Annotated in this window: 57 protein-coding genes, 2 tRNA genes and 1 pseudogene (1 of these 60 only partly in view); 19 read left to right on the top strand and 41 right to left on the bottom strand. The window is 69.4% G+C overall.

What is annotated here, in order from left to right; genetic code table 11:
* The 3 genes in view from AUV07_RS04070 to AUV07_RS04060 are tightly spaced (at most 19 nt apart) and all read left to right on the top strand, a layout consistent with a single transcriptional unit that may run on beyond the window.
* Nucleotides 1-647 carry the 3' portion of a LysR family transcriptional regulator gene (locus AUV07_RS04070; protein ID WP_062634085.1) on the top strand. The gene continues 286 nt to the left of window position 1, outside the view, so only the last 647 of its 933 coding nucleotides appear in the window; the start codon falls outside the window, past its left edge; it ends in the stop codon at nt 645-647.
* Between the two features lie 9 nt (nt 648-656).
* Complete coding sequence (locus AUV07_RS04065) at nt 657-2,708, top strand: M3 family metallopeptidase (RefSeq protein WP_062634084.1); 2,052 nt, start codon at nt 657-659, stop codon at nt 2,706-2,708.
* 19 nt (nt 2,709-2,727) lie between these two features.
* Nucleotides 2,728-3,225, top strand: a complete 498-nt coding sequence (locus AUV07_RS04060; RefSeq protein ID WP_062634082.1) for a GyrI-like domain-containing protein — start codon at nt 2,728-2,730, stop codon at nt 3,223-3,225.
* A gap of 8 nt (nt 3,226-3,233) precedes the next feature.
* On the opposite strand, the gene clpX is transcribed toward AUV07_RS04060, so the two are convergent.
* The 10 genes from clpX to AUV07_RS04010 all read right to left on the bottom strand — a co-directional run bounded on the left by clpX (nt 3,234) and on the right by AUV07_RS04010 (nt 12,648).
* Entirely contained in the window at nt 3,234-4,502 is a 1,269-nt protein-coding gene (clpX, locus tag AUV07_RS04055; protein WP_025105011.1) for an ATP-dependent Clp protease ATP-binding subunit ClpX, read from the bottom strand.
* 222 nt (nt 4,503-4,724) lie between these two features.
* On the bottom strand, nt 4,725-5,576 hold the full coding sequence (locus tag AUV07_RS04050; protein ID WP_062634080.1) for an aldehyde dehydrogenase family protein: 852 nt from the start codon (nt 5,574-5,576) through the stop codon (nt 4,725-4,727).
* The gene (locus AUV07_RS04045) at nt 5,573-7,042 is read right to left on the bottom strand and encodes an aldehyde dehydrogenase family protein (protein ID WP_062634078.1); all 1,470 of its coding nucleotides are present in this window, start codon (nt 7,040-7,042) and stop codon (nt 5,573-5,575) included. The genes AUV07_RS04050 and AUV07_RS04045 overlap by 4 nt, the downstream gene beginning before the upstream one ends.
* 10 nt (nt 7,043-7,052) lie before the next feature.
* Nucleotides 7,053-8,054 carry a deoxyribose-phosphate aldolase gene (gene deoC, locus AUV07_RS04040; protein WP_025105015.1) on the bottom strand — a complete coding sequence of 334 codons (1,002 nt, stop codon included), beginning with the start codon at nt 8,052-8,054 and terminating at the stop codon, nt 7,053-7,055.
* A complete protein-coding gene (locus AUV07_RS04035) occupies nt 8,051-8,986 on the bottom strand; it encodes a sugar-binding transcriptional regulator (RefSeq protein ID WP_060921184.1) in 936 nt (311 codons plus the stop codon). The genes deoC and AUV07_RS04035 overlap by 4 nt, the downstream gene beginning before the upstream one ends.
* Before the next feature lie 154 nt (nt 8,987-9,140).
* Complete coding sequence (locus AUV07_RS04030) at nt 9,141-9,782, bottom strand: ATP-dependent Clp protease proteolytic subunit (RefSeq protein WP_025105017.1); 642 nt, start codon at nt 9,780-9,782, stop codon at nt 9,141-9,143.
* 17 nt (nt 9,783-9,799) lie between these two features.
* A complete protein-coding gene (locus tag AUV07_RS04025; protein WP_025105018.1) occupies nt 9,800-10,387 on the bottom strand; it encodes an ATP-dependent Clp protease proteolytic subunit in 588 nt (195 codons plus the stop codon).
* Between the two features lie 81 nt (nt 10,388-10,468).
* Entirely contained in the window at nt 10,469-10,963 is a 495-nt protein-coding gene (locus tag AUV07_RS04020; RefSeq protein ID WP_062634076.1) for a tetratricopeptide repeat protein, read from the bottom strand.
* Between the two features lie 72 nt (nt 10,964-11,035).
* Complete coding sequence (gene tig / locus AUV07_RS04015; RefSeq protein ID WP_062634074.1) at nt 11,036-12,514, bottom strand: trigger factor; 1,479 nt, start codon at nt 12,512-12,514, stop codon at nt 11,036-11,038.
* Between the two features lie 60 nt (nt 12,515-12,574).
* Nucleotides 12,575-12,648 (bottom strand) — tRNA-Pro (locus AUV07_RS04010).
* Nucleotides 12,649-12,742: 94 nt separating this feature from the next.
* On the opposite strand from AUV07_RS04010, the gene AUV07_RS04005 reads away from it, so the two are divergent.
* Nucleotides 12,743-12,813 (top strand) — tRNA-Gly (locus AUV07_RS04005).
* Between the two features lie 25 nt (nt 12,814-12,838).
* Here AUV07_RS04005 and AUV07_RS04000 read toward each other — a convergent pair.
* Nucleotides 12,839-13,315 (bottom strand): GNAT family N-acetyltransferase, encoded by a 477-nt coding sequence (locus AUV07_RS04000; RefSeq protein ID WP_102209574.1) that lies wholly within the window; start codon nt 13,313-13,315, stop codon nt 12,839-12,841.
* Between the two features lie 279 nt (nt 13,316-13,594).
* Between AUV07_RS04000 and AUV07_RS03995 the strand changes: the two genes are divergently transcribed.
* A complete protein-coding gene (locus tag AUV07_RS03995; RefSeq protein ID WP_062634072.1) occupies nt 13,595-14,668 on the top strand; it encodes a hypothetical protein in 1,074 nt (357 codons plus the stop codon).
* 56 nt (nt 14,669-14,724) lie between these two features.
* Here AUV07_RS03995 and AUV07_RS03990 read toward each other — a convergent pair whose 3' ends face one another.
* From AUV07_RS03990 to AUV07_RS03915, 16 genes are all read right to left on the bottom strand, one after another.
* The gene (locus tag AUV07_RS03990) at nt 14,725-15,078 is read right to left on the bottom strand and encodes an RNA polymerase-binding protein RbpA (protein ID WP_025105022.1); all 354 of its coding nucleotides are present in this window, start codon (nt 15,076-15,078) and stop codon (nt 14,725-14,727) included.
* Nucleotides 15,078-15,326 carry a preprotein translocase subunit SecG gene (gene secG, locus AUV07_RS03985; RefSeq protein ID WP_025105023.1) on the bottom strand — a complete coding sequence of 83 codons (249 nt, stop codon included), beginning with the start codon at nt 15,324-15,326 and terminating at the stop codon, nt 15,078-15,080. The genes AUV07_RS03990 and secG overlap by 1 nt, the downstream gene beginning before the upstream one ends.
* An 80-nt stretch (nt 15,327-15,406) precedes the next feature.
* The gene (tpiA, locus tag AUV07_RS03980) at nt 15,407-16,198 is read right to left on the bottom strand and encodes a triose-phosphate isomerase (RefSeq protein ID WP_062634070.1); all 792 of its coding nucleotides are present in this window, start codon (nt 16,196-16,198) and stop codon (nt 15,407-15,409) included.
* Entirely contained in the window at nt 16,189-17,403 is a 1,215-nt protein-coding gene (locus tag AUV07_RS03975) for a phosphoglycerate kinase (protein ID WP_062634068.1), read from the bottom strand. The genes tpiA and AUV07_RS03975 overlap by 10 nt, the downstream gene beginning before the upstream one ends.
* A gap of 10 nt (nt 17,404-17,413) precedes the next feature.
* On the bottom strand, nt 17,414-18,424 hold the full coding sequence (gap, locus tag AUV07_RS03970; RefSeq protein WP_025105026.1) for a type I glyceraldehyde-3-phosphate dehydrogenase: 1,011 nt from the start codon (nt 18,422-18,424) through the stop codon (nt 17,414-17,416).
* A gap of 115 nt (nt 18,425-18,539) precedes the next feature.
* A complete protein-coding gene (locus tag AUV07_RS03965) occupies nt 18,540-19,166 on the bottom strand; it encodes a superoxide dismutase (protein ID WP_062634066.1) in 627 nt (208 codons plus the stop codon).
* A 161-nt stretch (nt 19,167-19,327) separates the two neighbouring features.
* The gene (gene whiA / locus AUV07_RS03960; RefSeq protein ID WP_025105028.1) at nt 19,328-20,305 is read right to left on the bottom strand and encodes a DNA-binding protein WhiA; all 978 of its coding nucleotides are present in this window, start codon (nt 20,303-20,305) and stop codon (nt 19,328-19,330) included.
* Nucleotides 20,306-20,368: 63 nt separating this feature from the next.
* Nucleotides 20,369-21,241 (bottom strand): RNase adapter RapZ, encoded by an 873-nt coding sequence (gene rapZ / locus AUV07_RS03955; protein ID WP_025105029.1) that lies wholly within the window; start codon nt 21,239-21,241, stop codon nt 20,369-20,371.
* A gap of 35 nt (nt 21,242-21,276) precedes the next feature.
* Nucleotides 21,277-23,181 carry an excinuclease ABC subunit UvrC gene (gene uvrC / locus AUV07_RS03950; RefSeq protein WP_062634064.1) on the bottom strand — a complete coding sequence of 635 codons (1,905 nt, stop codon included), beginning with the start codon at nt 23,179-23,181 and terminating at the stop codon, nt 21,277-21,279.
* Nucleotides 23,181-26,069, bottom strand: a complete 2,889-nt coding sequence (gene uvrA / locus AUV07_RS03945) for an excinuclease ABC subunit UvrA (protein WP_060921194.1) — start codon at nt 26,067-26,069, stop codon at nt 23,181-23,183. Before uvrA ends, uvrC begins: the two co-directional genes overlap by 1 nt.
* Nucleotides 26,070-26,078: 9 nt before the next feature.
* Nucleotides 26,079-26,654: a hypothetical protein gene (locus AUV07_RS03940; RefSeq protein ID WP_062634062.1), complete on the bottom strand. Its 576-nt coding sequence runs from the start codon at nt 26,652-26,654 to the stop codon at nt 26,079-26,081.
* Nucleotides 26,651-27,958 carry a DUF58 domain-containing protein gene (locus tag AUV07_RS03935; RefSeq protein ID WP_062634060.1) on the bottom strand — a complete coding sequence of 436 codons (1,308 nt, stop codon included), beginning with the start codon at nt 27,956-27,958 and terminating at the stop codon, nt 26,651-26,653. Before AUV07_RS03935 ends, AUV07_RS03940 begins: the two co-directional genes overlap by 4 nt.
* Nucleotides 27,955-28,926 (bottom strand): AAA family ATPase, encoded by a 972-nt coding sequence (locus AUV07_RS03930; protein ID WP_062634058.1) that lies wholly within the window; start codon nt 28,924-28,926, stop codon nt 27,955-27,957. The genes AUV07_RS03935 and AUV07_RS03930 overlap by 4 nt, the downstream gene beginning before the upstream one ends.
* Nucleotides 28,923-29,393 carry a hypothetical protein gene (locus tag AUV07_RS03925; protein ID WP_157523907.1) on the bottom strand — a complete coding sequence of 157 codons (471 nt, stop codon included), beginning with the start codon at nt 29,391-29,393 and terminating at the stop codon, nt 28,923-28,925. The genes AUV07_RS03930 and AUV07_RS03925 overlap by 4 nt, the downstream gene beginning before the upstream one ends.
* Complete coding sequence (locus AUV07_RS03920; protein WP_062634053.1) at nt 29,390-30,145, bottom strand: DUF4129 domain-containing protein; 756 nt, start codon at nt 30,143-30,145, stop codon at nt 29,390-29,392. Before AUV07_RS03920 ends, AUV07_RS03925 begins: the two co-directional genes overlap by 4 nt.
* A 63-nt stretch (nt 30,146-30,208) precedes the next feature.
* Entirely contained in the window at nt 30,209-30,652 is a 444-nt protein-coding gene (locus tag AUV07_RS03915) for a MarR family winged helix-turn-helix transcriptional regulator (RefSeq protein ID WP_062634051.1), read from the bottom strand.
* 39 nt (nt 30,653-30,691) lie between these two features.
* Between AUV07_RS03915 and AUV07_RS03910 the strand changes: the two genes are divergently transcribed.
* The gene (locus AUV07_RS03910; RefSeq protein WP_062634049.1) at nt 30,692-30,940 is read left to right on the top strand and encodes a hypothetical protein; all 249 of its coding nucleotides are present in this window, start codon (nt 30,692-30,694) and stop codon (nt 30,938-30,940) included.
* Nucleotides 30,941-30,951: 11 nt separating this feature from the next.
* On the opposite strand, the gene AUV07_RS03905 is transcribed toward AUV07_RS03910, so the two are convergent.
* From AUV07_RS03905 to coaE, 3 genes are read right to left on the bottom strand one after another with little or no spacing between them, the layout of a single operon-like run.
* Nucleotides 30,952-31,299, bottom strand: coding sequence for a TfoX/Sxy family protein (locus AUV07_RS03905; protein WP_062634047.1), 348 nt, complete (start codon nt 31,297-31,299; stop codon nt 30,952-30,954).
* A gap of 11 nt (nt 31,300-31,310) precedes the next feature.
* Nucleotides 31,311-33,383 carry an excinuclease ABC subunit UvrB gene (gene uvrB / locus AUV07_RS03900; RefSeq protein WP_025105040.1) on the bottom strand — a complete coding sequence of 691 codons (2,073 nt, stop codon included), beginning with the start codon at nt 33,381-33,383 and terminating at the stop codon, nt 31,311-31,313.
* 57 nt (nt 33,384-33,440) lie between these two features.
* Nucleotides 33,441-34,040 (bottom strand): dephospho-CoA kinase, encoded by a 600-nt coding sequence (gene coaE, locus AUV07_RS03895; RefSeq protein WP_062634044.1) that lies wholly within the window; start codon nt 34,038-34,040, stop codon nt 33,441-33,443.
* A gap of 126 nt (nt 34,041-34,166) precedes the next feature.
* On the opposite strand from coaE, the gene AUV07_RS03890 reads away from it, so the two are divergent.
* Genes AUV07_RS03890 through AUV07_RS03880 form a run of 3 tightly spaced genes read left to right on the top strand, consistent with a single transcriptional unit; the run spans nt 34,167 to nt 35,803 of the window.
* Entirely contained in the window at nt 34,167-34,724 is a 558-nt protein-coding gene (locus AUV07_RS03890; RefSeq protein ID WP_062634042.1) for a hypothetical protein, read from the top strand.
* Nucleotides 34,725-34,760: 36 nt separating this feature from the next.
* Nucleotides 34,761-35,276, top strand: a complete 516-nt coding sequence (locus AUV07_RS03885; RefSeq protein WP_231729464.1) for a signal peptidase I — start codon at nt 34,761-34,763, stop codon at nt 35,274-35,276.
* On the top strand, nt 35,276-35,803 hold the full coding sequence (locus AUV07_RS03880; protein ID WP_157523905.1) for a hypothetical protein: 528 nt from the start codon (nt 35,276-35,278) through the stop codon (nt 35,801-35,803). The genes AUV07_RS03885 and AUV07_RS03880 overlap by 1 nt, the downstream gene beginning before the upstream one ends.
* A 26-nt stretch (nt 35,804-35,829) precedes the next feature.
* On the opposite strand, the gene AUV07_RS03875 is transcribed toward AUV07_RS03880, so the two are convergent.
* The 7 genes from AUV07_RS03875 to rpsA form a co-directional block, all read right to left on the bottom strand.
* On the bottom strand, nt 35,830-36,402 hold the full coding sequence (locus AUV07_RS03875; protein ID WP_082802839.1) for a CoA-binding protein: 573 nt from the start codon (nt 36,400-36,402) through the stop codon (nt 35,830-35,832).
* Complete coding sequence (locus tag AUV07_RS03870) at nt 36,399-37,703, bottom strand: O-acetylhomoserine aminocarboxypropyltransferase/cysteine synthase family protein (protein WP_062634038.1); 1,305 nt, start codon at nt 37,701-37,703, stop codon at nt 36,399-36,401. Before AUV07_RS03870 ends, AUV07_RS03875 begins: the two co-directional genes overlap by 4 nt.
* Nucleotides 37,700-39,706, bottom strand: a complete 2,007-nt coding sequence (gene acs / locus AUV07_RS03865) for an acetate--CoA ligase (RefSeq protein WP_062634036.1) — start codon at nt 39,704-39,706, stop codon at nt 37,700-37,702. The genes AUV07_RS03870 and acs overlap by 4 nt, the downstream gene beginning before the upstream one ends.
* Nucleotides 39,697-40,554 carry an ABC transporter permease gene (locus AUV07_RS03860; RefSeq protein WP_062634034.1) on the bottom strand — a complete coding sequence of 286 codons (858 nt, stop codon included), beginning with the start codon at nt 40,552-40,554 and terminating at the stop codon, nt 39,697-39,699. Before AUV07_RS03860 ends, acs begins: the two co-directional genes overlap by 10 nt.
* Complete coding sequence (locus tag AUV07_RS03855; protein ID WP_062634032.1) at nt 40,551-41,591, bottom strand: aliphatic sulfonate ABC transporter substrate-binding protein; 1,041 nt, start codon at nt 41,589-41,591, stop codon at nt 40,551-40,553. Before AUV07_RS03855 ends, AUV07_RS03860 begins: the two co-directional genes overlap by 4 nt.
* Nucleotides 41,588-42,439, bottom strand: coding sequence for an ABC transporter ATP-binding protein (locus AUV07_RS03850; RefSeq protein ID WP_062634029.1), 852 nt, complete (start codon nt 42,437-42,439; stop codon nt 41,588-41,590). Before AUV07_RS03850 ends, AUV07_RS03855 begins: the two co-directional genes overlap by 4 nt.
* A gap of 144 nt (nt 42,440-42,583) precedes the next feature.
* Nucleotides 42,584-44,038, bottom strand: a complete 1,455-nt coding sequence (gene rpsA, locus AUV07_RS03845; protein WP_025105051.1) for a 30S ribosomal protein S1 — start codon at nt 44,036-44,038, stop codon at nt 42,584-42,586.
* Between the two features lie 237 nt (nt 44,039-44,275).
* On the opposite strand from rpsA, the gene AUV07_RS17500 reads away from it, so the two are divergent.
* From AUV07_RS17500 to AUV07_RS03835, 3 genes are all read left to right on the top strand, one after another.
* Complete coding sequence (locus AUV07_RS17500) at nt 44,276-44,800, top strand: hypothetical protein (protein WP_442922881.1); 525 nt, start codon at nt 44,276-44,278, stop codon at nt 44,798-44,800.
* A 266-nt stretch (nt 44,801-45,066) separates the two neighbouring features.
* Complete coding sequence (locus tag AUV07_RS03840) at nt 45,067-45,564, top strand: hypothetical protein (RefSeq protein WP_062634026.1); 498 nt, start codon at nt 45,067-45,069, stop codon at nt 45,562-45,564.
* Between the two features lie 32 nt (nt 45,565-45,596).
* Nucleotides 45,597-46,547, top strand: a complete 951-nt coding sequence (locus AUV07_RS03835) for a 5'-3' exonuclease (RefSeq protein WP_062634024.1) — start codon at nt 45,597-45,599, stop codon at nt 46,545-46,547.
* A 12-nt stretch (nt 46,548-46,559) separates the two neighbouring features.
* Here the strand turns inward: AUV07_RS03835 and AUV07_RS03830 are convergent, their stop codons facing one another.
* Both AUV07_RS03830 and trpD read right to left on the bottom strand, forming a co-directional pair.
* Entirely contained in the window at nt 46,560-47,546 is a 987-nt protein-coding gene (locus AUV07_RS03830; RefSeq protein ID WP_197462110.1) for a PHP domain-containing protein, read from the bottom strand.
* Between the two features lie 2 nt (nt 47,547-47,548).
* Nucleotides 47,549-48,619, bottom strand: coding sequence for an anthranilate phosphoribosyltransferase (gene trpD / locus AUV07_RS03825; RefSeq protein ID WP_025105056.1), 1,071 nt, complete (start codon nt 48,617-48,619; stop codon nt 47,549-47,551).
* A gap of 192 nt (nt 48,620-48,811) precedes the next feature.
* Between trpD and ctaE the strand changes: the two genes are divergently transcribed.
* From ctaE to AUV07_RS03790, 7 genes are all read left to right on the top strand, one after another.
* Nucleotides 48,812-49,465 carry an aa3-type cytochrome oxidase subunit III gene (gene ctaE, locus AUV07_RS03820; RefSeq protein WP_025105057.1) on the top strand — a complete coding sequence of 218 codons (654 nt, stop codon included), beginning with the start codon at nt 48,812-48,814 and terminating at the stop codon, nt 49,463-49,465.
* Between the two features lie 20 nt (nt 49,466-49,485).
* On the top strand, nt 49,486-50,286 hold the full coding sequence (qcrC, locus tag AUV07_RS03815) for a cytochrome bc1 complex diheme cytochrome c subunit (protein WP_062634020.1): 801 nt from the start codon (nt 49,486-49,488) through the stop codon (nt 50,284-50,286).
* A gap of 36 nt (nt 50,287-50,322) precedes the next feature.
* Nucleotides 50,323-51,399 carry a cytochrome bc1 complex Rieske iron-sulfur subunit gene (gene qcrA, locus AUV07_RS03810; protein WP_025105059.1) on the top strand — a complete coding sequence of 359 codons (1,077 nt, stop codon included), beginning with the start codon at nt 50,323-50,325 and terminating at the stop codon, nt 51,397-51,399.
* Nucleotides 51,396-53,210 carry a cytochrome bc1 complex cytochrome b subunit gene (gene qcrB, locus AUV07_RS03805; protein WP_025105060.1) on the top strand — a complete coding sequence of 605 codons (1,815 nt, stop codon included), beginning with the start codon at nt 51,396-51,398 and terminating at the stop codon, nt 53,208-53,210. Before qcrA ends, qcrB begins: the two co-directional genes overlap by 4 nt.
* 78 nt (nt 53,211-53,288) lie before the next feature.
* On the top strand, nt 53,289-53,702 hold the full coding sequence (locus AUV07_RS03800) for a RidA family protein (protein ID WP_062634018.1): 414 nt from the start codon (nt 53,289-53,291) through the stop codon (nt 53,700-53,702).
* A complete protein-coding gene (locus AUV07_RS03795) occupies nt 53,699-54,223 on the top strand; it encodes a GNAT family N-acetyltransferase (RefSeq protein ID WP_062634016.1) in 525 nt (174 codons plus the stop codon). The genes AUV07_RS03800 and AUV07_RS03795 overlap by 4 nt, the downstream gene beginning before the upstream one ends.
* Nucleotides 54,224-54,303: 80 nt before the next feature.
* Nucleotides 54,304-54,723, top strand: a complete 420-nt coding sequence (locus tag AUV07_RS03790; RefSeq protein ID WP_062634013.1) for a rhodanese-like domain-containing protein — start codon at nt 54,304-54,306, stop codon at nt 54,721-54,723.
* 63 nt (nt 54,724-54,786) lie between these two features.
* Here the strand turns inward: AUV07_RS03790 and AUV07_RS03785 are convergent, their stop codons facing one another.
* Both AUV07_RS03785 and AUV07_RS17920 read right to left on the bottom strand, forming a co-directional pair.
* The gene (locus tag AUV07_RS03785; protein ID WP_025105064.1) at nt 54,787-55,221 is read right to left on the bottom strand and encodes a cytochrome c oxidase subunit 4; all 435 of its coding nucleotides are present in this window, start codon (nt 55,219-55,221) and stop codon (nt 54,787-54,789) included.
* A gap of 3 nt (nt 55,222-55,224) precedes the next feature.
* Nucleotides 55,225-55,602, bottom strand: a pseudogene (locus AUV07_RS17920) (cytochrome ubiquinol oxidase subunit I); the annotation flags it as partial.

Raw genomic sequence — 55,602 nt, 5'->3', positions numbered from 1 at the left:
GCGGCTTCCACAGCGTCGGTCAGGCGCTCTTCGGCCCACTCGTGCGCGAGCTGTCCGGCAAGGAGCACGCCCCGACCGTGCGTCTCACGGACGAGGACGTCGCGCAGAGCGAGTTCCCCGGTCTCACCGCGCGGTACGACCTCGTCCTCGCCCATCGGATGGAGCACTCCGCGCCGTGGCCGACCGAGGGCGTCCGCGCCGTAGGTCTCGTCCGCGAGCCTCTGGACGTCGCCGTCTCCGCCGAGCACCCTCTCGCCGGTCGCCGCACCCTCTCGCCGGACGAGATCGCCGACGAGCAGTGGGTGACGAGCCGTGTGGGGTACTCCCCCGACGACGTGCTCCGCGCCGTCGCCGCCGTCGCCCGCCGCCCGGTCGAGGTCCGGCACCGCATCAACGACTACGGTGCGGTGTCGGCGGTGGTCGCGGCCGGCGGCGTCCTGGGGATGCTCCCCCGGTTCACCTCGCGCAGCGTGGACGATCGCGCCATCGTGCGCATCCCGCTCCGAGGCGTGAGCACGCACCGCATGATCGACGTCCTCGCACGGCCGGAGAACCTGCGCCGCCGCTCGGTCCGTGTCGTCGTCGACGCCCTGCGAGAGGTGATGACCCGTCTGAGCACGGAACGTTCCGGGGACGGCGATGGCTAGGCTCGGAGGATGAGCGACGCCACGAACCCGCTGCTGCAGCCGTCGACCCTCCCCTTCGGGCTCCCGGACTATCGGGCCATCCGTCCGGAGCACTACCTCCCCGCCTTCCGCGCCGGGTTCGCGGAGCAGCTCGCCGAGGTCGCGAACATCACCCGCGTGCGGTCGATGCCGACGTTCGAGAACACCCTCGAGGCGCTGGAGAGGTCCGGCGCGCTCCTCGACCGGGTGGCGCACGCGTTCTACACGGTGAGCTCCGCCGATGCCACGCCGGAGATCCAGGAGATCGACGAGGAGCTCGCGCCACTCATGGCCGCCCACCAGGATGCGATCACGCTCGATGCGGCGCTCTACGCGCGCGTGGCCCACGTCTACGAGCAGCGCGAGGCGCTCGACCTCGATCCCGAGCAGCGCTACCTCGTGGAGCGCTACCACCGCGAGATGACGCATGCCGGCGCCGCGCTCGACGACGAGGCGAAGGCGCAGCTCACGGCTCTGAACCAGAAGCTGTCGGTGCTCACGAACACGTTCGAGCGGAACCTGCTGAGCGATACGAACGACCTCGCCGTGGTCTTCGACGCCGCGGCCGACCTGGAGGGCCTGAGCCCGGGTGAGCTGTCCGCCGCCGCACGCGCCGCGGCCGACCGCGGGCTCGACGGCCGCTACCTCCTCACGCTGCCGCTGTTCACCGGCCATCCGGCGCTCGCCCGGCTCGCGGTCCGGGAATCCCGTCGCCGGATCATGGCGGCGTCGCGCGCGCGGGGCTCGCGGGACAACGGCAACGACAACCGTCCGGTGCTGCGCGAGATCGTGCGCCTCCGTGCCGAGCGCGCGCGCCTCCTCGGGTACCCGTCGCATGCCGCATACATCACCGCCGACGAGACGGCGGGCTCCCCCGAGGCCGTCGAGCGGATGCTGCGACGACTGGCCGCGCCCTCCGCGCGCAACGCCCGCGCCGAACGGGACGCGCTCCAGGCCATCGTCGACGAGACCGAACCGGAGCCTTTCCCCGTGGAGGCCCACGACTGGGCGTTCTACACCGAGCGCGTGCGCACCGCCCGCTACGACATCGACACCGCCGCCCTGCGCCCCTGGTTCGAGGCGGAGCGCGTGCTACAGGACGGCGTGTTCTTCGCGGCGACCCGCCTGTACGGGGTGACCTTCCATGAACGGCACGACCTCGCGGCCTACCACCCGCAGGCCCGCGTCTTCGAGGTGCGCAACGCCGACGACTCCCCGCTCGGGCTCTACGTGCTCGACCTCTACACCCGCGACTCCAAGCGCGGCGGCGCGTGGATGAACGCGATCGTCAGCCAGTCCCGGCTGCGCGGCAGCGCCCCGGTCGTGGTCAACAACCTCAATGTCCCGCAGCCCGGGGACGGCGAGCCCACGCTGCTGACGCTCGACGAGGTGACAACACTGTTCCACGAGTTCGGGCACGCTCTGCACGGCCTGTTCGCCACGGTGACCTACCCGCATTTCGCCGGGACCAACGTGTTCCGCGACTTCGTCGAGTTCCCCAGCCAGGTGAACGAGATGTGGATCCTCTGGCCCGAGGTCCTCGACCACTACGCCCGGCACCACGAGACCGGCGAGCCGCTGGATCCCGCCATCGTGGAGCGGCTGCGGGCGACCGCGACCTTCGACCAGGGGCACGCGACCAGCGAGTACCTCGCCGCGGCATGGCTGGATCAGGCGTGGCACCGGCTCTCCGCCGAGGACACAGTGGACGATGTCGCCGGCTTCGAGGCGGCCGCGCTGGCGGACATCGGTCTCGACGACCCCGCCGTCCCGACCCGGTACTCCTCCACCTACTTCGCCCACGTCTTCTCCGGCGGCTACAGCGCCGGGTACTACTCGTACATCTGGAGCGAGGTGCTCGACGCCGACACCGTGGAGTGGTTCCGGGAGAACGGCGGCCTCACCCGCGCCAATGGGGACCGCTTCCGCGACCGGCTGCTCGGCGTCGGCGGCTCGAAGGACCCGCTGGCCGCCTACCGCGACTTCCGGGGACGGGACGCCGAGATCGAGCCGCTCCTGAAACGCCGTGGACTGGACTCCTGAGTCGTGAGACCCTGAGCGCATGGACGCATTCCCCGACGCTCCGTTCGGCCCCGCAGACAGCCTGGAGCTGGACGCCGTTCCCCTGGCCGTCATCCGCCACGAGGGCATCCGGATCGCCGACCTCCGCGATGTCTTCGACTCCGGATACGCGGCGATCGGTGCCGCCTTCGCTGCGGGCACCCTGATTCCGGCCGGCCCGGCGCTCGCGATATACCACGGCGATCCGATGGGTGTGTTCGACCTGGAGCTCGGCTTCCCGGTCCAGGCCCCACCCTCGGAGCCGATCGCCACCGGTGATGGAACTGCCATCATCGCCTCGGCCCTGCCGACCGGGCAGGCCGTCGCGAGCAGCGTCTTCGGTTCCTACGACGGTCTCGGCGCCGGCTGGGCCGGGCTGGTCGCGCGCGCCGCAGAGGCCGGGCTGCACCCGCGCGGCGTCTGGATCGAGGTCTACGTCTCGGATCCGGATGTCGCTCCCGACAAGCTCCGCACGGACCTGCTCATGCCCGTGGCCTGAGCAGGCGTTCAGGCGCTCTTGCGCTTGCGCTCCATCACGATGGTGGGCGGGGCGCCCTCGTCGACGGCGGCACGGGTGATGATCACCTTCGCGACGTCTTCGGCGGACGGGATCTCGAACATCACCGGACCGAGCACGTCCTCGAGGATGGCACGGAGTCCACGGGCACCGGTCTTGCGCTCGACGGCGAGGTCGGCGATCGATCGCAGCGCGTCTTCCTCGAACTCGAGCTGGACGCCGTCGAGCTCGAACATGCGCTGGTACTGCTTCACGAGGGCGTTGCGCGGACCGGTGAGGATGTCGATGAGGGCGGCCTGGTCGAGCGGTGACACGTTCGTCACGACGGGCAGACGACCGATGAACTCCGGGATGAGACCGAACTTGTGGAGGTCTTCCGGGAGCACCTCGCTGAACAGGTCGAGGTCCTTGCCCTTGTCGTGCAGCGGAGCACCGAAGCCGACACCGTGCTTGCCCACGCGCGCCGAGACGATATCCTCCAGCCCGGCGAAGGCCCCGGCCACGATGAAGAGCACGTTCGAGGTGTCGATCTGCAGGAACTCCTGGTGCGGGTGCTTGCGACCACCCTGCGGCGGCACCGAGGCGACCGTGCCCTCGATGATCTTCAGCAGCGCCTGCTGCACGCCCTCGCCCGACACGTCGCGGGTGATCGACGGGTTCTCGGCCTTGCGGGCGATCTTGTCGACCTCGTCGATGTAGATGATGCCCTGCTCGGCGCGCTTCACGTCGTAGTCGGCGGCCTGGATGAGCTTGAGCAGGATGTTCTCGACGTCTTCGCCGACGTAGCCCGCCTCGGTCAGTGCCGTCGCGTCGGCGACGGCGAACGGCACGTTGAGGCGCTTGGCGAGCGTCTGCGCCAGGTAGGTCTTGCCGCAGCCCGTGGGCCCGATGAGCAGGATGTTGCTCTTGGCGATCTCGACCTCTTCGGCCTTCTGCTCAGCAGGCTGCAGGGTGCCGTGAGCGCGCACGCGCTTGTAGTGGTTGTAGACGGCGACGGACAGCGCACGCTTCGCGGGCTCCTGTCCGACGACGTACTCCTCGAGGAACGTGAAGATCTCGCGGGGCTTCGGCAGCTCGAACTCGGCGACACCCTCGGCAGACGACTCCGCCATGCGCTCTTCGATGATCTCGTTGCAGAGCTCGACGCACTCGTCGCAGATGTACACGCCGGGTCCGGCGATGAGCTGCTGCACCTGCTTCTGGCTCTTTCCGCAGAAAGAGCACTTGAACAGGTCAGCGCTTTCACCGATGCGGGCCATGCGCGTCCTCCTCGGGGGGATCAGGATCGTTCTTCGAGCCTAACCGCTGCATACGACACCGGGCCGCATTGGCGACGAGTCGTTCGGCGGGTCCGACGGACGGCGGCGCTTCCACCGTCATTCCGCGGGGAGACAGCCGCGACCACGATCTCTCCCCCGGCGACGTGAGGAGGGCCCCGTCGCGCGGTGCGCGACGGGGCCCTCGGTCATCCTGACGTGTCGTCAGACCATGCTCTTGGTGTGCCAGACCGTCTTGACCTCGGTGAACGCGGCGATCCGCTCCGGCGAGGCCACCACGTCGCCGGGGGCGAGCACGCGCTTCAGCGTCTCCGCCGCGGCGATCTGCATGTCGACCCACTCCAGCGCGCCCGCGCCGGCGAGGTCGAGGGCGTTCACATCCTGGTGCGAGGCGAGCCACGGCGCGATCTCCGCCGGCGAGCCGGTGAGCACGTTCACCACGCCCCCGGGGAGATCACTGGTCGCGAGCACCTCGGCGAGGCTGATCGCGGAGAGCGGGTACTGCTCGCTCGCGACCACGACGACGGTGTTCCCGGCGACGAGGGCCGGGGCGACCACCGAGACCAGGCCGAGCAGCGCCGAGTCCTGCGGGGCCACGATGGCGACCACACCCGTGGGCTCGGGCACCGAGATGTTGAAGTACGGACCGGAGACGGGGTTCGCGTTTCCCGCCACCTGGGCGTACTTGTCGCACCAGCCGGCGTACCAGACCCAGAGATCGATCGCCTCGTCGACCTGCGCCGTGGCCGCCGAGGACGAGATGCCCTCCTGCGCCACGATCTCGTCGACGAACTGCGCACGACGCCCTTCCAGGACCTCGGCGACCCGGTAGAGCACCTGGCCGCGGTTGTAGGCCGTCGCCCCCGACCAGCCCTTAACGGCGGCACGCGCGGCGACGACCGCATCGCGGGCGTCCTTGCGGGAGGCCTGGGCGGCGTTGGCGAGGAAGGCGCCCTTGCGGGAGACGACCTCGTACGTGCGTCCGGACTCGCTCCGGGGGAAGGCCCCGCCGATCGCGAGCTTGTAGGTCTTCGGAACGGTCAGCCGCTTGCTCATCGTCCTTCTCCTCCGTGGGGTCCCTGAGCTTGTCGAGGGGTGAGATAGGCGGTGAGGCCCTGGCGACCGCCCTCCCGGCCGTACCCGGACTCCTTGTAGCCGCCGAACGGGCTCGACGGGTCGAAACGGTTGAACGTGTTCGCCCACACGACGCCCGCGCGCAGCCGGTCGGCGACCGCGAGGATGCGCGAGCCCTTGTCGGACCAGATGCCGGCGGAGAGACCGTACGGGGTGTTGTTGGCCTTGGCAATCGCCTCGGCGGGCGTCCGGAAGGTGAGGACCGACAGCACCGGCCCGAAGACCTCGTCGCGGGCGATGCGGTGCGAGGCCTCGACGCCGGTGAAGATCGTCGGGGCGAACCAGAACCCCTGCTCCGGGATCGCGCAGTCGGCGGTCCAGCGCTCCGCACCCTCGGCCTCGCCGATGTCGCTGAGCTCACGGATACGGGCGAGCTGCGCGGCGGAGTTGATCGCGCCGATGTCGGTGTTCTTGTCGAGCGGGTCGCCGAGACGCAGCGTCGACAGCCGGCTCTTCAGCCGGTCGACGACCTCGTCGTGGATCGACTCCTGCACCAGCAGGCGGCTGCCCGCACAGCACACGTGGCCCTGGTTGAAGAAGATGCCGTTGACGATGCCCTCGACGGCCTGGTCGATCGGCGCGTCGTCGAACACGATGTTCGCGGCCTTGCCGCCCAGCTCCAGCGTCAGCTTCTTGTTCGTCCCCGCCACGGCGCGGGCGATGTCGCGACCCACACCCGTCGAGCCGGTGAAGGCGACCTTGTCGACGTCCGGGTGACGCACCAGGGCGGCACCGGTCGCCCCGGCTCCGGTGACGATGTTCACGACACCGGCGGGGAGATCGGCCTGCTGCAGGATCTCGGCGAAGATCAGTGCCGTCAGCGGCGTGGTCTCGGCCGGCTTGAGCACGACCGTGTTCCCGGCCGCCAGCGCGGGCGCGAGCTTCCACGCGAGCATCAACAGCGGGAAGTTCCACGGGATGACCTGACCGGCGACACCCAGAGCACGCGGGTTCGCACCCAGCCCGGCGTAGTCGAGCTTGTCGGCCCAGCCCGCGTAGTAGAAGAACCAGGACGCGACGAGGGGCACGTCCACGTCGCGGCTCTCCTTGATGGGCTTGCCGTTGTCGAGGCTCTCGGCGACCGCGAGCTCGCGGGCGCGCTCCTGCACGAGGCGGGCGATGCGGAACAGGTACTTGCCCCGGTCGCGGCCGCTCATGCGCGACCAGACCTTGTCGTAGGCGCGACGGGCCGCGGCGACGGCGCGGTCGATGTCCGCGTCGTCGGCGGAGGCGATCTCGGCGATCTCCTTCTCCGTCGCCGGGGAGATGGTGCGGAAGGGGGTGCCGGAGCCGTCGACGAACTCGCCGTCGATGAACAGCCCGTAGCTGTCCTTGAGGTTCAGCACCGCCGTGGACTCCGGAGCCGGAGCGTATTCCAGGAATGACATGTCGGGTGTCCTAGTCGATCGTGACGTAGTCGGGGCCGGAGTAGTGGCCGGTGGTGAGCTTCTGGCGCTGCAGGAGCACGTCGTTGAGCAGGCTCGAGGCGCCGAATCGGAACAGGTGCGGCTGGAGCCACTCCTCCCCCACGGTCTCGGCGACGGTCACCAGGTACTTGACCGCGTCCTTCGACGAGCGGATGCCGCCGGCGGGCTTCACGCCGATGCGCTCGCCCGTCCCGCGATACCAGTCGCGCACCGTCTCCAGCATGAGCAGCGTGGTCGGCAGCGTCGCCGCCGGCTGCACCTTGCCGGTCGACGTCTTGATGAAGTCACCGCCGGCGAGGATGCCGAGCCAGGAGGCGCGCTTGATGTTGTCGTACGTGTTCAGCTCGCCGGTCTCGAGGATCACCTTGAGCGAGGCGTACGAGCCGTCCTCACGGCGGCACGCCTCCTTGACCTGAGCGATCTGATCGAACACCAGCCCGTAGCGGCCGGACAGGAACGCACCGCGGTCGATGACCATGTCGATCTCGTCCGCACCCGCGGCGACCGCTTCCGCGGTGTCGGCGAGCTTGATCGCGAGGGAGGACCGGCCGCTCGGGAAGGCGGTGGCCACCGCGGCGACCGAGATGAGGCCGTCGTCGGGGTCGCCGTGCAGGCTGCCGAGGGCCTCGACCGCTCCGGCGACCATGTCGCCGTAGACGCACACGGCCGCCACCCGAGGCGTGGACGGATCCGCCGCATCCGGGTTCTTCGCCTTGGCGACGAGCGAACGGACCTTGCCGGGGGTGTCCGCCCCCTCCAGGGTGGTCAGGTCGATCAGCTTGATGATCGTGTCGAGGGCCCAGGCCTTCGACGTCGTCTTGATGGAGCGGGTGCCGAGGCCGGCAGCGCGCTGCTCCAGCCCGACGGCGTCCACGCCGGGGAGGCCGTGCAGGAAACGACGGAGGGTCGCGTCGTCCGGCTCACCGCCGAGGACGTCCACCGCCGTCCTGCGGCTGAGTTCTGTCGTCGTCACTGTTCCTCCAACAATGCTCGTGCTGTGGTCTCATCGGTCACCAGGACCCCGCACAGGCCGCTGGTCACGACCGTGCGCGCGATGTCGTGCTTGGCGGGGCCCGCCGTCACGAAGATGGCCCGCGCGGCGCCGCGCAGGCGGTCGAGCGAGACGCCGACCGTGCGGGCGTCCAGCTGCGGGTCGACGATGTTGCCCTCGGCGTCGACGTAGCGCCCGAGGACGTCGCCGACGGCACCGCGGCGCGCCAGCTCCTCCACATCGGCGGCCGTGAGATAGCCGTTCTCGACGTGGGCGGAGGTCGCATCGCACGGTCCGGCGGTGAACAGGAACGCCTGGGCGTCCGCCGCCTCCTCCAGTACGGCCGCGACGGTGCGGTCGCCCTCGATGGCCTGCTTCGTCTCGACGTGCTCCAGGATCGCGGGGCTCGGCAGCAGCGAGACCTGACCGGACGCGCGCTGGGCGATGGTCACTGCGAGTCCCGCGGCCCCGCCCGAGCGCCGGTTGAGGCTGACACCACCGTTGAGCTGCACGACGGTGACGCCGTTCGCCCAGCCGTCGGGCAGGGCCTCGGCCACGGCGCGGAGTGTCTTGCCCCAGCTCACGCCGAGCGTGCGCGGAACCGGACGGAGGGCGGTCAGGAAGTCGGCGGCCGCCTGAGCGACGCGCTCCAGGGTGCCCTCGTCGCCCTCCGGCGAGGGGACGACCACGGCGTCGGTGAGACCGAAGCGCTCCACGAGCTCGCGCTCGAGGCCGAGCCGACGGGCGCGCGGGTGGACGATCTCGATGCGGACGATGCCGCGCTGCCGCGCCTGCGTGAGGAGGCGCCCGACCTTCCAGCGGGAGATCTTCAGGAGACCACCGATCTCGTCCTGCGTCTTGTCCTCGTCGTAGTACAGCTCGGCGACCCGGACCATGAGCAGATCTTCTTCCACGGTGTCCTCCTTCCTCCTCCAGGGTAGGCCGGATTCAGCGTTCGCGCACCCATCTGCTCATATGCGCAGTCGCGCCATCCTCCCGCGCGCATCCGCCGGAGACGCGAGAAGGACGCCCGTCGATTCGACGGGCGTCCTTCTCTGCGGATGCGGACTACGCGCGCTTGCGCGAGGTGAGCACCTGGTCGACGATGCCGTACTCCAGCGCCTCGTTGGCCGAGAGGATCTTGTCGCGATCGATGTCGCGGTTGACCTGCTCGACCGGTTTGCCGGTGTGACGGGCCATGGTCTCCTCGAGCCAGGTGCGCATGCGGAGGATCTCCGCCGCCTGGATCTCGATGTCGGAGGCCTGACCGTGTCCGGCCTCCCCCATCGCGGGCTGGTGCATCAGCACGCGCGCATTCGGCAGCGCGAGACGCTTGCCGGGGGCACCGGCCGCGAGCAGCACGGACGCGGCCGAGGCCGCCTGGCCGAGCACGACGGTCTGGATCTGCGGCGCGACGTACTGCATCGTGTCGTAGATCGCCGTCATCGCGGTGAACGAGCCACCGGGCGAGTTGATGTACATGGTGATGTCGCGCTCGGAGTCCTGGCTCTCCAGGACGAGGAGCTGCGCCATGACGTCGTCGGCCGACGCGTCATCGACCTGCACGCCGAGGAAGATCACGCGGTCTTCGAACAGCTTGTTGTACGGGTCCTGGCGCTTGAAGCCGTAGGCGGTGCGCTCCTCGAACTGCGGCAGCACATACCGGCTGGAGGGCAGGTTTCCGGCGGACTGGAACGTGGGTGTGTACATGGTGTCCTCTCGAATCCTTACTCGACGCCCGTGCCGCCGCCGCCGGTGACGTCGCTGGCGTGCTCGCGGATGTGGTCGACGAAGCCGTACTCGAGGGCCTCCTCCGCCGTGAACCAGCGGTCGCGGTCGCCATCGGCGTTGATCTGCTCGACGGGCTTGCCGGTCTGCGACGCGGTGATCTCGGCGAGGCGCTTCTTCATCGACAGGATGAGCTGCGCCTGGGTCTGGATGTCGCTCGCGGTGCCGCCGAAGCCGCCGTGCGGCTGGTGCAGCAGCACGCGGGCGTTCGGCGTGATGTAGCGCTTGCCCTTGGTGCCGCTGGTCAGCAGCAGCTGGCCCATGGACGCGGCCATGCCGATGCCGACGGTGACGATGTCGTTCGGCACGAACTGCATCGTGTCGTAGATCGCCATGCCCGCGGTGATCGAGCCGCCGGGCGAGTTGATGTAGAGGTAGATGTCCTTCTCGGAGTCTTCGGCGGCGAGAAGGAGGATCTTCGCGCAGATCTCGTTGGCGTTGTCGTCTCGCACCTCCGAGCCGAGCCAGATGATGCGGTCCTTCAGCAACCTGTCGAAGACGCTTGTCGCGACGAGGGGTTCAGCCATGTCAGCTCCTGCTTCCGTGTTTCAGTGATTCGAATCTACCGGCGCACGCACAGCCCCTAGGTCGTGTTCGCCGTCGGCATATCAGGTGTCGCTGCCGGCGATCTCGTGCGCGTACGCCGTCATCGACCGGTGGTAGCGGGGCAGGTGCGGGACGAGCGCGAGGATGGCCACCGACAGGCCCTGCGCGGGCCGGCCGGCACTCGCGAGGATGAGGGCGTGCACCACCGCGACCGCGTCCCGATACGGCCCGTCCGCCGCGATCTCCTCCTCGGCTCGGATCACCCGCAGCGCCTCGTCGTAGTCTCCGAGGTTGCGCAGCGAGCTCGCGAGCTGGACCACGCACTGCGGGCGATGCTCCTCGTCGAGGCCGAGCGCCAGGGCTCGGCGGTACAGCTCCACGGCCTCCGCCGGGCGTCCCGCGGAATCGCGGGCACCGGCGCGCTCGAACTCGGCCCTGGCGTCGTCCGCACCCCGCTCGGCGGCGAGGGCGTCGATGCGCGTGATCGTCTCGTCGCCGACCTCCTCTCCGGAGGCCTCCGTCCACACCTGCTCGATGCGGTCGTCCCAGCTCGTCATCCCGTCGTCCTTCCCTCTATGAGAAAGAGGGCGGATGCCGCAGCACCCGCCCTCTTCACTCGACCGTGCCGATCACTCGGCGGTGTCGGCGTCCTTCTTGGCCGGAGCCTTCTTCGCCGCCGGCTTCTTGGCGGCGGGCTTCTTCTCCGCAGCGGGCTTCTCGTCCGCGTCGGCGTCCTTCTTGGCGGCCGCCTTCTTGGCCGGAGCCTTCTTCTTCGCGGCCGGCTTCTCCTCGGCCTCGGTGGGCTTCTCGTCCTCGGACTCGGCCTCGTCGTCGGTCACGACGAAGTCGGAGAGGTCGACGGCCTTGCCGTTGGTGTCCACGACCTTGACCTTGCCCAGGGCGATCGCGAGCGCCTTGTTCCGGGCGACCTCGCCGACCAGCGCGGGGAGCTGGTTCGAGGACTGCAGCGCCTCGACGAACTCCTGCGGCGCCATGCCGTACTGCGCGGCGGACTGGATGAGGTACTGCGAGAGCTCCTCCTGCGAGACCTGCACGTCGGCCTGCTCGGCGATCGTGTCGAGCAGCACCTGCGTGCGGAACTGCTTCTCGCTGGCCTCGGTCACCTCGGCGCGGTGCACGTCGTCCTCGAGACGACCCTCGCCCTCGAGGTGGTTGTGCACCTCGTCCTCGATGAGCTGCGGCGGGACCGGGATCTCGATCTGCGCGAGCAGCGTCTCGACGAGCTTGTCGCGGGCGGCGGAGCCCTGCGTGAAGACGCCCTGCTGCTCGACGCGCTCGCGCAGGCTGTCGCGCAGCTCGGCGATCGTGTCGAACTCGCTCGCGATCTGCGCGAACTCGTCGTCGGCCTCGGGAAGCTCGCGCTCCTTGACGGCCTTCACGGTGACGGAGACCTCCGCCTCCTTGCCGGCGTGGTCGCCGCCGACGAGGGCGGAGCGGAAGGTGGTGTCCTCACCGGCGGTGAGCGACTCGATCGCGTCGTCGATGCCCTCGAGGAGCTCACCGGAGCCGATCTCGTAGGAGACGCCCTCGGCGCGGTCGATCTCGGCGCCGTCGATGGTGGCGACGAGGTCCAGCTCGACGAAGTCGCCCTTGGCCGCGGGGCGGTCGACGGGGATGAGGGTGCCGAAGCGGGCGCGCATGTTGTCCAGCTCGGCGTCGAGGGCGGCCTCGTCGGCCTCCACGGCGTCGACCTCGAGGGTGATGCCCGCGTAGTCGGGGAGCTCGATCTCCGGGCGCACGTCGACCTCGACGTCGACGAGCAGGTCGCCCGAGAAGTCCTTCTCGTTCGGCCACTGCGTGATCTCGGCCGACGGGCGGCCGACGATGCGGAGCTTGTGCTCGGCGGTCGCCTCGCGGAAGAACTTGTCCAGGCCCTCGTTGACGGCGTGCTCGATGACGGCGCCGCGGCCGATGCGCTGGTCGATGATCGGAGCGGGCACCTTGCCCTTGCGGAAGCCGGGGATCTGGACGTCCTGCGCGATGTGCTCGTAGGCGTGCGCGATGCTGGGCTTGAGGTCGTCCGGGGTGACCGTGATGGTGAGCTTGACCCGGGTCGGGGTCAGCTTCTCGACGGTGCTGTTCGCCATGCTGGTGTGTTCTCCTTGTGGTTTCCGCGCAGAACGCGGCTGGAAGGTCGTGGGGTCGAGTCGGGGCGACAGGAGTTGAACCTGCGACCTCCCGCTCCCAAAGCGGGCGCTCTACCAAGCTGAGCTACGCCCCGGGGAATCCGCACGCAGATTCAGCCCCACCGAGTCTAACGGACAGGAGCATGCCCGACCGTCCGCTATGATCGATGGAGTCCGGACTCCGGTTCCGGGGGTGTAGCTCAATGGTAGAGTCTCAGTCTTCCAAACTGATTGCGCGGGTTCGATTCCCGTCACCCCCTCTCCTTCCTCGCAGCCTTCCCCCGATCAGAGCTGCTTCCGCATCTGCTGCGTGACCACCTCGTAGCCCGCCGTCTCGTACATCCCGATCGCCGTCCGGTTCCCGCCGAAGACGTTGAGCTCGAGCGCCGTCGCACCCGCAGCGCGTGCCGCGTGCTCCGCCGCCGCGAGCAGACCGCGCCCCAGTCCCTCGCCGCGGCGAGCGGCCTCCACCTCGATGTCGTAGAGGAACGCCACTCCGGGGGCGCCGCGCGGATGATCGAGCCCCACCCAAGCGCGGCCGATGGCCCGCCCGTCCGCGTCGAGTCCACGGAGCACGAGCATGCGCGGTGTGTCCGGCCCTCGCGGCAGCATGCGCGCATTGTCGGCGCGCGCCCGCTCCACCGCTCCATCCGCGGGCCAGCGCCCCGCGGCGACCTGCTCGTGCGCGTAGGCACGCGCGATCTCGTCCATCCATTCATCGAACTCATCCGCGGTCATCGTCCGCACCGTCACACCTGCCACGCGCTCATCTTGGCATTCCGCGGTCAGTGACGGATGCTCGCTGCGTCCAATACGCTGACAGCAGATGCAGCCACCCCCGGTCGGAAGGCCCGAGCGAATGGACATGTCGTGACGGATGCGCTCCCCTCCGGCTCTGTCGCGCCACCGAGCCTGCCGCACGGCGGCCACCGTCTTCCGGTCGTGCTGTCACAGCCCGTGACGACGCGACCCTCCGCCGACACGACGCCCCGGAGACGCCGTCGCCCTCGTGGTCGGGTCGTCGCCGGGCTCGTAGGCGGGTTGGTCCTGGTCGGCGGGCTGGCGACCGCACAGGTCTCGGCGAACCTCGGCTATGACGACGCCCGACGCGATTTCGAGACCGCCTCGCGCAGCTTCCAGGCGCAGAGCACGGAGGTCGGTCACCGCTACGGCGAACTCATCGAATCGACCGACGCCGGACACGTGATCCTCGACACTGGAGACACCAGCCTTCCCGTGCCGGATGACGCCTGGGACTCGTTGATGTCCGCGGTCGCCGACGGTGAGGCCATTGGCGCGGAGGTCGAGAGGGTCGCCGCGGCGACGCCTCCGCCGAAGGGAGAGAAGCCGTCGTGGTTCTGGGAGCTCTACGGAGCCACGTCTGCACTCCACGCGGACCGGGAACGAGTGGAGAGGCTCGTCGACGACCTGAGGACGGCCTCCACCGACGCCGCTGCCGGCCGGAACGCCGTCTCTGAGAGCGGCGTCGCGGTCATGACGGCGGCCGGAAGCGCGGCGGCCGCCTTCGAGGCCGAGCACCTCTCCGCCCGCAACACCGCCGTGATCGCCCTGCGCGACGCCGCCGCAGACGCCACCGCCGCGACCACGGTCGATGACACGACCGCCACTGTCTACGCCGCCCTGCAGAACGCGGCTGCGCAGGTGATCGCGACCGAAGCCGCGGAGCTCGCGGAGAAGGCCGGTCCGCTGCAGAACCCGCGGCTCGAGGTGGAGGCGTTCGCGCGGTCTCTCGCGCCCGGGGTCCTGCTGGAGTTCGATTGGGCCCCGGTCGTCAACGGCGCCGGGTACAACGGCAGCATGGGCGGGTACACCACCTGGTGGTGGGACGATCCGGGGCGCGCGGTCATCCAGCTGTCGGACTCGGTGGCGGAGCAGTGGCCAGCCGAACGCAGCCGCGCGCTCGTCGCCCATGAGGTGGGCCATGCCATCAGCGTGAAGTGCGAGGGCATGTACGACTCGTCCACCCAGGACAGCATCGAGAAGTGGGCGACGGCCTGGGCCATCAGCATGGGCTTCACCGACGATGCGAACGGGGTCTGGGCCTACGGGTATCCCCCGCAGGCCTACATCGACGCGGCGGCCGGCTGCCGCTGAGACGGAAGAAGCCGCCGTGGTCACCACGGCGGCTTCTCCTCTCGCTCAGTCGGCGGTCACTGACCCCGACGCTCGCGAAGCTGGGTGAGGGCGTCCTCCAGGAGCTGGACGGCCTCCTCGTCCGTGCGACGCTCCTTCACGTAGGCCAGGTGCGTCTTGTACGGCTCGGCCTTGGCGACGGCAGGAGGGTTCTCCTTGTCGCGCCCGGCCGGAAGACCGGACTGCGGGTGGTCGATGATCTCCGGGATCTCCTCCTCGGGGAGACCGGCGGCGAAGTAGCGGACCGTCTCATTGCCGAGACCGTCCCAGTACGACACCGCGATGCGGTCGGCGTGGTAGCCGTGGTCCTGCTCCCCCATGGGACCGGAACCGACTCGGGTACCGCGGATCGCGTTTCCACCGGTAGCCATCAGATCACCTCGAACTTCGTGATGAGGCCGAGCGCCACGATGGCGATGAACCACGTGAGCGCCAGGACGACGGTGAAGCGGTTCAGGTTCCGCTCCGCGAGACCGGAGGAGCCGACCGCAGTGGTCATGCCGCCGCCGAACATGTCGGAAAGGCCGCCGCCGCGACCCTTGTGCAAGAGGATGAGGAGAGTCAGCAGGACGCTGGTGATGCCCAGCACGACCTGCAGGACGAACTCGAGAATTGCCACGGAAAGAGCCTTTCGCTGGGGCCGGAGCGCCCCCGTAACGGTCAAGTATACGGTGCAGCGGGGCCGGAGCCCCGCCGCACTCACACGCCGACGTGCTTCTCGAAGCGGATGATCGCCGCGAACTCGTCGACGACGAGGCTCGCGCCGCCGACCAGGGCGCCGTCCACGTCGGGCTCGCGCATGAAGCTGGCGATGTTCGCCGCCTTGACCGATCCGCCGTAGAGGATGCGGGTGCGGGCCGCCGCCTCGTCGCCGAGGACCTTCGCGATCACACCACGAAGCGCCGCGCAGACATCCTGCGCCTGCTGCGGGGTGGCCGCCTGGCCCGATCCGATGGCCCAGACGGGCTCGTACGCCACGACGATGTCAGCCGACGGGGAGACGCCCTGGAGGGCGGCCTCGAGCTGTCCGGCCGGAACCGCGCTGGCGCCGAACTTCTCCAGGTCCTCCGCCGTCTCGCCGACGCAGATGACCGGGGAGAGGCCGTGCTTGAGCGCGGCCTTCACCTTCCCGGCCACGACCTCGTCCGACTCGGCGTGGTACTCGCGACGCTCGGAGTGTCCGATGATGACGTACTTCGCGTCGAGCTTCGCCAGGAACGCCCCGGAGATCTCGCCGGTGTACGCACCGGAGTCGTGCGCCGAGACGTCCTGCGCACCGAACGCGAACGGGATCTTGTCCGCGTCAATCAGCGTCTGCACGCTGCGGATGTCGGTGAAGGGCGGGAAGACCGCCACCTCCACGGATCCGTCCTCGTGCTTGGCGTCCTTCAGCGTCCAGTGCAGCTTCTGCACGAACGCCACCGCCTGCAGGTGATCCAGGTTCATCTTCCAGTTGCCCGCGATCAGCGGGGTACGGGAGCTCACGCCCATCCGAGGACCTCCAGCCCAGGTAGTTTCTTGCCCTCGAGGAATTCGAGGCTCGCGCCGCCGCCGGTCGAGATGTGCCCGAACTGGTCGTCGGTGAATCCGAGCTGGCGGACGGCTGCGGCGGAGTCGCCGCCGCCGACCACGCTGAGGCCGTCGACCTCGGTCAGTGCCTGCGCGACCGCCTTGGTTCCCGCAGCGAAGGCCGGGAACTCGAACACGCCCATCGGGCCGTTCCAGAACACCGTCTTCGATCCGCGGATGACCTCGGCGAAGCGCGCGGCGGTCTCCGGTCCGATGTCGAGGCCGATGCCCGACGAACCGAACGCCGTCTCCTCGATCGCGTCCGCGGCGGCCACCTCGTGGTCCGCGTCCGCACCGAAGGAGGCGGCGACGACCACGTCGGTCGGGAGCACGAGCTCCACGCCGCGCTCGGCCGCCTCGGCGATGTAGCCGCGCACGGTCTCGAGCTGGTCCTCCTCGAGGAGACTCGACGCGACGGCGTGCCCCTGTGCCTTCAGGAAGGTGAAGAGCATGCCGCCGCCGACGAGGATGCGGTCCACCCGCGGCAGCAGGTGCGAGATGACTCCGAGCTTGTCGCTCACCTTGGACCCGCCGAGCACCACCGCGTACGGCCGCTCCGGGTTCTCCGTCAGGCGATCGAGCACATCGAGCTCGGTCGCGATCAGGAGCCCCGCCGCCGAGGGCAGCAGCTTCGCGAGGTCGTAGACGCTCGCCTGCTTGCGGTGCACGACGCCGAACCCGTCGGAGACGAGCACGTCGCCCAGTTCCGCGAGCTGCGCCGCGAAGGCACCGCGCTCGGCGTCGTCCTTCGACGTCTCCCCCGGGTTGAACCGGAGGTTCTCGATCACGACGACCTGACCGTTCTCGAGGGACGCCACGGCGTCCTTCGCGGCCTCGCCCACGGTGTCGCCGGCGAAGACGACCGGGGCGCCGAGCAGCTCGGACAGCCGCTGGGCGACCGGCTCGAGGCTGTACTGCGGGTCGGGCGCGCCGTCCGGGCGGCCGAGGTGCGAGCAGACGACGACGCGGGCGCCCGCGTCGATGAGGGTCTTCAGGGTCGGCAGCGAGGCGCGGACACGGCCATCGTCCGTGATGACCCCGTCCCGCAGGGGGACGTTCAGATCACAACGGACGATGACGCGCTTGCCCTCGAGCGAACCCAATGAGTCCAGGGTGCGCAGAGTCATGTGTCGGAGCTCAGATGCGCTCGGCGACGTACTCGGTCAGGTCGACGAGACGGTTGGAGTAGCCCCACTCGTTGTCGTACCAGCTCGAGACCTTGATCAGGTTGCCGCTGACGTTGGTGAGCGTGGAGTCGAAGATCGACGAGTGCGGGTTGTGCACGATGTCGCTCGACACGATCGGGTCCTCGTTGTACTGCAGGTACCCGGCCAGACGCCCCTCGGCCGCAGCCTTCTTGTAGGCCTCGTTGACCTCGTCCACCGTGAGGTTCTCGCGGTCCGTGATGAGCGTCAGGTCGACGATCGAGCCCGTGGGAACCGGCACGCGGTAGGAGGAACCGCTGAGCTTGCCGTTCAGCTCCGGGAGGACGAGGCCGATGGCCTTCGCGGCACCCGTCGAGGCCGGCGTGATGTTGATCGCGGCGGCGCGGGCGCGGCGGAGGTCCTTGTGGGGACCGTCCTGCAGGTTCTGGTCGGCGGTGTAGGCGTGGGCCGTCATCATGAAGCCGCGGTCGATGCCGAAGGCGTCGTTGAACACCTTGGCCAGCGGCGCGAGGCAGTTCGTGGTGCAGGAGGCGTTGGAGATGATGTGGTCCGTCTCCGGGTTGTACGTCTCCTCGTTCACGCCCATGACGATGGTGCGGTCGTCACCCGTGGCGGGAGCCGAGATGAGGACCTTCTTCGCACCGGCGTCGATGTGCTTGCGCGCGGCGTCGGCGTTGGTGAAGAAGCCGGTCGACTCGATGACGATGTCCACGCCCAGCTCGCCCCACGGGAGGTTGGCGGGGTCACGCTCTGCGAAGGCCTTGATCTCCTTGCCGTCGACGGTGATGCTGTCGTCGTCGTACGTGATCTCGGCGTCGAGGACGCCGCTGACCGAGTCGTACTTCAGCAGGTGTGCCAGGGTCTTGTTGTCGGTGAGGTCGTTGACCGCGACGATCTCAAGGTCTGCTCCCTGCGCGAGAGCTGCGCGGAAGTAGTTGCGTCCGATGCGGCCGAAGCCGTTGATACCGATCTTGACAGACACTCAGGTCTCCCTGTTTCTCATGCGCCGAGCGCCGCCGTCGAGCGTGCGCCATGCGCGGGTTTTTTGGCTGAGATGGCGCCCCGACGAGCCGTGGGCCCGCCGGGACGCGACCCGATTACGACAGTACCAGCAGGCCGTTCGTCTGCCGACGGGCGACCTCGAAGCGCTGGGCGACGTTCTCCCAGTTGGCGATGTTCCACGCGGCCTTGACGTAGTCGGCCTTCACGTTGAGGTAGTCGAGGTAGAAGGCGTGCTCCCACATGTCCAGCTGGAACAGCGGGATGGTGCCCTGCGCGGTGTTCGACTGCTGGTCGAAGAGCTGCTGGATGATGAGTCGCGAGCCGATCGAGTCCCAGCTCAGGACGGCCCAGCCGGAACCCTGGATCCCGGTGGCGGCGGCGGTGAAGTGCGCCTGGAACTTCTCGAAGGAGCCGAAATACTCGTCGATGGCCGCCTTGAGCTCGCCCTCGGGCTGGCCGCCGCCGTTCGGCGAGAGGTTGGTCCAGAAGATCGAGTGGTTGACGTGGCCGCCGAGGTTGAACGCGAGGTCCTTCTCGAGCTTGTTCACGTTCGCGAGGTTGCCGCTCTCGCGGGCCTCCGCCAGCTGCTCCAGGGCGGTGTTGGCGCCCGCGACGTAGGTCGCGTGGTGCTTGTCGTGGTGCAGCTCCATGATCTTGCCGCTGATGTGCGGCTCGAGAGCGGCGAAGTCGTAGGGAAGGTCGGGGAGCGTGTAGGTTGCCATATCGCATTCATCCAATCCGCGCCGCGCCGCGGCGCTTGCCGATGCTCCGCGTCGCCGATGTGCGACGGAGAGCGGACGACTTTCATCCTACTGACGACAACGCCTCGGGTGTCCGGATCCTTCCGGGGGTTGACACGCGGTCCAGGGCGGCGTCACCCGGATCAGACGTCGAGACCGGCGGGGACGGCGGCCTCGGTCCCCGGGATGCCCTCCTGCTGCGCGCGTTTGTCCGCCATCGCCAGCAGACGGCGGATGCGGCCAGCCACGGCGTCCTTCGTGAGCGGAGGGTCGGCGTGGTGACCGAGCTCGTCGAGGCTGGCGTCGCGGTGTGCGAGGCGGAGCTCGCCGGCGACTCGGAGGTGGTCGGGCACCTCGTCGGCCAGGATCTCGAGAGCGCGCTCGACACGGGCGCATGCCGCCACGGCGGCCTGCGCGGAACGGCGGAGGTTCGCGTCGTCGAAGTTGACGAGACGGTTGACGCCCGCGCGCACCTCGCGGCGCTGTCGCAGCTCCTCCCACGCCAGAGCGGTGCGCTGGGCGCCCATCTCGCTGAGGATGGTGCGGATCGCCTCCCCCTCGCGCACGACGACGCGGGGAAGCCCGCGGACCTCGCGCGCCTTCGCGGCGACACCGAGGCGGTGGGCGGCACCCACGAGCGCCATGGCGGCCTCGGACGACGGGCAGGCGACCTCGAGCATCGCGGAGCGGCCCGGCTCGCTCAGCGAACCGGCGGCGAGGAAGGCCCCGCGCCAGAGGCCGGCGATCTCCGCACGGGACCCCGTGGTGAGGCGGTTCGGCAGTCCGCGGACCGGGCGGCGACGCTGGTCGAGCAGTCCGGTCTGGCGGGCCAGGGTCTCCCCCTGCGCGATGACGCGGACGGCCCAGCGGGCGCCGTCGTTGGCGGTGCTCGACTGCACCTGGGCGATCTCCGGACGGACGCCGTAGATCTCGGCGAGGTCGCGGGCCACACGGCGGGCGAGGGTCTCGGCATCGACCTCCGCTTCCACCGCCACACGGCCGGCGATGGAGTGCAGACCACCGGCGAACCGGAGGATGGCCGTCACCTCAGCGACGCGCACCGTCGGGGGTGCATTGCGGATGCTGACGAGCTCAGCCTTGACGTCGGTGGTTAGTGCCACGAGACTCCTTCACGTTCACGCGCCGGGTCGCGACGCAAACCTCCAGCTTACTCGCTCGGGGCCCTATTCCCTGCCGAGGTCACGGTGGCGGACGTTGACCGCGACGCCCGGTATTCCCGCCAGTCGACGGGCGAGCTCCTCGGACATGGCGACCGAACGGTGCTTGCCGCCCGTGCACCCGATGGCGATCGTGGAGTGGCTCTTGTTCTCGCGCTGATACCCCTCGAGGACGGGAACGAGAGCCTTCGCGTAGGCGTCGAGGAACTCCTCCGCGCCGTCCCGGGAGAGCACGTACTCCCGCACGGTCTCGTCCTGTCCGGTGAGACCGCGCAGGTCTTCGTTCCAATACGGGTTCGGGAGGAAGCGCATGTCGGCCACGACGTCGACGTCGGTGGGCAGCCCGTACTTGAAGCCGAAGCTGAGCAGGGTGACCCGGTGCCGCGCCTCGCCCTCCTCCGAGAAGATGTCGGAGACCTTGGTCGCGAGCTGGTGGATGTTCAACGCCGAGGTGTCGATCACCAGATCCGCGGCCTCGCGGATCGGGGCGAGCCGGGCGCGCTCGGTCCGGATGCCGTCGAGGAGGGTGCCGTCGCCCTGCAGCGGATGCGGGCGCCGTACGGCCTCGAAGCGACGGACGAGGACGTCGTCCGAGGCGTCCAGGAAGAGCACGCGGATGGATCCCCTGGTGCGCAGCACGCGAGCGACACCCGGGAAGTCGTCGAAGAGGTTGCGGCCGCGCACGTCGACCACCGCCGCGACCTTCGGCAGCGCGTCGCCCCCCATGCCGGTGAGATCGAGCAGCGGTCGGAGGATCTGCGGCGGCAGGTTGTCGACGACGTACCAGCTGAGATCCTCCAGCGCGTTCGCCACCGTGGTCCGACCCGCGCCGGACATCCCGGTGACGATGAGGAATTCGCCCTGTTCCCCGTCAGACATCGCTCACTGCTCCTTCTCCCCCTCGGCCTCCCAGCCTAGCGAGTGGACAGGTGCGTATGGATGTTCTGGGCGAGCACCGGACCGATCCCCTGGACCTCTTGGATCTGCTGCGGTTCCGCGGCACGCAGCGCGGTGACCGACCCGAAGTGCTTGAGGAGGACCTTGATCCGCGAGGCCCCGAGACCAGGGACCTCGGCGAGCACCGTGGTGATGTCCTTCTTGCGTTTCTTGCGCTGGTGCGTGATGGCGAACCGATGCGCCTCGTCGCGAAGACGCTGGAGCAGGTAGAGGGATTCGCTGGTCCGCGGCAGGATGACCGGGAAGTCGTCTCCCGGCAACCAGATCTCCTCCAGACGCTTGGCGATGCCGCAGACCGCGATCTCCGTGTGTCCGGCGTCGCGCAGTGCCCGCGCGGCGGCCTCGACCTGCGGCTGACCGCCGTCCACGAGCAGCAGCTGCGGCGGGTAGGCGAACCGGGGCTTCCGGCGCACCCCCGCCTCGCCGACGTCTTCCGCGACCACTTCGTCGGTGGTGGGGTCGACGGTCTCCTGCTCTTCCGGGCGGTCGAGGTAGGCGAGCCGACGCCGCAGCACCTGGTACATGGAGTCGGTGTCGTCGGTCGTCTCCGCGATGTTGAAGGTGCGGTACTGGTCCTTGCGCGGCAGACCGTCCTCGAACACGACCATGGACGCCACCACGTTGGTGCCGCCGAGGTGCGAGATGTCGAAGCACTCGATCCGGAGCGGTGCCTCCTCGATCCCCAGCGCCTCCTGGAGATCGGTGAGCGCCTGCGTGCGCGCGACGTAGTCGCTCGTCCGACGCGTCTTGTGCCTGATCAGCGCCTGCTGGGCGTTCAGCGTGGCCGTGCGCATGAGGTCGGCGCGCTGGCCGCGATGCGCCACGGCGATCTCGACCTTCCGGCCCCGGCGTTCGCGCAGCCACACCTCCAGCTCGGAGGCGTCGTCGGGAAGCACCGGGACGAGGATGCGGCGCGGCACGTCCTGGGCCTCGCCGTACGCCTGCTGGAGGACCTGCTCCACGAGCTCCCCACCCGTGATGTCGATCTCCTTCTCGATCGTCAGGGCCCGGACGCCTCGAACGCGACCGCCGCGGATGACGAAGTGCTGCACGGCGGCGGCGAGCTCGTCCTCCGCGATGCCGAACAGGTCGGCGTCCTCGTCGGCCGGGAGCACGAGGGCGCTCTTGCCGAGCACGGCCTCGATCGCCGAGAGCTTGTCACGGTACTTCGCGGCTGCCTCGTAGTCCATGGCCGCCGAGGCCGCGAGCATGCGCTGCGTGAGCTCGCGGGTGAAGCGTTCGTCACCGCCCGCCATGAATGCGACGAAGTCGTCGACCATGGCGCGATGCTCCTCGATCGACACCGTCATCGAACACGGCCCGCCGCACTTGCCGATCTGCCCGGGGAAGCACGGACGCCCCGTCTGCATCGCCCGCTTGTAACTGGCGTCGCTGCACGTGCGGATCGGGAACGCCTTGATCATCAGGTCGATGGTCTCGTGCACCGCCCAGACCTTCGGGTACGGACCGAAGTAGCGGGCCCCGGGGATCTTCCGGTTGCGGGTGACCAGCACACGCGGCGCCTCGTCCCCGAGCGTCACCGCCATGAACGGGTACGACTTGTCGTCCCGGTACTTGACGTTGAACGGCGGATCGAACTCCTTGATCCACATGTACTCGAGCTGGAGGGAGTCGACGTCGGTGGGCACGACCGTCCACTCCACCGACGCCGCCGTCGTCACCATCCGGCGCGTGCGCTCATGCAGCGTCCGCAGCGGAGCGAAGTAGTTCGACAGCCGCTGACGGAGGTTCTTCGCCTTCCCGACGTACAGCACCCGGCCGTTGGCGTCGCGGAACCGGTACACCCCCGGGTCGGTCGGGATCTCGCCCGCCCGGGGCTTGTACGGCAGCACGTCGGCCATCAGCTGGCCTTCCGCGCGGAGCGCCCCTCACCCAGGATCTCGGCGAGGAACTGGCCGGTGTGGCTCTCCTCGACCCGCGCGATCTGCTCCGGCGTGCCGGTGGCGAGGATCGTGCCGCCGCCGGAACCGCCCTCCGGACCCAGGTCGATCACCCAGTCGGCCGACTTGATCACGTCGAGGTTGTGCTCGATCACGATGACCGTGTTGCCCTTGTCGACCAGACCGTTCAGCACCTCGAGGAGCTTGCGCACGTCTTCGAAGTGCAGACCCGTCGTCGGCTCGTCGAGCACGTAGATGCTCCGACCGTTGCTGCGGCGCTGGAGCTCGGTCGCGAGCTTCACGCGCTGCGCCTCACCGCCGGACAGCGTCGTCGCCGACTGCCCGAGGCGGACGTACCCCAGCCCCACGTCGACCAGGGTCTTCATGTAGCGGTGGATGGCCTGGATCGGCTCGAAGAACTCGGCCGCCTCCTCGATGGGCATCTCCAGCACCTCGGCGATGTTCTTGCCCTTGTAGTGCACGGCGAGGGTGTCGCGGTTGTACCGCTTGCCGTGGCACACCTCGCAGTCCACGTACACGTCCGGGAGGAAGTTCATCTCGATCTTGATCGTGCCGTCGCCCGAGCACGCCTCGCAGCGTCCGCCCTTGACGTTGAAGCTGAACCGGCCCGGCTGGTAGCCGCGGACCTTCGCCTCGGGCGTCTCGCTGAAGAGCGTGCGGATGCGGTCGAAGACGCCGGTGTAGGTCGCCGGGTTCGATCGCGGGGTGCGGCCGATCGGCGCCTGGTCGACGTGCACGACCTTGTCGAGGTTGTCGAGCCCGGTCACGCGCGTGTGCTTGCCCGGCACCGTCCGCGCCCCGTTGAGCCGCGACGCGAGCACCTGGTACAGGATGTCGTTCACGAGGGACGACTTCCCGGATCCGCTGACGCCGGTGACCGCGGTCAGCACGCCGAGCGGGAAGTCGGCCGTGACGTTGCGGAGGTTGTTGGCGCGGGCGCCCACGACGCTGAGCATGCGCTTCTTGTCGATCTTCCGACGCTTCGCCGGCATCGGGATCTCCCGACGGCCCGAGAGGTAGTCCCCGGTCATCGAATCGGTGTCGGCGAGCAGCGCCGAGTAGGGCCCGGAGTGGACCACGGCACCGCCGTTCACGCCGGCCCCCGGGCCGATGTCGACCACCCAGTCCGCGGCCTCGATGGTCTCCTCGTCGTGCTCGACGACGATCAGGGTGTTCCCGAGGTCGCGCAGCGTGAGCAGCGTCTCGATGAGCCGGCGGTTGTCGCGCTGGTGCAGTCCGATCGACGGTTCGTCGAGGACGTAGAGCACGCCGGTGAGACCGGAGCCGATCTGCGTGGCGAGGCGGATGCGCTGAGCCTCGCCTCCCGACAGCGAGCCGGCCGAACGGCTGAGGTTGAGGTAGGACAGACCGACCTGGAGGAGGAAGTCGAGGCGCAGGCGGATCTCGCGGAGCACCTGGGCGGCGATCTTGGCCTCGCGGTCGGTGAGGTGCAGCTTCTCCATGAAGGCCCGGGCGTCGGCCAGGCTCAGGTGGGAGACCTCGGCGATGGAGTGGCCGTGCACCTGCACGGCCAGCACCTCGGGCTTGAGACGGTCGCCGTTGCAGACCGGGCACGGGACCTCGCGGAGGTACTCGCCCCACCGGCTGCGCTGGGTGTCGGACTCGGCCTGCAGGTACTGCCGCTCGATGTACGGCACCACGCCCTCGAATCCGGAGGCATAGCGCATCTCACGGCCGTAGCGGTTCTTCCACTTGACGGTGACCTTGTAGTTCTCTCCGCGCAGCACTGCTTCCTTGACGTCGGAGTGCAGTTCGCGCCACGGGGTGTCGAGGGAGAAGTCGAGGTCGCGGGAGAGTCCTTCGAGCAGGCGTTCGTAGTACTGGAAGAGCCCCTTGCCCTGCGTGGTCCACGGGATGATGACGCCCTCGCGGATCGAGAGGTCTTCGTCGCCGAGCATCAGATCGACGTCCACCGACATGCGGGTGCCGAGGCCCGAGCAGGCGGGGCAGGCACCGAACGGCGCGTTGAAGGAGAACGTGCGCGGCTCGATCTCGGTGAGGGTGAGCGCGTGGCCGTTCGGGCACGCGAGCTTCTCCGAGAACGTCTGCCAGGCGTCGTCGCCCTCGCCGTCCACGTAGTTGATCTGCACGACCCCACCGGCGAGGCCGAGAGCGGTCTCCACCGAGTCGGTCACGCGTCCGAGGATGTCGGGCGAGGCGACGAGGCGGTCGACGACCACCGCGATGTCGTGCTTGTAGCTCTTCTTCAGCGTCGGAGGCTCGGCCAGCTGGATGAGCTCGCCGTCGACGATCGCCCGCGAGTAGCCCTTCGCCCCGAGCTCCCGGAACAGGTCGACGAACTCGCCCTTCTTCTGGGAGACGATCGGCGCGACCACCTGGTAGCGGGTGCGCTCCGGGAGCTCCATGAGCTGGTCGGCGATCTGCTGGACGGTCTGCCGCTGGATCTTCTCGCCGCACACCGGACAGTGCGGGACGCCGATACGCGCCCAGAGCAGACGCATGTAGTCGTAGATCTCGGTGATCGTGCCGACCGTGGACCGGGGATTGCGGTTCGTCGACTTCTGATCGATCGACACCGCCGGGCTCAGCCCCTCGATGAAATCGACGTCCGGCCGGTCGACCTGACCGAGGAACTGCCGCGCGTAGGCGCTCAGCGACTCGACGTACCGGCGCTGCCCCTCGGCGAAGATCGTGTCGAAGGCGAGGCTCGACTTCCCCGATCCGGAGAGGCCGGTGAAGACCACCAGCGAGTCGCGGGGGATGTCGATGTCGACGTTCTTGAGATTGTGCACGCGGGCGCCGCGGACACTGAGTTTTCCTGGGGAAGCAACGGGGACGATGGGCACCGAACAAGTCTACGAGGGGCCACGGACATCGGCTCCGAGAACGCCGAACGCCCCGGTTCCTGCGGCCGCCACGTCGGCCCGTCTCGCAGCGCGGACCGCGAGCAGGACCCCACCCAGCAGCATCACCGCGGCGACGGGTGCCAGGAGCACGGTCGTCCCGGTGATCTGCCGCTCGGTGAGCAGCCAGACTCCGAACGCGACCGGCTGGGCGAGCAGCTGGACCGTGAGGAAGCGGCCGGCGGTCGGACGCAGGACCGGGAGGGCCACACGCGAGGACGGCGGCACCACGAGACTTAGCGACGCGCACACGTGCACAGCGTGCACGCACAGCAGCGCCAGCGCCGTCCGACCGGGATCCGGCTCCGTGAGGATCACCCCGAACGGCAGGCATGCCAGCGCCACCCAGGCGGCGAGGCTGCGCGGGATCGCGGCGGCGACGAGCGCGGCGAGCACGGCGATGCCCTGCCACAGCGGGAACGGGATGAGCAGCAGGGCCCCGCAGGCGGCCACGGCGACCATCGCGAGCCGGATGACGATGCCCGGCACCGCGGCGCCGGTGCGGAACGAGCGGACGGAACGACTCATCGGCGCCCCGTCCCCCGGCGCGTGAGACGACGCGCCGCCAGCCGCATCGCCGCATCGGCTCCGCTCGACCACGGCACCACCTCGACGCCCGCGTGGTCCAGCTCCGTCAGGATGTCGGCGCGTTCGGCGAGCAGCGTGCGAAGCGCGACCCGCTGTTCCCTGGTGAGGCGGGTCGCCTCCGGTACAGGGAGCACGTCGACCGCCACGACGGCGTGTCCCGCGGCACGCCAGCTCGTCGCCAGCCGCGCGGCGACCCCGTCGACGAACGTCGAGAGCACGAAGACGATCGAGCCGGGCGGCACCACCGGCGAGCGACGGTACGAGGGGTCGGCGCCGAGGCCGGTGGCCGCGATGGCGCGGCGGAGACGGGCGAGGTGCCGCACTCCTCCACCGGACGGCAGCGACACCCCGTCCGGGGAGAGCGCGTGATAGGCGACCCGGTCCCCGACGCCGATGGCGGCCGTGGCGATCGCGAGGGCAGCCTCACGCGCGTGATCGAGCGACGTGACCCCGGAGCGATCGGCGTCGCCGCTCCCCCACGCGGCGACGACGGCACCCAGGTCTTCGGCGGTGTCGATCGCGATGACCACCGAGGAATCGCTCAGCGCGTCGTCCCTGCGCACCAGGAGGTCGCCGGGGCGACGGGCGGCCCGAGCGGTCGCCCGCCAGTCCACCCGCCGGAGCTCGTCCCCCGGGACGAAGGGCTGGATGTCGCGGAAGTCCCCACCCTGACCGGGGCGCGAGCCCGGATGGGCACCGTGGAGTCCGGTGAGTCGCGGCGCCACCGGGAGGGCGCTGATCCGCACGCCGCGCGGGGGCGCGTTCCAGACGACGGCCGTCCGGGGAAGGAGCCCCGTGACCCACGCACCGTCGAGGTCGGATCCCCGCGCGGTCACGCCGAGCGGCTCGCTCGGACCGGAGTGCTGCAGAGCACTGCGGGCCGTGACGCACGCGGCGCCGGGCCGTACGTCCGCGAGGCCGGTGCGCCGCCCGTCCTGATCCACCGCGACCTGTACGGCCTCGGCCGTCAGCAGCACGTCCACGGTGGTCCGCACCTCCGGGCGGTCACCGTCGCCGACGGCCTGGGCCCGCAGCGCGATGCGTGCGTGTCCGGGACGGGGGCGCGAGAGGAGCGCCCAGCCCGCGGTCAGCGCCAGCGGCAGCCCGAGGGCGACGACGTCCGGACGCGAGGAGGCGAGCCCGACCGCCGCGAGGATCGCGGCGCCGGCGATGCCCACAGCGATGACCGGCGTGCGCCGCCACGTGAGTGCGGCGGTGGACTCGGTCGCCGTCTCGTCCGTCACGGCGTCGTCGCGACCGTCGGAGGCACCGGCGTCCGAGCCAGCGCCGCGTCCACCGCCGTCCGCGGATCCACGCCCTGCGCCCAGGCCTGCGGCGTCAGGGTCAGGCGATGAGCGAGGACGGGCACCGCGACGCGCTTGATGTCGTCCGGCCGCACATACGCCCGGCCGTCCAGCGCGGCGAGCGCGCGGCCGAGAAGGACGAGCGCCTGCGAGCCGCGCGGGGACGCGCCGACGGCCACCGTCGCCGCCTCGCGCGTGGCGCGGGCGAGTTCGACGGCGTACCGCACGACGTCGGGATCGACGTGGATGCGCTCGACCGCGGCCTGGAGGCGCTGGAGGCCCTCCGCGTCCAGAACGGGCGCGACCTCGACATCCGGGCTCTGCCGCTCGACGCGGTCGAGGATGATGCGCGCCTCCTCCTCAGCGCCGGGATAGCCCACGGCGAGCCGCACCATGAACCGGTCGAGCTGGGCTTCGGGCAGCGCGTACGTCCCCTCGTACTCGATCGGGTTCGAGGTCGCGATCACGTGGAACGGGCGTGGGAGGGCGAACCGATTGCCCTCCACCGTCACCTGGCGCTCGGCCATGGCCTCGAGCATCGCCGACTGCGTCTTCGGCGTCGTCCGGTTGATCTCGTCCGCGAGCAGCAGGCCCGTGAAGAGGGGGCCGGGGCGGAAGGTGAACTCTCCGGTCGAGGGCGAGTACACGTACGAGCCGGTGACGTCACCGGGAAGCATGTCAGGAGTGCACTGCAGCCGACGGAAGTCCAGGCCGAGGGCCCCCGCCAGACTCCGCGCGGCGAGCGTCTTGCCGAGGCCGGGGACGTCCTCGAAGAGCACGTGTCCCCCGGCAAGGATCGTGGCGAGCGCCAGCGTCAGAGGCTCGTCCATCCCGACCACCGCTGTCCGGACGCCGGCGAGCACGCGGCGTCCGACGTCGGCGATCTGCGCGGTCTCATCGTTGGTCATGAAGTCTCCTCCGTGTCGGTCGGGATGCGGTCGACGGCGTCGAGGACGCGCTCGATGTCGGCACGCTGCACATGACGCGCGTGCAAGGACGCTCGAACGCCGCCCCCCAGCATCGCGTCGATGCGCGGGTGGTCGTCAGGATCGTCGAGGTCGAGGCCGCGATGGGCGAGGCGGCGCCGGACGACCCCCTGCACCCGACGCACGACGACGTGCCCGGCGACGCCCGTACGGGTGTTGATCGCCCAGGCCATCCGCGACACGTCCGAGCCGCGCGATTCCGGCCGCGGCGCCTCCGGCGGCCACACGACCGCCTCGTCGACGAAGACCTGCCGGGTGGCCGCGACCACCGCGAGCAGGAGGAGGGTCCAGGCCACGGCGAAGGCGGCAGGCACTCCGAGCACGAGGAGCACGGTGAGGAGAGCGGCCCCGATGAGGGCGCTGATCACCGTCACGACGATGCCCTTCACCGCCACCCCTCCTTGATGCCCCGGAGGGCGACCACGGCGCTCTGTCGGTCCTGCTCGTCTGCGACCAGCCCACCGAAGCGGACCCGCTCGTACAGCCCCTGGAGCCGGAGCACGTCGGCCGCGATGCTCCGGCGGGCACCGACCACCCGGGCCGTGAACTCCGCCGGCGTCTCGGCGGCTCCGCGACCGTGGCCGGCGTCGGCGGCGGATTCCTCCAGTCCGACCCACGCGGCGACGATCGCATCGCCGGGATCGGGCCTCGCGGTCACGGTGCGCAACGCGGCGGAGACCCCGCGGCGGATGACCTCCTCGTTCGGAGGTACCGCGGGAGTGCTGCCGCCGTCCTCCCCGGCGGCAGCGGTGACCTCACGACGATCGAGCGGACGTGCCTGCCACAGCCCTCGGAGGAAGCGGAGGAGCTGGCGCAGGACCACGAGGACGAGCGCGAGGACGGCCAGCGTCAGCAGCGCCCCGAAGACCACCCCGAGAATCTGCGCGAGAGCGGAATCACCCCAGGACTCCGGGGGCGGTGGTGTCCCGGTCGTCGACGGGACCGGGAGGACGACGTCCTCCGGGGGCGGCGGCGTGCTCTCCGGCCGGGACGACGAGAACTGCGGGGTGCCCTGTCCCGCGGCAGCGAGCATGAGGACCCCGAACAGTCCGGCGATCGCGGCGAGGCCGAGCAGCGGCGCGGTCGGCCCTGGCCGGCGCACGGCCTCCGGTGCACGGACCGGAGGCTCTGGGCGCGACATGCCTCCACCCTAGGGGCGCGGGACGAGACGGCCCCGTTCCGCACCGGGGTGCCGCGGAACGGGTCAGCTCTGCTCGGAGCGCCGCCCCGCGAAGGCCCCGAGCCCGTCCCGGAGAGCGGCGATCTCGCCGATACCCATCCCCACGGCGGCCATCACCTGCCGCGGCACATCCACGGCCCTCGCACGCAGAGCCGCTCCGGCATCGGTGAGCGTGATCTCCAGTCGGCGTTCGTCTTCACTGCTGCGCTGGCGCGTCACCAGGCCGTCGGCCTCGAGCCTCTTGACGAGGGGCGACGCGGTCGCGGGCTCCAGCGCGAGGTCGGCGGCGAGGTCGTTCAGGGTCCGCGGCGACCGCTCCCACAGGGCGAGCATCACCAGGTACTGCGGGTGCGTCAATCCGAGCGGCTCGAGGATCGGCCGGTAGATCGCCACGACGTTCCGCGCCGCCGTGACCACGGCGAAGCAGAGCTGATTCTCGAGCCGGAGCAGATCATCGGTGTCAGTCACGGTCCTGACTATACATCTGCACGAATCATTAGTACACTAATGAACATGTCACGCGACTCCAGCCGCCCCCCTCTTCGCACCCGCATCCGCGAGGCGGGGGGCCTCTACTCCTGGGTGAACACCAACCTCGTGCGTCTCGCCGGTCCGGCCTCGGTCGGGCCGTACGAGAAGACGCCGCCGCCCAGCGCCGCGGAGCGCGCCGAACGGGCCTGTCCGCTGTGCGGCGCGCCGATGACCGAGCACGAGATCGATCGCTCGGGCCCGAAGACGCTGGTGCACTGCCCGTAAGCTCGCTGGCGTCAGTCGTCGTCATCGGCGAGCGCGGCGCCGACCGACTCCCGGGCCATGTCGATCCACGTCATGAGCGCGGCGTCGTCGGCGATCGCCGAGGCGGCGACATCGATCCAGCCGGACCCCATGGTGCGGGATCCCATCACGGCACGCGCGGCCCCGGGCAGCGTCACGGCGACAGCCCCGTTCTCCTCATCCACGCGGACGAGAAGCGTCCCGTCCTTCCGGGCGCCCACGAGGATGCGCCCCTCGTCGAGGAATGCTCTGGTCCCGAACATCCGGCGCTCCCCTATGGAAGGGTCGGCCCCGAGCAGTGCGCGGACGCGGTCCGCGAGTTCCTCTCCTGCGGCATCCATCTCGGCTCCGTCTACGCGTGCCCGGCCCGCTCCATCGACCGGAGCTCCTTCTTCAGATCCTGCACTTCGTCGCGCAGGCGCCCGGCGAGCTCGAACTTCAGCTCCGCGGCCGCCGCGAGCATCTGATCGGTGAGGTCCTGGATCGTGGCCTCCAGCTGCTGAGCGCCCTCGGCCGCGATCCCGGTGCGCCGCAGGTTTGGTGTCGGCGACTTGCCCTTGCCCGATGCGCGGCCCCGGCCGGACATCAGCTCCGCCGTATCCTGACCCTCGCGCGCCAGCACCTCCGTGATGTCGGCGATGCGCTTGCGCAGCGGCTGCGGATCGATGCCGTGCTCCTTGTTGTACGCGATCTGCTTCTCACGCCGACGGTCGGTCTCCTCGATGGCCTTGGCCATGGAGTCCGTCATGTTGTCCGCGTACATGTGGACTTCACCCGAGACGTTGCGCGCCGCGCGGCCGATCGTCTGGATGAGTGAGGTCCCGGAGCGGAGGAAGCCCTCCTTGTCCGCGTCGAGGATCGCGACGAGAGACACCTCCGGCAGGTCGAGTCCTTCGCGCAGCAGGTTGATACCGACCAGGACGTCGTACACGCCGGCGCGCAGTTCGCTGAGGAGCTCGACGCGGCGCAGGGTGTCGACGTCGGAGTGCAGGTAGCGCACGCGCACGCCGTGCTCGCCGAGGAAGTCGGTCAGCTCTTCCGCCATCTTCTTCGTGAGGGTCGTGACGAGGACGCGCTCGTCCCGCTCCACGCGAAGCCGGATCTCTTCGAGGAGATCGTCGATCTGCCCCTTCGACGGCTTGACGATGATCTCCGGGTCGACGAGGCCGGTCGGGCGGATGATCTGCTCCACCACGCCGTCGGCGATGCCCATCTCGTACTTGCCCGGGGTGGCGGACAGGTAGACGGTCTGCCCCACGCGGTTCTTGAACTCGTCCCAGCGCAGCGGTCGGTTGTCCATCGCGCTCGGCAGCCGGAATCCGTGATCCACGAGGGTGCGCTTGCGGGACGCGTCGCCTTCGTACATCGCACCGATCTGCGGCACCGTGACGTGGGACTCGTCGATGACGAGCAGGAAATCGTCCGGGAAGAAGTCGAGGAGCGTGTGCGGGGGCTCGCCGGGCATGCGTCCGTCCATGTGACGCGAGTAGTTCTCGATGCCGGAGCAGAATCCGAGCTGCTGCAGCATTTCCAGGTCGAAGGTCGTGCGCATCCGGAGGCGCTGCGCCTCGAGGAGCTTGCCCTGACGTTCGAACTCCTTCAGCCGCTCCTCCAGCTCGTGCTCGATGGTGCCGATGGAGCGCTGGATGACGTCGGTGCCCGCGACGTAGTGCGAGGCGGGGAAGATCGGCACGGCGTCCAGCTTCTCGATGACCTCGCCCGTCAGCGGGTGCAGCGAGTAGAGCGCCTCGATCTCGTCGCCGAACAGCTCGATGCGGATGGCGTGCTCCTCGTACACCGGGATGATCTCGATCGTGTCGCCGCGCACGCGGAAGTTTCCCCGCGAGAAGTCGACGTCGTTGCGGTTGTACTGCATCGCGATGAACTGACGGATCAGGGCGTCGCGGTCGTACCGCTCCCCCACCTGGAGCGCGACCATGGCGCGCAGGTACTCCTCCGGAGCACCCAAGCCGTAGATGCAGGAGACGGTTGACACCACGACCACGTCACGCCGGCTGAGCAGGGAGTTCGTCGTCGAGTGGCGGAGCCGCTCGACCTCCGCGTTGATCGAGGAGTCCTTCTCGATGAAGGTGTCCGTCTGCGGGACGTAGGCCTCGGGCTGGTAATAGTCGTAGTACGAGACGAAGTACTCGACGGCGTTGTTCGGCATGAGCTCGCGGAACTCGTTGGCGAGCTGTGCCGCGAGGGTCTTGTTGTGCGCGAGCACGAGCGTGGGACGCTGCACCTGCTCGACGAGCCAGGCCGTGGTCGCCGACTTGCCCGTTCCGGTGGCGCCGAGCAGCACGATGTCGGTCTCGCCGGCGTTGATACGGGAGGCCAACTCGGCGATGGCCTGCGGCTGGTCACCGGCAGGGGCGTACTCGCTGATGACCTCGAAGGGGCGGACACTGCGGGTGGGCTGCATACATCAAGCGTATGCCGCCCCTCCGACATCGGGGCCGCGTCCGGCGGCGGCACCGCTTCAGCTTGCGCGGAGCCGGTTCCAGAGGGCGTCCGTCTGCTCCTGCGTGTGTGCGATCGACCCCGCGGTGTCGATCACGACGTCGGCGATCGCGAGCCGCCGGTCGTCTGGAACCTGGGCGGCGATCCGCCCGCGGGCGTCGTCGGGCGTCATCCCGCGCAGCTGCACGAGCCTCTCGAGACGGACCTCCTCCGGGGCATGCGCGACGACGATCGCATCCCAGGGGTCGTCGACACGAGCCTCCACGAGAAGCGGCACGTCGTACACGACGACGGCATCCGGATCGGCCTGGAAGGCGGCGTCGAAACGACGCTGGGACTCGGCCCGTACGGCCGGGTGCACGATGGCGTTCAGCTGTGCGAGACGGTCCGGATCGGCGAACACGGTCGCACCGAGAGCGGCTCGGTCGAGCGACCCGTCTTCGGCGATGACCTCGTCACCGAACGTCCGCGCGATCGCGCCGAGCACCTCGGATCCGGGCGCCTGCACCTCGCGCACGATCCGATCCGCGTCGACGACCACCGCGCCGAGTTCGGCGAGCCGGTTCGCGATGGTGGACTTTCCCGACGCGATGCCTCCGGTGAGAGCGATGAGCGGCATCCGACCATCCTGCCACGCCTGTCCGAGGGCGGCGCACGACGCTGCCGCGGAACAATCGGGAAAGCTTCGGTCCCTCTTGAGGAAGACTTGACGGTCCCCTGAGGTGCGCTGCGTAACGTCGAAGCCATGACGAACACGGATGCCCCCGCACGCCCTGACCGCACCGAGCGACGCTCCCGGCGGCGCCCGATCATGGCGTTCGCGCTGGCCGTGCTCGCGACCGGAGGGATCGGTGCCGCGCTCACGAGCGCCGCATGGACCGACAACACCTTCTTCAGCGCCCCGGCCGCAGGAGCCACCTTCAACCTCCAGGGTTCCACCGACGGGACCACCTGGAAGGAGTCGGCCGCGAAGAACAGCATCGAGCTCGTCGTGCCCGCGGAGAAGCTGGCCAACCTGCTCCCGGGCGAGACCCGCACGATCAAGCTGTGGGTGAAGAACGCCAGCTCCGTCAACGCCGCACTCACCTCGACCGTCGAGTACGCCCCCGGCAACACGGCGACGGACTTCACGGTCAAGCCGACGGCGACGATCACCGGGCTCGCGGCGTCGCTGACCTCCTCCGGCTCCACGGCGACCGATGAGTTCGACCTCGTCGTCACCACCCCGGCCGACTGGCCGACGAGCAACCAGGGCAAGACCGGCACGATCCTCGTCACGGTCTCCGCCACCGCCACCAACTGACCCCTCGCCCCGCAGCAGAGAACGAAGAGACGAACCGTGGTGCAGATCCTCCGTCGGCTCGCCCTGCCCGTGCTCTGGGCGCTGGCCGCCACGGGCGTGGGCTGCGGCGTCGTCTGGGGCGCCACGGCGATCGGGCTCATCCAGCCGCTCGTCGTGATCTCGGGATCGATGGAGCCCGGGATCATGACAGGCGATCTCCTCATCGCCACGAAGGTCCCCGCCGACTCTCTGGAGGTGGGCGACGTCGTCAGCCTCCGGAGCGCGCTGACCGACTCCCTGGTGACTCATCGCATCACCGCCATCGAAGCCGCCGACGGCGCGCGCACGATCACCATGAAGGGCGACAACAACGAGTTCTCCGACGCTCTCGACTATCCCGTGACCGGCGATGTCTGGAAGCCGGCGGTGCAGCTTCCCGGTTGGGGGACCGCCATCATGCGGATGACCACGCCCGCCGTCGCCGTCCCGCTGCTTCTCGGACTCCTGGGGCTGCTCGGCCTGAGCATGATGAGCCCCGGGGAGCGACCGGCGCGGAAGCCGCTGACCACGTGATGCCAGCACGACGGGTCTCCCCGATGGCCGGCTTCGCGGTCGCGATGGCGTTCGTCTTCCTGGCCTTCGCCCAGGGAAGCGTCTCGACCACCACCGCGGCGTGGACGGATCGGACCGTGGTCACGGCGACGGTGACGTCCGCCTCGGCATGGTTGTCGCCGTTCGCGGGGAACACGTGCAAGGCCTACAGCAGCCCGTCGGCAGCTCCCACCAGCTGCGCGATCACGGCGATCCGCTACGAGGAGATCAGCGACACCTCCGGCCACTTCTACATCAGCACGAACGCCCCGGGCGGGTCGCACCACGTGGACGTCGACGTGGATCTGAAGAAGGCGACGGGCCTTCCCCGGACGTGGACCTCGTGGGCCGCTGCGGGGGTGCTCCCGGGCAGCCACGTCACGCCGGACCCCGCGTGGATGTGCTCCTCGTTGCCCCGGCTCACCGGCCGCAGCCTCGACTGGCACCTCACCGACCTTCAGGTTGCCGTGACGCTGCAGCGCACGACGGCGAACACGATCTGCACCTGAGCCTCCTGGGCACGGCGCGGCTCCCCTCAGCGCGCGAGCAGCTGCCGTCGGGAGCTGATCACCCCGGTGTCGAAGCCGGCGAGATGCAGGCCGCCGTGGAAGCGGGCGTGCTCGATCTTGATGCAGCGGTCCATGACCACCGAGAGCCCGGCCGCCTCCGCGATCGCGGCGGCGTCCTCGTTCCAGGAGCCGAGCTGGAGCCACAGGGTCTTCGCTCCGCTGTCGATCGCCTCCTGCGCGACGCCCGGGAGGTCGTCGTGACGACGGAACACGTCCACGATGTCGGGCTGCACGGGCAGGGCGCTCAACGACGGATAGACCGGCTGGCCGAGGATCTCGGTCTCCCTCGGGTTCACGAGGTAGACGTCGTAGGGCGTGCTGGACAGCAGGTAGGTGGCGACGAAGTACGAGGCCCGTGACGGATTCCCGGAGGCACCGACGATGGCGATCGATCGCGCCCGCCGCAGCAGTCCGAACCGCTGCGGCTGCGAGGGCCCGGTCCAGGTGCGGCCCGGCTCGACGGCAGCGGGGAGCGCGCAGCTGGCGGCATCCGTGGTCGGCGGGATGGCGCAGGCGTCGCCGGCGGAGGTCGTGCTCATCGGTGGGCTCCCGTCGCGAGGGTGAGGGCCTGGTCGAGGTCCCAGATGATGTCCTCCGCGTCCTCCAGGCCGACGGAGATGCGGATCAGGTCGGGGCGCACGCCCGCGGCGACGAGCTGCTCCTCGGTGAGCTGGCGGTGCGTGGTGGAGGCCGGGTGGATCACCAGGGTGCGGGCGTCGCCGATGTTGGCGAGGTGGGACGCGAGCTGCAGGTTCTCGATGAACGCCTCCCCCGCAGCGCGGCCGTCCTCGGCGGCGACCCCGAACGCGAACACGGATCCCGGTCCCAGCGGCATATAGCGCGCGGCACGCTCGTGATGCGGATGGCCTTCCAGCCCCGCCCAGGTGACGGAGGACACGCGGGGGTCGGCGGCCAGCCACTCGGCGACGACCCTGGCGTTGGCGATGTGAGCGTCGATGCGCTGCGGCAGCGTCTCCACGCCCTGCAGGAGCGCGAAGGCCGACTGCGGGCTCAGCGCCGGCCCGATGTCGCGCAGCTGCTCGGAGCGCAGCTTGGTGAGGAATCCGTACTCGCCGAAGTTCCCCCACCAGGAGATCCCGCCGTAGGAGGCCACCGGTTCGGTCATCTGCGGGAACTTGCCGTTGCCCCAGTCGAAAGTGCCCTTCTCGATGACCACGCCGCCGAGGGTCGTGCCGTGACCGCCGAGGAACTTCGTGACCGAGTGGATGACGATGTCCGCCCCGTGTTCCAGCGGGCGCGCGAGGTACGGGGTGGCCAGCGTGGCGTCGACGACGAGCGGCACCCCCGCCTCATGCGCGACGGCGGCGAGACCCGCGATGTCGGCGATCTCGCCCGACGGGTTCCCGATCATCTCGACGTAGACGACCTTGGTCTCCGGACGGATGGCCGCAGCGTAGTCAGCCGGGTCGGAGGAGCTGACGAACGTCGTCTCCACGCCGAACCGTCGCAGAGTGACATCGAGCTGTGTCACCGTGCCGCCGTAGAGCTGCGCGGCGGCCACGACATGATCGCCCGCGCCCACGAGGGCGGCGAACGTGATGAACTCGGCGCTCATCCCCGAGGCGGTCGCCACCGCCCCGATACCGCCTTCCAGCGAGGCCAGCCGCTCCTCCAGGGCGGCGACGGTGGGGTTGCCGATGCGCGAGTAGATGTTGCCGTACTTCTGCAGCGCGAAGAGGTTCCCGGCGTCGGCCGCATCGTCGAAGACGAACGACGTCGTCTGGTAGATCGGCACCGCCCGCGCTCCGGTGGCGGCGTCCGGTGTGCCGCCGGCGTGCAGAGCGCGGGTGCGGAACCCGAAGCGGTGGTCCTCGGTCATGATGTCCTCGATTCTGCGGCGAGAGCGCCGGCGATGTCGTCGACGGCCCAGGGGTTCTGCAGTGACGTCGTGTCGCCGAGGGCCTGCGGAGTGCGTCCCGCGCGCCGATCCTGTTCGGCATCCCAGAGCTGCGCGAGCAGGCGGCGCATGATCTTCCCCGAGCGTGTCTTGGGCAGATCCGGCACGACGACGACGTGCTTCGGCTTCGCGACCGGACCGATCGCGCGGGCGACCTCAGCACGCAGCGCGTGCGCGTCGATCTCCGCCCGGCCGGACGGGGTGACGAACGCCACGACCGCCTGCCCGGTGACCGGATCCGCCACGCCGGCGGACCCGGCTTCGCCGACCGTCTCGTGCGCCACGAGCGCCGACTCGATCTCGATCGTCGAGAGGCGATGACCGGACACGTTCACGACGTCGTCGAGCCGGCCCAGGATCCAGATGAACCCGTCGGCGTCCCTGGTCGCCCCGTCTCCGGCGACGTAGTAGCCGCCGTGCGCGCCCACGCCGGCGTACGCAGACCAGTACGCGTCGCGGTAGCGCTCCGGGTTCCCCCAGACGGTCCGCGCCATCCCCGGCCACGGGCGCCGGACGACCAGCGTCCCGGATCGGCCCGGCGCCACCTCGCCCCCGTTCTCGTCGACCACCGCGACGTCGATGCCCGGAAGCGGGACCGACGCAGAGCCGGGCTTCAGCGGCGTGATGCCGGGCAGGGGGGCGATCATCGCGGCGCCGGTCTCCGACTGCCACCACGTGTCGATGACGGGGAGTTCATCCCGCCCGAAGTTCCGGCGGAACCACACCCAGGCCTCCGGATTGATCGCCTCGCCCACCGTGCCGAGCAGTCGCAGAGTCGACAGGTCGTGGCCGCTCGGCAGCTCGTCGCCGAACCAGGTCATGAACGTCCGGATGAGCGTCGGGGCCGTGTAGTAGACCGTGACGCCGTAGCGCTCGATGATCTCCAGATGGCGCTCGCGGCGCGGAGTGTCCGGCGTGCCCTCGTAGATGACCTGGGTGAGCCCGTTCGACAGCGGCCCGTAGATCTCGTAGGTGTGGGCCGTGACCCAGGCGAGATCGGCCGTGCACCAATGGACGTCGTCGGGTTTGGCGTCGAAGTGCGCCCAGTGCGCCCAGCTCGCGTGGGTCAGGTAGCCACCGGAGGTGTGCACGAGGCCCTTGGGCTTCCCGGTCGTGCCGGAGGTGTAGATGATGAAGAGCGGGTGCTCGGCGTCGAAGGCCTCCGCTCGATGCGCGGTGGGAGCCGTGTCGACGACATCGTGCCACCACACGTCCCGGCCTTCGGTCCACGGGACGCTCTGGCCGGTGCGACGGAGCACGAGGACGTGTTCGAGGTCCGGCAGTCCCGCAGCGGCGGCATCGGCGGCAGACTTGACCTCGGTCGCCGTCCCCCGCCGGAACTGGCCGTCGCTGGTGACGAGCAGCTTCGCCCCGGTGTCCTCGAGCCGGAACCGCACGGCCTCCGCGGAGAACCCTCCGAAGACGAGCGAGTGGACGGCTCCGATCCGGGCGCACGCGAGCGTGACGACCACGGTCTCCACGAGCACGGGGAGGTAGATCACCACGCGGTCCCCCGGTCGGATCCCGAGGTCTTCCAGCGCGTGCGCCGCCTGGGCGACACGACGCTGCAGGTCGGCGTAGGTCACCGAGATCCGGTCGCCGGGCTCCCCTTCGAAATGCAGCGCGACCTTGTCTCCGCCTCCGGCGTCGACATGACGGTCCACGCAGTTCACCGCGACGTTCAGCCGTCCGCCGAGGAACCACCGCGCCGCGGGAACGGCACCGTCGACGGGCGGCTCCCACTCGTGCACGGCCGTCCACGGCTCGGACCAGTCCAGTCGGCGCGCCGCGTCCTCCCAGAAGGCCAGAGGATCAGCGGCCGCGCGCTCGTAGGCGTCCGCGGTCACGTTGGCGTCGGGGAACGCGGGCGACGGAGGATAGACCCGTTCCTCCTGCAGCCGAGCCTCGGTCGTCGTCACGTCCATCGCCGCAACAGGTACTTCTCCAGCAGCGCGAGCACGCCGTTGGTGATCGTGCCCAGCAGCGCGAGCAGCACGATGGAGAGCAGGATGCGGTCGACGCGCCCCGTGCTCTGGGAGTCGGTCAAGAGGAAACCGAGCCCCATGGACGAGGCGATCAGCTCGGCGGCGACCAGGAACAGCCACGCCTGGGCGAGCGCGAGGCGCAGGCCCGCGACGACGGACGGTACGACGGCCGGGAGCTGCACCGTCCGGAACAGCGACCATCCGTGCAGGCTGAAGGAGCGTCCCGCCTCGACGAGCTGCGGGTCCACGTGCCGGAGCGCGGAGGCGACGGTCGTGTAGACCGGGAAGAACGCACCGATCGCGATGAGGGTCACCTTGGACTCCTCGCCGATCTGCATCCACAGGATCAGCAGCGGCACCCAGGCGAGCGACGGCACCGCGCGAACAGCGGCGAGGGTCGGGCTGAGCAGCACGTCACCCCAGCGTGAGAGCCCGACGATGCCGGCTGCGGCGAGGCCGACGACCGAGCCGATCGCGAACCCGAGCAGCACCCGCTGGACGGAGATGGCGATGTGGGTCCAGAGCTGTCCGGACTCGGCAAGTTCCACCCCGGCCTGGAAGACCGACGCCGGCGCCGGGAGGCGGTACGGCTCGATGAGACCGGCCGTCGTGACCACCTGCCAGGCGATGAGGATCGCGGCCGGGAGCAGGAGACCCCCGACGATCCGTACGACGGGCGGCAGACCACGCCGTGCTCCTCCCGTCCCCCGCCGGGGAGCACCCTTCGCGAACTCGAGCGCGTCCCGCGATTCCGCCGGGACGACCACCCGATCCTCGAGACCGGTCACTCGCCTGCGCCCGCCTTCGTCGCGAAGGTGTCGTTGATGATGCTGGACAGTGCCTTGTCGACGGATTCCTGCCCACCCTGGACGTCGCCGGACTCGACGAGCACCGGAGCGATCTTCTCGAGCACCGCGAGCTGGTCATCGCCGGGGACGCCGTCCACGTCCAGGTTCGACCGCTCCTGGATGACCGTGGTCGCGACCTCGAGGTCGATACCGGCGACCTCGGCCAACAGGGCGGCCGTCTCTTCCGGGTTCTCCAGCGCCCACGCACGCGCCTCCTCGTAGGCGTCGACGACGGCCTGAGCGAGGTCCGGGTGGTTGTCGATGAAGTCCTCGGTCGCGTTGAGGAAGCCGTAGGTGTTGAAGTCGACGTTGCGGTAGATGAGCTTGTCGCCCGACTCCTGCTCCGCGGCGGCCATGATGGGGTCGAGCCCCGCCCACGCGTCGACGGAACCGCCGTCGAGCGCCGCGCGCCCGTCGGCGTGCTGGAGGTTCTGCACCTCGACGTCAGCCAGCGACAGCCCGCCCTCCTCCAGCGCCTGGAGGAGGAAGAAGTAGGGGTCGGTGCCCTTGGTGGCCGCGACGGAGGCGCCCTTGAGGTCCTCCACCGAGGCGATGTCGCTGTCGGGCCCGACGACGATGGCCGACCACTCGGGCTGGGAGAAGATGTCGATCACCTGGATGGGCGAGCCGTTCGCGCGGGCGAGCAGCGCGGCCGAGCCCGCCGTCGATCCCACATCGACCGAACCCGAGCGGAGGAGCTCGTTGGCCTTGTTCGAGCCGGCGGACTGCACCCATTCGACGGTGACGTCGTCGCCGAGGATGTCCTCCAGGATGCCCTGGTCGCGGATCACGAGGCTGAGCGGGTTGTAGGTCGCGAAGTCGATGGACAGCGTGTCCGCCGACCACTCGCCGTTCCCGGCCGGGGTGGACTCGGCCTCGGCGGACGCGTTCTCCCCGGCGACGCAGCCGGTGGCGACGAGCATCATCGTCCCGGCGACGGCGATCGCAGGGATGATGCGGCGGGTGATGGTGCTCATCGGGTCTCCTCGGGGGTGTGGTGGTGCGTGTCGACGCCGAGCCCTTCGAGGAGCTCGGCGCGCAGGTTGGCGAGGCCGCGGTCGGCGCGGTCTCGGGGGCGGATGCCGGGGACGCGGATCGTCCGCGCGACGGACGATCCGGTGTCGTCCGCGTCGCCGACGGTGCGCAGCAGCAGCACGCGGTCGGCGAGATAGAGCGCCTCCTCCACGTCGTGGGTCACGAGCAGCACCGTGGTGGGCTCGGCGGCGTGGATCTTCAGGAGCAGGTCGTGCATGCGGAGGCGCGTGAGGGCGTCGAGCGCGCCGAACGGCTCGTCGAGCAGCAGGACTCCGGGGTTCCTGGCGAGAGCCCGGGCGAGGGAAGCCCGCTGCGCCATGCCTCCGGATACTTCACGGGGGCGCTGGTCGGCGGCGTGCTCGAGTCCCACGAGCTGCAGGAGTTCGCGGACCCGGGCGCGTCCGGCGCGGCGGGAGACGCCCCGGGGAAGACCGAGCTCGACGTTCTGCGCGAGCGTACGCCACGGGAGCAGCCGCGGCTCCTGGAACGCGATCGCCGTGCGCTCATCGACGTCGGCGACACCGGAGCCGTCCAGACGGATCGTTCCACGCGTAGGGGTGTCCAGTCCGCCGATGAGGCGCAGCAGCGTCGACTTCCCACACCCGGACGGACCGACGACGGCGACGATCTCCCCGGCGGCGATATCCAGGTCGATGCCGCGGAGCACCTCGCGTCGCCCCTGAGCGAGCGGGAACGACCGCGCGATGCCGTCCAGGCGCACGGGTTGTGCGGAGCCCGACGTCGTCGGGGCCTCAGCGGTGCGCGACGCAGCGGGCAGGAGGGCGGTCATGTCCCCATGCTGTCGGAGGCTCCGGAATGTTACGAATGCGGTCGTAACGTTGCGTCACGCAGCTGCTCCGCCGGATTCCGGGCATGCGAAAAGGGCCGCCACACCCGCCGTGAGGCGGGGTGACGACCCTTTTCGGAGTGGTGCTTAGGAGTTGCCGCCCGAGAGCTTCTCACGCAGAGCCGCGAGAGCCTCGTCGTCAGCGAGCGTGCCGGCGCCGGCCGACTCGCTCGAGAAGGACTGGCCGCCGAAGTCGTCGCCGGCCGCAGCCTCGGCCTCGGCCGCCTTCGCGACCTGAGCCTTGTGCGCCTCCCAGCGAGCCTGGGCCGCAGCGTACTCCTGCTCCCATGCCTCGCGCTGGGCGTCGAAGCCTTCCTTCCACTGACCGGTCTCGGCGTCGAAGCCCTCCGGGTACTTGTACTCGCCGTTCTCGTCGTACTCGGCGAGCATGCCGTACAGAGCCGGGTCGAACTCGGTGCCGTTGGGGTCGACCGACTCGTTGGCCTGCTTCAGCGACAGCGAGATGCGACGACGCTCGAGGTCGATGTCGATGACCTTGACGAAGACCTCTTCGCCGACCGACACGACCTGCTCGGCCAGCTCGACGTGCTTGCTGGAGAGCTCGGAGATGTGGACGAGGCCCTCGATGCCGTCGGCGACGCGGACGAACGCACCGAACGGAACGAGCTTGGTGACCTTACCCGGCGTGACCTGACCGATCGCGTGGGTGCGGGCGAAGACCTGCCACGGGTCCTCCTGCGTCGCCTTCAGCGACAGGGAGACGCGCTCGCGGTCGAGGTCGACCTCGAGGATCTCGACGGTGACCTCCTGGCCCACCTCGACGACCTCGGAGGCGTGCTCGATGTGCTTCCAGGACAGCTCGGAGACGTGCACGAGGCCGTCCACGCCACCCAGGTCCACGAACGCACCGAAGTTGACGATCGAGGAGACGACACCCTTGCGGACCTGGCCCTTGTGCAGGTTGTTCAGGAACGTGGTGCGCGACTCCGACTGCGTCTGCTCGAGCAGCGCGCGGCGGCTCAGGACGACGTTGTTGCGGTTCTTGTCGAGCTCGAGGATCTTCGCCTCGATCTCCTGGCCGAGGTACGGCGTGAGGTCGCGGACGCGACGGAGCTCGATGAGCGAGGCCGGGAGGAAGCCACGGAGGCCGATGTCGACGATGAGTCCACCCTTGACGACCTCGATGACCGTACCGGTGACGACGCCGTCGTTCTCCTTGATCTTCTCGACGTCTCCCCAGGCGCGCTCGTACTGCGCACGCTTCTTGGAGAGGATCAGGCGGCCTTCCTTGTCCTCCTTCTGGAGAACCAGGGCCTCGACCTCGTCGCCGACCTTGACGACCTCGTTGGGGTCGACGTCGTGCTTGATCGAGAGCTCGCGCGAGGGGATGACACCCTCGGTCTTGTAGCCGACATCGAGCAGGACCTCATCGCGGTCGATCTTGACGATCGTGCCCTCGATGATGTCGCCGTCGTTGAAGAACTTCAGGGTCTTCTCGACCGCGGCCAGGAAGTCCTCAGCAGATCCGATGTCGTTGATGGCGACCTGCTTGGTGGCCGGGGCGGTCGTTGCGGTAGTCATGTAGTGGGTTGTCCTTGTGAATGGATACTCGGGCTGCGGAGCATGGCCGCGCACGGCCGGGATGTGCTTCGCAGCAGGTGGATTGTGGTGTGTTCGTCACCTGGGCATGCGTGTACACGCCACGAGTGACAGTTCAGGCTATCAGAAGTTGCCGTCCGCGAAAGAGCGGATTCGTGCGAGCTTCTCTGTGGATAACGTCGGCGCCGCTCCGTCCATTCCGCGTACGGTGGCCCGGTGATGTCGCCCACCGCTCTCCGCATGCTCGCCGTGCTGGTCCTCGGCGTCTCGGCCCTGTCCGCCTGCGCCCCCGCTCCGGAGCCCACGCCGACCCCCTCCCCCGCGTTCACCTCCGAGGAAGAGGCCTTCGCCGCCGCCGAGGCCACGTACCGAGCGTATGTTGAGGCGTCAAACGATACGGACCTCAGCGATCCGGCTTCTTTCGAGGGTGTATTTTCTTGGCTACGCGATGAGGCACTGGCTTCCGCAAAGACCAACTTCTCCCGCTTTCACGCAGAAGGTTGGAAACGCTCGGGCGACACGACGTTCGATCAATTCACTCCAGTCTCCTTCGGCGACGAGTCAGTTACGGCGCGCCTTTGCGTCGACGCGTCAGCGGTGAGGCTCTGGGACGGATCGGGAAACGAGGTCAGTTCTGACCGGCCTGGCCGCCAGGCTGTCGAGGTTCTGCTTATCACGGCGCCGACGACAAGCACAGGACTGGCAATCTCCTCGACTGCTGCGACTGAGGAACTCTCGTGCTAGTCATCCGTTCGCTGTCGGTTGCCGCGCTGGTGTTTGTCCTCGCGACCTCTGAGAGCGACCCAAGTGGATCGCAGGCCGGAGTGGAAGACGTTTGGGCCTCCAACACAGGGGATTCGCTCGTGGTTCGCGTCAGCGATTCTGAACGGTTGGCTTCTGATGGCACCAGTTCTCCCGTGCCCCTTCACTCCGCCCCAGAACCGAAACGCGAACCGTGCAAGACGGACACGGCGCTGAGCCGGTCGTGCGGCATGTACGGAGTGCGGGTGATGGAGGAGTCCGAGCACCCGCTCACGATCGAGGACCTCGCACAGTTCGCGCCGGACCCCGTGACGACGACAGCGGAGCCCGGGAACGCCGGCGTCGTGGGGATGGCGACGAACTTCGTGGCCACCGTCGCTGCACACACGGTGAGCGGCACACTCCTCGACCGGCCGGTGACGGTGCGCTTCACACCCGTGCGGGTCGTGTTCGACCACGGCGATGGAACGTCGGCCACCGCGCCGGACGGCGGCCGCACGTGGGCGACGCTCGGCCAAGCGCCGTTCACCGCGACCCCCACGAGCCACGTGTACACCCGACGCGGCACCCACACGACAAGGACGACGGTCGCCTACACGGCGGAGGTCGACGTCGGCGGGGGCTGGTTCCCGGTGTCCGGCGAGCTTTCGGTCGATGGCGTATCCAGGCAGATCCGCATCTACGAGGCGACCACCGCGCTCGTGGCACGGACGTGTGAAGAACGACCCGCGGCTGTGGGCTGCTGAGCACCCCGTGGGGCACGCTCTACCCTGAATCCATGACCCGCGCCGAACGCCTCATGCTGCTCGACACCGCCAGCCTCTACTTCCGCGCGTTCTACGGCGTACCCGACAAGGTGACAGCCCCCGACGGCTCCCCCATCAATGCGGCGCGCGGCCTGCTGGACATGATCGCGAAGCTCGTGACCACCTATCAGCCGACCCACGTCGTGGCGTGCTGGGACGACGACTGGCGCCCGCAGTGGCGGGTCGACCTCATCCCCAGCTACAAGACGCACCGCGTGGTGGAGGTCGTGGCGGGTGCGCCCGACATCGAGGAAGTGCCCGACCCGCTGGAGGCGCAGATCCCGCTGATCCGCGAGACGCTCGCGGTCCTCGGCATCCCGATCGTCGGCGTCGCCGAGCACGAGGCGGACGACGTCATCGGCACCCTCGCGACGCACGCGACGATGCCCGTCGACATCGTCACCGGCGACCGCGACCTGTTCCAGCTCGTCGACGACGAGCGCGACGTGCGTGTGATCTACACGGCGCGCGGCATGAGCAACCTCGAGGTCGTGACGGACGCCACGGTCGTCACCAAGTACGGGGTGCTCCCCACGCAGTACGCGGACTTCGCGACGATGCGCGGCGATGCGTCGGACGGACTTCCGGGCGTCGCCGGGATCGGCGAGAAGACCGCTGCCACCCTGCTGCAGAAGCACGGCGACCTCGTCGGCATCCGGGAAGCCGCGGAAGCGGGCGAGGGTATGAGTGCCGGCATCCGCGCGAAGATCCTCGACGCGCAGGCGTATCTCGATGTCGCCCCCACGGTCGTCGCCGTCGCCACGGAGCTCCCGATCACCGCTCCCGATGTCGCGCTGCGGGCCCTCACGCCGGACGAAGCGGCGGAAGCCACGGCCCTCGCCGAGCGCTGGAACCTCGGAAGCTCGATGACACGGGCCGTCACCGCGGTCACCGCGGCCGCGAGCCAGATCACCGAGGGCTGACGCGACCGGACGTCACTCCGCCCAGGCGAGGAGGCGCGACAGACCCCACGTCGTGACGATGCGCGACGCCGGCACCCCGGCGCGCTCCGCACGTTCGGCGCCGTGGTCCAGCAGGGAGAGCTGTCCGGGAGCGTGCGCGTCGGAGTCGATCGAGAAGAGGCATCCGGTCTCGAGCGCGATCGCGATGAGCTCGTCCGGCGGGTCCTGACGCTCGGGGCGCGAGTTGATCTCGACCGCCACCCCGTTCTCCGCGCACGCCGCGAACACCGCGGCGGCATCGAAGGCCGAGGGCGGGCGCGTGCCCCGGTCGCCCTGGACGAGCCGGCCGGTGCAGTGTCCGAGGACGTTCACCCGAGGATGCGAGACGGCCGCGATCATCCGCGCGGTCATCGCCCGTCCGTCCATGCGGAGCTTGGAATGCACCGACGCGACGACGATGTCCAGGTCCGCGAGGAGGGCGTCCTCCTGATCGAGCGCTCCGTCTTCCAGGATGTCCACTTCGATGCCGGCGAGCAGCGTGAAGCCGTCCCCCGACTGTGCCCGCACCTGCGGGATCTGCTCGCGGAGCCGCTCCGCCGACAGTCCTCGCGCCACTCGGAGGCGTGGAGAGTGGTCGGTGATGGCCTGGTACTCGTGGCCCTGCGCGCGGGCGGCAGCGGCCATCACCTCGATGGACGTCGTCCCGTCCGACCACTCGGTGTGGGCGTGCAGGTCTCCGCGCAGCTTCCCGCGGAGCACCGAAACCTTCTCCGGTTCGACGTCGCCGCGGAGCTCCACGAGGTACTCCGGCACCTCACCGGCCTGCGCCTGACGGATGACGGCGAAGGTCGACTCCCCGATGCCCTTGGCTGCGCGGAGACGCGTCGGGTCGCCCTGCACGTCGGACGGAAGATCCTGGAACGTGGCAGCCGCCTGGCGGAACGCCTTGGCCCGGTAGCGCGACGCCCGCTCGCGCTCCAGCAGCGAAGCGATCTCGAGCAGCGCGTCGACCGGGTCCATGCTCACTCCTTCGGCGCGGCCAGCTCGCGACTGACGCCGATCCACTGATCCAGCTTGGCCAGCGCGCGCCCGTCGTCCACTGCGGCGGACGCACGGGCGAGCGCATCGCGGAGCCGCTCGAGGATCGGCCGCTGCACCTGGGTCGCGTCCTGCGACAGCTCGAAGGCGACGATGCCGGCGGCGGCGTTGAGGAGGACGATGTCCCGCACCGGCCCCTGCTCTCCTGCGAGCGTCCGTCGGAGGATCTCGGCGTTGTGGGCGGGAGAGCCGCCGATGAGGTCGGAGAGGTCGGCGAGCGGGATGCCGAGATCACGGGGATCGAGGTCGTGCTCGTGGATGTCTCCACGGGTGACCTCCCAGATGCGGCTGTGCCCGGTGGTCGTGAGCTCGTCGAGGCCGTCGTCGCCGCGGAAGACCAGCGCCGTCGCTCCCCGCGTCCGGAAGACGCCGGTGATCAGCGGGACGCGCTCCATCTGGGCGACACCGACCGCGTTCGCCTCGGCGCGCGCGGGGTTGCAGAGCGGGCCGAGCATGTTGAACACGGTCGGAACGCCGAGCTGCGACCGCACAGCACCGGCGTGCTTGAACCCGGGGTGGAACGCCCCCGCCCAGGCGAAGGTGATGCCCGTCCGGTCGAGGATCGAGGCGACCGCCGCGGGGTCGAGGGAGAGCTCGAGGCCGAGTGCACCGAGGACGTCGGAGGAGCCCGAGGCCGAGCTCGCGGCGCGATTGCCGTGCTTGACCACGGGGATGCCCGTGGCGCCGATGATGACGGCGGCCGTCGTCGACACGTTCACGGTCCCGACGCGGTCGCCTCCCGTGCCCACGATGTCCAGCACGTTCGGGGAGACAGGCAGAGGCACGGCCGCCTCGAGGATCGCGTCGCGGAAGCCGACGATCTCATCGATCGTCTCCCCCTTCGCCCGCAGCGCGACCAGGAATCCGGCGAGCTGCGCCTCGGAGACGTCGCCCTTCATGATCTGGCGCATGGCCCACGTCGACTCCCACACGCTGAGGTCCCGACGCTCCAGGAGAGAGGTGAGCACATCGGACCAGGTCAGGGAATCAGCCATGTGTGCGATCCTATCGGCGCGGAGAAAACGTGCAGATCGATCCGGGCGGGCGCGCAGGCCGCGCAAGAGCGACGTTTCCCGCGTATTCACCGGGTATTCGCAGTGTTTTCTTAGGGTCCCCTAAGTCCTCGACGGGCGAATCGAGGGGCGCGGGTGCAAGAATCACGCCCGCGGATCGGCCATAATGGAGGGGTGACGACCTCAGCGACGTATGCCCCGGCGGCGAGAACCATCAAGCGGCCCAACCCGGTAGCTGTCGGCACCATTGTGTGGCTCGGCAGCGAGGTGATGTTCTTCGCGGGACTCTTCGCGATCTACTTCACCCTCCGCAGCACTTCCCCCGAGCTGTGGGCCGACCGTACCGAGCTCCTGAACGTGCCGTTCGCGGCAGTGAACACGGCGATCCTCGTGCTCTCCTCGTTCACCTGCCAGATGGGCGTGTTCGCAGCCGAAGACCTGCAGCCCTACAAGATCGGCAAGGGACAGAAGAACGGCGCCGGCCGCCGTCGCCTGTTCGGCTGGGGCATGGTCGAGTGGTTCTTCCTCACCTTCGCCCTCGGCGCGATCTTCGTGTCCGGCCAGGTGTGGGAGTACGCCCAGCTCGTCGCAGAGGGCATGCCCATCCAGGCGGACTCGTACGCCTCGGCGTTCTACCTCACCACCGGCTTCCACGCCCTGCACGTCACCGGCGGACTCGTCGCGTTCCTCCTGGTGATCGGCCGCGCGTACGCCGTCAAGAACTTCCGGCACAAGGAGGCGACCTCCTCGATCGTGGTGTCCTACTACTGGCACTTCGTCGACGTCGTCTGGATCGTGCTGTTCTTCGTTATCTACTTCCTGAAATAAGAGCGGAGCTGATCCCCGAGATGGCACGAGAGAAGAAGCGCCGTTCGAGCGGTCGTCGCAGCCCACTGGCGGCGGCCGCGCTCATCGGAGCAGGCCTCATGATCACCGGCGCGGTGTACGCGGGTGCGACCGCGGCATTCGCCGCCAACGACGCCCCCACGGCATCGACGCAGCTGACGGTCGAGGACGGCGAGAAGCTGTTCCAGGCAAACTGCGCCACCTGCCACGGCCTCGACCTGGAGGGCACCCCCAACGGCCCGAGCCTCTACGGCGTCGGCGAGCTGGCGGTGGAGTTCCAGGTGTCGACGGGCCGTATGCCGCTGCAGATGCAGGGACCGCAGGCTCCGCAGAAGGAGCCGCAGTTCACCGAGGAGCAGATCCTCGCGATGGCGGCCTACGTGCAGTCCGAGGCCCCCGGCCCGACGTACCCCGCTGACGAGATCATCGACGGCGAGGGCGACGTGGCGCACGGCGCCGAGCTCTTCCGTGTCAACTGCGCGATGTGCCACAACGTGGCCGCCGCCGGTGGCGCTCTCACCGAGGGCAAGTACGCTCCGGCCATCACGGAGACCAGCGCGCTGCACATCTACGCGGCCATGGTCACCGGCCCGCAGAACATGCCGGTCTTCGGCGACATGAACCTGTCCGACGAGGACAAGCGCGACATCATCTCGGCTCTGCTCTTCCAGCAGCAGTCCGTCCAGATCGGCGGCTTCTCCCTCGGCTCGCTCGGACCGGTCTCCGAAGGCCTGTTCGTGTGGATCTTCGGTATCGGCGCTCTGGTCGCCATCACCGTGTGGATCACGGCGAAGTCCAACTGACGCTTATTCATCGAAGAGGAACGTACGAGGAGCACCATGGCACACGACGACGACTCGCAGGCTCTTGACAGGGCCTACCAGCCCTCTCCGGGGCTGGGTGTCGCAGTCAGCGATCCCGTGCAGAACCCCGGGCTTCCGCCGCACCGCGAGCGGATGACCGACAAGGACCCGCGCGCCGAGAAGGCCGCCGTCCGCACCGTCTACACGCTGTTCTACCTGTCGCTCGCCGGCAGCATCTGGGCGGTCGCCGCCTACATGCTGTTCCCGATCGAGAGCGGCGCTCTCATCGACATCCGTCAGAACAACCTCTTCATCGGACTCGGCATCGCGCTCGCGCTGCTGGCGCTGGGCATCGGCGCGATCCACTGGTCGAAGGCCCTCATGTCCGACAAGGAGCACGTCGAGCTCCGCCACCCCACCCGGGGCAAGGACTCGACGCGTGAGGCGGCCATCAAGGCCTTCGCCGACGCCAACGAGGAGTCCGGCTTCGGTCGCCGCACGATGATCCGCAACTCGCTGTTCGCGGCGATCGTCGCCTCGATCATCCCCGGTGTGACGCTGTTCCGCGGCCTCGCCCCGCACTCCACGCCGGACGACCCCACCGCGGGCGACCCGGTCGCGCTGCTGAAGCACACGATGTGGGATGAGGGCATGCGCCTCGTCCGCGACCCCGACGGCACCCCCATCCGTGCCGCCGACGTCACGCTCGGCTCCGCTTTCCACGTGATCCCGGAGGACCTCGCGGAGCTCGGTCACGATGAGGGCTACCTCGAGGAGAAGGCCAAGGCCATCGTGCTGATGATGCGCCTCCGCCCGGAGCAGCTCATCGAGGCCGAGGACCGCAAGGACTGGTCCTACGACGGCATCGTCGCGTACTCCAAGGTCTGCACGCACGTCGGCTGCCCCGTCGCGCTGTACGAGCAGCAGACCCACCACCTGCTGTGCCCGTGCCACCAGTCGCAGTTCGACGTCACGGACCACGCCAAGGTCATCTTCGGCCCGGCCGCTCGGCCGCTGCCTCAGCTGCCCATCACCGTGGACGACGAGGGCTACCTCATCGCACGCAGCGACTTCACCGAACCCGTCGGCCCGAGCTTCTGGGAGCGCCATTGAGCACCGCAACGCTGTCCAAGGACGAGAAGGACACCAAGGCGCCTCTCGGCGGCCGCTTCGTCGGCGCCGCGTCGAACTACATCGATGAGCGCACGAGCCTCTCCGGCTTCGTCAAGGAGCTCGGTCGCAAGATCTTCCCCGACCACTGGTCGTTCATGCTCGGTGAGATCGCGCTCTGGAGCTTCGTGGTCGTGTTCCTCTCCGGAACCTTCCTGACGTTCTTCTTCCAGGCCTCGATGGTGGAGACCCACTACACCGGCGCCTACGCCCCCATGCGCGGTATCGCGATGTCCTCGGCTCTCGAGTCGACGCTGCACATCTCGTTCGACCTCCGCGGTGGCCTCCTGGTCCGCCAGATCCACCACTGGGCCGCGCTCGTCTTCATCGCCGGCATCGGCGTGCACATGCTGCGCGTGTTCTTCACGGGCGCGTTCCGCAAGCCGCGCGAGCTGAACTGGGTGATCGGCTTCGTGCTGTTCATCCTCGCGATGGCCGAGGGCTTCACCGGCTACTCGCTCCCCGACGACCTGCTCTCTGGCAACGGCCTGCGCATCATCGACGGCATGATCAAGGGTCTCCCCCTGATCGGCACCTGGACCTCGTTCCTCCTCTTCGGCGGCGAGTTCCCGGGCACCGACATCGTGGGACGCCTGTACACCCTGCACATCCTGCTGCTCCCGATGCTGGTGATCGCCTTCATCGCGGTGCACCTGATGCTCATGATCATCAACAAGCACACGCAGTTCGCCGGCCCCGGCCGCACGAACGACAACGTCGTGGGCTACCCGATGATGCCGGTCTACATGTCCAAGATGGGCGGGTACCTGTTCATCGTCTTCGGCACCATCGTGCTGATCGCGACGTTCTTCCAGATCAACCCGATCTGGAACTACGGCCCCTACGACCCCTCCCCCGTCTCGGCCGGTACGCAGCCGGACTGGTACATCGGGTTCGCGGATGGCGCGCTGCGCCTGGCCCCGTCGAACTGGGACATCGTGTTCCTCGACCACACCTGGTCGTTCGGAATCCTGGCCCCGGTCGCCGTGCTCGGTCTGTTCATCGTCATCGTCGCGATCTACCCGTTCATCGAGGCGTGGGTCACCGGCGACAAGCGCGAGCACCACATCGCCCAGCGTCCGCGCAACGCGGCCACGCGCACCGCGATCGGCGTCGCCGGCGTCATCTTCTACGCGGTCCTGTGGGCGGCGGCCTCGTCCGACCTCATCGCCACGCACTTCATGCTCACCATGGAAGGCGTCATCCACACGCTGCAGGCGCTGCTGTTCCTGGGCCCGATCATCGGCTACTTCGTCACCAAGCGCATCTGCATCGCGCTCCAGAAGAAGGACCGGGAGATCGTCCTGCACGGCTTCGAGTCCGGACGCATCGTCCGTCTCCCCGGCGGCGAGTTCATCGAGGTGCACCAGCCGGTCGACGTCTACGACCGCTGGAAGCTCATCGACGTCGACGGCTACGAGCCGCTTGTCGTCCGCCCGAACGCCAAGGGCCGTATCCCGTGGACGGAGAACCTCCGCTCCGCGATGTCCCGCTGGTTCTTCGAGGACCGTCTCGCCCCGCTCACGCAGGCCGAGATCGACGCCGCCGATGCGCACCAGCATCACGTCACCGCGGGGAACGAGGAGGCGGAGGCCGCAGAGATCCAGGGCGCTCACGAGCGTGCCGGGTTCCCGGACGCGCCGCTCACGGTCGACGAGACGCACGTCGACGAGACGCCGAACACGCCCAGCACGGTGATCTCGACCGAGCCCGTCAAGAAGCCTCGGAAGAAGAAGTCGGAGGACGACGAGTAGTCGTCACTCCCCTTCGATGAAGGCCCCGTCCGTTAGGACGGGGCCTTCATCGTTCTCCCCTGATGAGAGGATCGTCTCATGTCTTCGGTCGTCCGCCTGCTCCGTGCTCCCCTCCTCGCCGACGCGCCCTACGCGTACGCCGCCACCGCCCCCGCTGACGCGCGCCTGGTCTTCCTGGCCGGCGCCTGCCCGTTGGAGAACGATGGGACGACCACCGCCCCCGGTGACTACGCCGCTCAGGCGGCACGGTGTATCGAGACGCTGCAGGGCGCGCTCACGGCTGCCGGCGCCACTCTGACGGATGTCATCAGCACGCGCGTCCTGGTGGCCTCCTCCGCGCAGCGGGACCTCGTCACGGCCTGGGACGTCATCCACGCCGCGTTCGGGCCTCACGACGTCCCCAGCACCCTCCTCGGCGTGACTGTCCTCGGCTACGACGACCAGCTCGTCGAGATCGAGGCGGTCGCCGCGCTGCCCGCGGACCGTGCATGACCATCCTCATCCGACACGCGACGGACCAGGACCATGCCGCCCTGGAGGAGATCGAGCGCGCCGCTGACCGCCTTCTGACCGATCGCTTCGGTGCCGAGGACTGGCCCCCGCCGTCGACAGCCGACGACCGCCGGCGCGCCGAGGGATTCGTCCTGGTGGCCACCTGCTCCCCTACGACGGAGGCTGCCGGCGGACTCGAGGTGCCGGTCGGGTTCGTGCAGGTGCTGGAGGGACCCGGGTACGCCCATCTGGAGCAGCTGTCCGTCCACCCCGCCTCCGGTCGCCGCGGCATCGGTCGCGCCCTCGTCATGGCGGCCCAGGACGAGTCCCGCCGTCGGGGCCGCACACAGCTCACGCTGCGCACCTACGCGGACGTCCCCTGGAACGCCCCCTTCTACGCCCGCTGCGGCTTCACGGAGTCCGCGCCGGACACCGACTTCCTCCGTGAGCTCGTCGCCGTCGAAGAGCGTCTGGGCCTGACCCGGTACGGCCGGCGGATCCAGATGACCGCAGCGCTCTGACCGGCTACGACGGCAGGATTCGCGCGACGCACGACGGTATCCCTCGGTCGTCGGCGCCCGCGCGTCCCTAGTCTGGGCTCATGATCGATCGCCTTGACTACTTCGCCGCCCGCCTCGCCTTCGAGACCGACCCCAGCGACGTGCACGCCGACCGTGCCGCCGGCCGCGCACTGGTCGTGGTCGACGTCCGCTCCAGGGAGGCATTCGCCCAGGGGCGCGTGTCCGGCGCGCTCCACATGCCTCACAGCGAGATCGCGAACCGTGCCCCGGAGGAGATCCCGGCGGATGCCGAGGTCGTCGTCTACTGCTGGAGCCCCGGATGCAACGGCGGTGTCCGCGGCGCGCTCGAGTTCGCTCGTCTCGGCTATCGCGTGCGCGAGATGATCGGCGGCTTCGAGTACTGGGCCCGCGAGGGATATCCCATCGAAGACGCCGAGGGTGTGCACCACCGTCCCGTCGACCCGCTGACCGGAATCCCCCGCATCCGCACCCACGTGTGAACTGTTCACAGGAACGACGAAGGCCCCCGGAGTGATCCGGGGGCCTTCGGTGTGTGAGGAGACTCAGCGGGCGAAGTTGCCGCGGTAGTACTCGTAGACCCAGCCGACGATCGCGACCACGAAGATCGCGAGACCGATCGGAAGGAGGAAGTGACCGACCGCCAGGCCGACGACGAACACGCCGGCGGAAGCCGCGAGCACCAGCGGCCACCAGGACCACGGGCTGAACTCGCCGAGCTCGGGGTCACCGTCGTCGATGTCCGACGTGAGGATGTCCTCGGGCAGCTCGCCGTTCTGCGCCTTGTGCGTCCGGTCGAGGTAGAAAGCGACCATCGCGCCCATGAAGGCCGAGAAGAACAGGGCGACGGTGCCGACCCACTCGATCTGGTTCACCAGCGGAAGTCCCGGGTGAGCCAGGATGTTCCAGCCCGTGTAGACGACGCCGACGAGGGCGAAGAACGCGGTCAGGACCCACCAGATGATGACGTTGTCGCGCATGGCTCAGTGGCCCTCTCGCTCGCCGGGTGCGGTGGTCGCGAACTCCGCGGCCTCCGGGTGGTTCAGGTCGAACGCCGGACGCTCGCTGCGGATGCGCGGGATCGACGTGAAGTTGTGCCGCGGCGGCGGGCACGAGGTCGCCCACTCCAGCGAGGCACCGTAACCCCAGGGGTCGTTCACCGTGACCTTTGGCGCCTTGCGCGCCGTGATCCAGACGTTGAGGAAGAACGGCAGCATCGAGGCGCCGAGGATGATCGCACCGATCGTCGAGACCTGGTTCTGCCACGTCCAGCCGTCCGCCGCGGAGTAGTCCGCGTAGCGACGCACCATGCCGTCGACACCGAGCCAGTGCTGGATGAGGAAGGTCATGTGGAACCCGAC

The organism is Microbacterium sp. CH1 (assembly GCF_001595495.1).
Taxonomy (GTDB): Bacteria; Actinomycetota; Actinomycetes; order Actinomycetales; family Microbacteriaceae; genus Microbacterium.
Note: the sequence above shows the minus strand (reverse complement) of the source record. Positions and strands in the feature narration are given on the sequence as shown.

Bases quoted from the DNA above. Each gene is read 5' to 3' on its own strand.
- acs (WP_062634036.1), bottom strand. From the start codon at position 39,706: ATGGACGTGACGACGACCGAGGCTCGGCTGCAGGAGGAACGGGTCTAT.
- AUV07_RS04025 (WP_025105018.1), bottom strand. From the start codon at position 10,387: ATGGCTGAACCCCTCGTCGCGACAAGCGTCTTCGACAGGTTGCTGAAG.
- AUV07_RS03930 (WP_062634058.1), bottom strand. From the start codon at position 28,926: ATGACCAACGATGAGACCGCGCAGATCGCCGACGTCGGACGCCGCGTG.
- AUV07_RS04045 (WP_062634078.1), bottom strand. From the start codon at position 7,042: ATGTCATTCCTGGAATACGCTCCGGCTCCGGAGTCCACGGCGGTGCTG.
- AUV07_RS03940 (WP_062634062.1), bottom strand. From the start codon at position 26,654: ATGAGTCGTTCCGTCCGCTCGTTCCGCACCGGCGCCGCGGTGCCGGGC.
- rapZ (WP_025105029.1), bottom strand. From the start codon at position 21,241: ATGTCTGACGGGGAACAGGGCGAATTCCTCATCGTCACCGGGATGTCC.
- tpiA (WP_062634070.1), bottom strand. From the start codon at position 16,198: ATGGGCGTGAGCTCCCGTACCCCGCTGATCGCGGGCAACTGGAAGATG.
- rpsA (WP_025105051.1), bottom strand. From the start codon at position 44,038: ATGACTACCGCAACGACCGCCCCGGCCACCAAGCAGGTCGCCATCAAC.
- AUV07_RS03800 (WP_062634018.1), top strand. From the start codon at position 53,289: ATGTCTTCGGTCGTCCGCCTGCTCCGTGCTCCCCTCCTCGCCGACGCG.
- qcrC (WP_062634020.1), top strand. From the start codon at position 49,486: ATGGCACGAGAGAAGAAGCGCCGTTCGAGCGGTCGTCGCAGCCCACTG.
- tig (WP_062634074.1), bottom strand. From the start codon at position 12,514: ATGGCGAACAGCACCGTCGAGAAGCTGACCCCGACCCGGGTCAAGCTC.
- trpD (WP_025105056.1), bottom strand. From the start codon at position 48,619: ATGGCTGATTCCCTGACCTGGTCCGATGTGCTCACCTCTCTCCTGGAG.
- AUV07_RS03870 (WP_062634038.1), bottom strand. From the start codon at position 37,703: ATGACCGAGGACCACCGCTTCGGGTTCCGCACCCGCGCTCTGCACGCC.
- AUV07_RS03990 (WP_025105022.1), bottom strand. From the start codon at position 15,078: ATGGCTACCGGTGGAAACGCGATCCGCGGTACCCGAGTCGGTTCCGGT.
- AUV07_RS03975 (WP_062634068.1), bottom strand. From the start codon at position 17,403: ATGACTCTGCGCACCCTGGACTCATTGGGTTCGCTCGAGGGCAAGCGC.
- uvrB (WP_025105040.1), bottom strand. From the start codon at position 33,383: ATGCAGCCCACCCGCAGTGTCCGCCCCTTCGAGGTCATCAGCGAGTAC.
- AUV07_RS04030 (WP_025105017.1), bottom strand. From the start codon at position 9,782: ATGTACACACCCACGTTCCAGTCCGCCGGAAACCTGCCCTCCAGCCGG.
- AUV07_RS03875 (WP_082802839.1), bottom strand. From the start codon at position 36,402: ATGAGCACGACCTCCGCCGGCGACGCCTGCGCCATCCCGCCGACCACG.
- AUV07_RS03880 (WP_157523905.1), top strand. From the start codon at position 35,276: ATGCCAGCACGACGGGTCTCCCCGATGGCCGGCTTCGCGGTCGCGATG.
- AUV07_RS03840 (WP_062634026.1), top strand. From the start codon at position 45,067: ATGGAGGAGTCCGAGCACCCGCTCACGATCGAGGACCTCGCACAGTTC.
- AUV07_RS04060 (WP_062634082.1), top strand. From the start codon at position 2,728: ATGGACGCATTCCCCGACGCTCCGTTCGGCCCCGCAGACAGCCTGGAG.
- AUV07_RS04065 (WP_062634084.1), top strand. From the start codon at position 657: ATGAGCGACGCCACGAACCCGCTGCTGCAGCCGTCGACCCTCCCCTTC.
- AUV07_RS03795 (WP_062634016.1), top strand. From the start codon at position 53,699: ATGACCATCCTCATCCGACACGCGACGGACCAGGACCATGCCGCCCTG.
- AUV07_RS03920 (WP_062634053.1), bottom strand. From the start codon at position 30,145: ATGTCGCGCCCAGAGCCTCCGGTCCGTGCACCGGAGGCCGTGCGCCGG.
- AUV07_RS03905 (WP_062634047.1), bottom strand. From the start codon at position 31,299: ATGGATGCCGCAGGAGAGGAACTCGCGGACCGCGTCCGCGCACTGCTC.
- AUV07_RS03830 (WP_197462110.1), bottom strand. From the start codon at position 47,546: ATGGACCCGGTCGACGCGCTGCTCGAGATCGCTTCGCTGCTGGAGCGC.
- uvrC (WP_062634064.1), bottom strand. From the start codon at position 23,181: ATGGCCGACGTGCTGCCGTACAAGCCCCGGGCGGGCGAGATCCCGACC.
- coaE (WP_062634044.1), bottom strand. From the start codon at position 34,040: ATGCCGCTCATCGCTCTCACCGGAGGCATCGCGTCGGGAAAGTCCACC.
- AUV07_RS17500 (WP_442922881.1), top strand. From the start codon at position 44,276: ATGTCGCCCACCGCTCTCCGCATGCTCGCCGTGCTGGTCCTCGGCGTC.
- clpX (WP_025105011.1), bottom strand. From the start codon at position 4,502: ATGGCCCGCATCGGTGAAAGCGCTGACCTGTTCAAGTGCTCTTTCTGC.
- AUV07_RS03785 (WP_025105064.1), bottom strand. From the start codon at position 55,221: ATGCGCGACAACGTCATCATCTGGTGGGTCCTGACCGCGTTCTTCGCC.
- AUV07_RS03965 (WP_062634066.1), bottom strand. From the start codon at position 19,166: ATGGCAACCTACACGCTCCCCGACCTTCCCTACGACTTCGCCGCTCTC.
- AUV07_RS04020 (WP_062634076.1), bottom strand. From the start codon at position 10,963: ATGACGAGCTGGGACGACCGCATCGAGCAGGTGTGGACGGAGGCCTCC.
- AUV07_RS03890 (WP_062634042.1), top strand. From the start codon at position 34,167: ATGACGAACACGGATGCCCCCGCACGCCCTGACCGCACCGAGCGACGC.
- AUV07_RS03910 (WP_062634049.1), top strand. From the start codon at position 30,692: ATGAACATGTCACGCGACTCCAGCCGCCCCCCTCTTCGCACCCGCATC.
- AUV07_RS03835 (WP_062634024.1), top strand. From the start codon at position 45,597: ATGACCCGCGCCGAACGCCTCATGCTGCTCGACACCGCCAGCCTCTAC.
- AUV07_RS03850 (WP_062634029.1), bottom strand. From the start codon at position 42,439: ATGACCGCCCTCCTGCCCGCTGCGTCGCGCACCGCTGAGGCCCCGACG.
- AUV07_RS03855 (WP_062634032.1), bottom strand. From the start codon at position 41,591: ATGAGCACCATCACCCGCCGCATCATCCCTGCGATCGCCGTCGCCGGG.
- qcrA (WP_025105059.1), top strand. From the start codon at position 50,323: ATGGCACACGACGACGACTCGCAGGCTCTTGACAGGGCCTACCAGCCC.
- AUV07_RS03790 (WP_062634013.1), top strand. From the start codon at position 54,304: ATGATCGATCGCCTTGACTACTTCGCCGCCCGCCTCGCCTTCGAGACC.
- AUV07_RS04050 (WP_062634080.1), bottom strand. From the start codon at position 5,576: ATGAGCAAGCGGCTGACCGTTCCGAAGACCTACAAGCTCGCGATCGGC.